The 46,987-nt window shown below is 52.1% G+C and carries 42 protein-coding genes, 5 pseudogenes and 1 CRISPR repeat array; of the genes and pseudogenes, 41 read left to right on the top strand and 6 right to left on the bottom strand.

Annotated elements, in window-relative coordinates; translation table 11 throughout:
• The 6 genes from JCM10914_RS24960 to JCM10914_RS24980 all read left to right on the top strand — a co-directional run.
• The coding region (locus JCM10914_RS24960; protein WP_036720039.1) for an S-layer homology domain-containing protein at positions 1–1,553 on the top strand (1,553 nt) is incomplete at its 5' end.
• Between the two features lie 213 nt (positions 1,554–1,766).
• The gene (locus tag JCM10914_RS24965; protein WP_036720041.1) at positions 1,767–2,216 is read left to right on the top strand and encodes an SRPBCC family protein; all 450 of its coding nucleotides are present in this window, start codon (positions 1,767–1,769) and stop codon (positions 2,214–2,216) included.
• A 66-nt stretch (positions 2,217–2,282) separates the two neighbouring features.
• Complete coding sequence (locus JCM10914_RS31545) at positions 2,283–2,411, top strand: hypothetical protein (RefSeq protein ID WP_269433933.1); 129 nt, start codon at positions 2,283–2,285, stop codon at positions 2,409–2,411.
• Complete coding sequence (locus tag JCM10914_RS24970; RefSeq protein WP_197286873.1) at positions 2,408–3,220, top strand: hypothetical protein; 813 nt, start codon at positions 2,408–2,410, stop codon at positions 3,218–3,220. The genes JCM10914_RS31545 and JCM10914_RS24970 overlap by 4 nt, the downstream gene beginning before the upstream one ends.
• Positions 3,221–3,252: 32 nt before the next feature.
• Positions 3,253–3,762, top strand: coding sequence for a DUF4241 domain-containing protein (locus JCM10914_RS24975; protein WP_023966163.1), 510 nt, complete (start codon positions 3,253–3,255; stop codon positions 3,760–3,762).
• Positions 3,763–3,856: 94 nt separating this feature from the next.
• Positions 3,857–4,147, top strand: coding sequence for a PQ-loop domain-containing transporter (locus JCM10914_RS24980; RefSeq protein WP_023966165.1), 291 nt, complete (start codon positions 3,857–3,859; stop codon positions 4,145–4,147).
• Positions 4,148–4,205: 58 nt separating this feature from the next.
• Here JCM10914_RS24980 and JCM10914_RS24985 read toward each other — a convergent pair whose 3' ends face one another.
• The gene (locus JCM10914_RS24985; RefSeq protein WP_023966167.1) at positions 4,206–4,913 is read right to left on the bottom strand and encodes a DUF998 domain-containing protein; all 708 of its coding nucleotides are present in this window, start codon (positions 4,911–4,913) and stop codon (positions 4,206–4,208) included.
• Positions 4,914–5,106: 193 nt separating this feature from the next.
• Here JCM10914_RS24985 and JCM10914_RS28640 point away from each other — a divergent pair, with 193 nt between their 5' ends.
• The 15 genes from JCM10914_RS28640 to JCM10914_RS25065 all read left to right on the top strand — a co-directional run bounded on the left by JCM10914_RS28640 (position 5,107) and on the right by JCM10914_RS25065 (position 20,421).
• The gene (locus tag JCM10914_RS28640) at positions 5,107–5,580 is read left to right on the top strand and encodes a DinB family protein (protein WP_023966169.1); all 474 of its coding nucleotides are present in this window, start codon (positions 5,107–5,109) and stop codon (positions 5,578–5,580) included.
• 406 nt (positions 5,581–5,986) lie between these two features.
• A complete protein-coding gene (locus JCM10914_RS24995; protein WP_023966170.1) occupies positions 5,987–7,084 on the top strand; it encodes a hypothetical protein in 1,098 nt (365 codons plus the stop codon).
• A gap of 35 nt (positions 7,085–7,119) precedes the next feature.
• Positions 7,120–7,860, top strand: coding sequence for a glycerophosphodiester phosphodiesterase (locus JCM10914_RS25000; protein ID WP_370570280.1), 741 nt, complete (start codon positions 7,120–7,122; stop codon positions 7,858–7,860).
• A gap of 144 nt (positions 7,861–8,004) precedes the next feature.
• Entirely contained in the window at positions 8,005–8,766 is a 762-nt protein-coding gene (locus JCM10914_RS25005) for a DeoR/GlpR family DNA-binding transcription regulator (protein ID WP_023966174.1), read from the top strand.
• A gap of 174 nt (positions 8,767–8,940) precedes the next feature.
• On the top strand, positions 8,941–10,416 hold the full coding sequence (locus JCM10914_RS25010; RefSeq protein WP_023966176.1) for a DEAD/DEAH box helicase: 1,476 nt from the start codon (positions 8,941–8,943) through the stop codon (positions 10,414–10,416).
• 298 nt (positions 10,417–10,714) lie between these two features.
• Entirely contained in the window at positions 10,715–12,814 is a 2,100-nt protein-coding gene (locus JCM10914_RS25015) for a cadherin-like beta sandwich domain-containing protein (RefSeq protein WP_023966178.1), read from the top strand.
• Positions 12,811–13,218, top strand: a complete 408-nt coding sequence (locus JCM10914_RS25020; RefSeq protein WP_081739892.1) for an S-layer homology domain-containing protein — start codon at positions 12,811–12,813, stop codon at positions 13,216–13,218. The genes JCM10914_RS25015 and JCM10914_RS25020 overlap by 4 nt, the downstream gene beginning before the upstream one ends.
• Positions 13,219–13,475: 257 nt before the next feature.
• Positions 13,476–13,664 (top strand): hypothetical protein, encoded by a 189-nt coding sequence (locus tag JCM10914_RS25025; RefSeq protein ID WP_036720048.1) that lies wholly within the window; start codon positions 13,476–13,478, stop codon positions 13,662–13,664.
• 210 nt (positions 13,665–13,874) lie between these two features.
• Positions 13,875–14,483, top strand: a complete 609-nt coding sequence (locus JCM10914_RS25030) for a metalloregulator ArsR/SmtB family transcription factor (protein ID WP_023966182.1) — start codon at positions 13,875–13,877, stop codon at positions 14,481–14,483.
• A gap of 216 nt (positions 14,484–14,699) precedes the next feature.
• Positions 14,700–14,966, top strand: coding sequence for a B-box zinc finger protein (locus tag JCM10914_RS25035; RefSeq protein ID WP_023966184.1), 267 nt, complete (start codon positions 14,700–14,702; stop codon positions 14,964–14,966).
• A gap of 53 nt (positions 14,967–15,019) precedes the next feature.
• Positions 15,020–15,829 carry a prolipoprotein diacylglyceryl transferase gene (locus JCM10914_RS25040; protein WP_023966186.1) on the top strand — a complete coding sequence of 270 codons (810 nt, stop codon included), beginning with the start codon at positions 15,020–15,022 and terminating at the stop codon, positions 15,827–15,829.
• Positions 15,830–15,844: 15 nt separating this feature from the next.
• Positions 15,845–17,257, top strand: a complete 1,413-nt coding sequence (locus JCM10914_RS25045) for a radical SAM protein (RefSeq protein WP_023966188.1) — start codon at positions 15,845–15,847, stop codon at positions 17,255–17,257.
• 415 nt (positions 17,258–17,672) lie between these two features.
• Entirely contained in the window at positions 17,673–19,277 is a 1,605-nt protein-coding gene (locus tag JCM10914_RS25055) for a hypothetical protein (protein ID WP_148300257.1), read from the top strand.
• The gene (locus JCM10914_RS25060; protein ID WP_148300258.1) at positions 19,199–19,762 is read left to right on the top strand and encodes a DUF2325 domain-containing protein; all 564 of its coding nucleotides are present in this window, start codon (positions 19,199–19,201) and stop codon (positions 19,760–19,762) included. Before JCM10914_RS25055 ends, JCM10914_RS25060 begins: the two co-directional genes overlap by 79 nt.
• 98 nt (positions 19,763–19,860) lie before the next feature.
• Positions 19,861–20,421, top strand: coding sequence for a YecA family protein (locus tag JCM10914_RS25065; RefSeq protein WP_023966194.1), 561 nt, complete (start codon positions 19,861–19,863; stop codon positions 20,419–20,421).
• Between the two features lie 141 nt (positions 20,422–20,562).
• On the opposite strand, the gene JCM10914_RS25070 is transcribed toward JCM10914_RS25065, so the two are convergent.
• Positions 20,563–21,009, bottom strand: coding sequence for a hypothetical protein (locus tag JCM10914_RS25070; protein ID WP_023966195.1), 447 nt, complete (start codon positions 21,007–21,009; stop codon positions 20,563–20,565).
• Positions 21,010–21,143: 134 nt separating this feature from the next.
• Positions 21,144–21,686, bottom strand: coding sequence for a GNAT family N-acetyltransferase (locus tag JCM10914_RS25075; protein WP_023966197.1), 543 nt, complete (start codon positions 21,684–21,686; stop codon positions 21,144–21,146).
• Positions 21,687–21,956: 270 nt separating this feature from the next.
• Between JCM10914_RS25075 and JCM10914_RS25080 the strand changes: the two genes are divergently transcribed.
• The 17 genes and pseudogenes from JCM10914_RS25080 (at position 21,957) to JCM10914_RS25160 (ending at position 39,641) form a co-directional block, all read left to right on the top strand.
• The gene (locus JCM10914_RS25080; protein ID WP_023966199.1) at positions 21,957–22,835 is read left to right on the top strand and encodes a LysR family transcriptional regulator; all 879 of its coding nucleotides are present in this window, start codon (positions 21,957–21,959) and stop codon (positions 22,833–22,835) included.
• 139 nt (positions 22,836–22,974) lie between these two features.
• Positions 22,975–23,811 carry a transporter substrate-binding domain-containing protein gene (locus JCM10914_RS25085; protein ID WP_023966201.1) on the top strand — a complete coding sequence of 279 codons (837 nt, stop codon included), beginning with the start codon at positions 22,975–22,977 and terminating at the stop codon, positions 23,809–23,811.
• 35 nt (positions 23,812–23,846) lie between these two features.
• Positions 23,847–24,631: pseudogene (locus JCM10914_RS25090) on the top strand (amino acid ABC transporter permease).
• Complete coding sequence (locus JCM10914_RS25095; RefSeq protein WP_023966207.1) at positions 24,628–25,350, top strand: amino acid ABC transporter permease; 723 nt, start codon at positions 24,628–24,630, stop codon at positions 25,348–25,350. Before JCM10914_RS25090 ends, JCM10914_RS25095 begins: the two are co-directional and overlap by 4 nt.
• Positions 25,334–26,085: pseudogene (locus tag JCM10914_RS25100) on the top strand (amino acid ABC transporter ATP-binding protein). The gene JCM10914_RS25095 and the pseudogene JCM10914_RS25100 overlap by 17 nt, the downstream one beginning before the upstream one ends.
• A gap of 13 nt (positions 26,086–26,098) precedes the next feature.
• A complete protein-coding gene (locus JCM10914_RS25105) occupies positions 26,099–27,115 on the top strand; it encodes an LLM class flavin-dependent oxidoreductase (protein WP_023966213.1) in 1,017 nt (338 codons plus the stop codon).
• Positions 27,116–27,157: 42 nt separating this feature from the next.
• On the top strand, positions 27,158–28,333 hold the full coding sequence (locus tag JCM10914_RS25110; RefSeq protein ID WP_023966215.1) for a M20 peptidase aminoacylase family protein: 1,176 nt from the start codon (positions 27,158–27,160) through the stop codon (positions 28,331–28,333).
• A 63-nt stretch (positions 28,334–28,396) separates the two neighbouring features.
• Positions 28,397–28,864 carry a DinB family protein gene (locus JCM10914_RS25115; protein ID WP_023966217.1) on the top strand — a complete coding sequence of 156 codons (468 nt, stop codon included), beginning with the start codon at positions 28,397–28,399 and terminating at the stop codon, positions 28,862–28,864.
• Between the two features lie 37 nt (positions 28,865–28,901).
• Entirely contained in the window at positions 28,902–30,239 is a 1,338-nt protein-coding gene (locus JCM10914_RS25120; RefSeq protein WP_023966219.1) for an LLM class flavin-dependent oxidoreductase, read from the top strand.
• 42 nt (positions 30,240–30,281) lie between these two features.
• Positions 30,282–30,854 (top strand): NADPH-dependent FMN reductase, encoded by a 573-nt coding sequence (ssuE, locus tag JCM10914_RS25125; protein WP_023966220.1) that lies wholly within the window; start codon positions 30,282–30,284, stop codon positions 30,852–30,854.
• A 284-nt stretch (positions 30,855–31,138) separates the two neighbouring features.
• Positions 31,139–32,467 (top strand): LLM class flavin-dependent oxidoreductase, encoded by a 1,329-nt coding sequence (locus JCM10914_RS25130; protein WP_023966222.1) that lies wholly within the window; start codon positions 31,139–31,141, stop codon positions 32,465–32,467.
• A gap of 28 nt (positions 32,468–32,495) precedes the next feature.
• Complete coding sequence (locus JCM10914_RS25135) at positions 32,496–34,151, top strand: ABC transporter substrate-binding protein (RefSeq protein ID WP_036720072.1); 1,656 nt, start codon at positions 32,496–32,498, stop codon at positions 34,149–34,151.
• Between the two features lie 27 nt (positions 34,152–34,178).
• The gene (locus JCM10914_RS25140; RefSeq protein ID WP_023966226.1) at positions 34,179–35,105 is read left to right on the top strand and encodes an ABC transporter permease; all 927 of its coding nucleotides are present in this window, start codon (positions 34,179–34,181) and stop codon (positions 35,103–35,105) included.
• A gap of 18 nt (positions 35,106–35,123) precedes the next feature.
• Positions 35,124–36,019: pseudogene (locus JCM10914_RS25145) on the top strand (ABC transporter permease).
• 10 nt (positions 36,020–36,029) lie between these two features.
• Positions 36,030–38,100 (top strand): annotated as a pseudogene (locus JCM10914_RS25150) (dipeptide ABC transporter ATP-binding protein).
• A gap of 36 nt (positions 38,101–38,136) precedes the next feature.
• Entirely contained in the window at positions 38,137–38,361 is a 225-nt protein-coding gene (locus JCM10914_RS31010) for a hypothetical protein (RefSeq protein WP_023966235.1), read from the top strand.
• On the top strand, positions 38,331–39,641 hold the full coding sequence (locus JCM10914_RS25160; RefSeq protein ID WP_231638761.1) for a DHA2 family efflux MFS transporter permease subunit: 1,311 nt from the start codon (positions 38,331–38,333) through the stop codon (positions 39,639–39,641). The genes JCM10914_RS31010 and JCM10914_RS25160 overlap by 31 nt, the downstream gene beginning before the upstream one ends.
• 82 nt (positions 39,642–39,723) lie before the next feature.
• Here the strand turns inward: JCM10914_RS25160 and JCM10914_RS25165 are convergent.
• From JCM10914_RS25165 to JCM10914_RS25175, 3 genes and pseudogenes are all read right to left on the bottom strand, one after another.
• Positions 39,724–40,574 (bottom strand): annotated as a pseudogene (locus JCM10914_RS25165) (ABC transporter ATP-binding protein).
• Between the two features lie 20 nt (positions 40,575–40,594).
• Positions 40,595–41,641, bottom strand: coding sequence for an iron chelate uptake ABC transporter family permease subunit (locus tag JCM10914_RS25170; protein ID WP_023966241.1), 1,047 nt, complete (start codon positions 41,639–41,641; stop codon positions 40,595–40,597).
• Complete coding sequence (locus tag JCM10914_RS25175; protein ID WP_023966243.1) at positions 41,641–42,621, bottom strand: iron ABC transporter permease; 981 nt, start codon at positions 42,619–42,621, stop codon at positions 41,641–41,643. The genes JCM10914_RS25170 and JCM10914_RS25175 overlap by 1 nt, the downstream gene beginning before the upstream one ends.
• Positions 42,622–42,819: 198 nt before the next feature.
• Here JCM10914_RS25175 and JCM10914_RS25180 point away from each other — a divergent pair, with 198 nt between their 5' ends.
• The 3 genes from JCM10914_RS25180 to JCM10914_RS25190 all read left to right on the top strand — a co-directional run bounded on the left by JCM10914_RS25180 (position 42,820) and on the right by JCM10914_RS25190 (position 46,275).
• Positions 42,820–43,827 (top strand): ABC transporter substrate-binding protein, encoded by a 1,008-nt coding sequence (locus JCM10914_RS25180; protein WP_023966245.1) that lies wholly within the window; start codon positions 42,820–42,822, stop codon positions 43,825–43,827.
• Positions 43,828–44,243: 416 nt separating this feature from the next.
• The gene (locus JCM10914_RS25185; RefSeq protein ID WP_023966247.1) at positions 44,244–45,344 is read left to right on the top strand and encodes an alcohol dehydrogenase catalytic domain-containing protein; all 1,101 of its coding nucleotides are present in this window, start codon (positions 44,244–44,246) and stop codon (positions 45,342–45,344) included.
• A 160-nt stretch (positions 45,345–45,504) separates the two neighbouring features.
• Positions 45,505–46,275, top strand: coding sequence for a glycerophosphodiester phosphodiesterase family protein (locus tag JCM10914_RS25190; protein ID WP_023966249.1), 771 nt, complete (start codon positions 45,505–45,507; stop codon positions 46,273–46,275).
• A 242-nt stretch (positions 46,276–46,517) separates the two neighbouring features.
• Positions 46,518–46,947: a CRISPR direct-repeat array (repeat unit 32 nt; unit sequence GTCGCACCTTACTCAGGTGCGTGGATTGAAAT).
• Positions 46,948–46,987: the final 40 nt, after the last annotated feature.

Below are 46,987 nucleotides of genomic sequence, written 5' to 3' on the forward strand. Positions count from 1 at the left end.
CTCGCCTGGAGCTGACACCTTCGGGACTGGCAGGCGTTGCGCCTAGCCATACAGCTGTCCATGACGGCCGGATCACAGGCACGACGACAGCGCTGGAGTACAAGCTGGCGAGCAGCGCGACGTACACCCGTGCGACGGATAATGCAATTACCAGACTGGCACCGGGAACGTACCAGGTTCGTTATGCGGCCAAAACCGGTTACAATGCCGGTGCTACCGAGCCGACCGAGCTGTACTACAGCGCAGGACCGGCTGTCGAGGTCGTCGTCCCTGCGTCAACGACACCGCCGCCTAACAATGGATCATACTTCCCGCCTCCTGCAACAACTCCGCCACCTGTAAATGAGAAGGGGAACGAGCAGCCGGAAGTAGAGACGCCGCGTCCACCCACTTCGGCCAAGATAGGCGCGATCATCGACGAGAAGACGGGCTATGCGGTAGCGGTAGTTCCCGCGGAGATTGTCGAAGAGCTCATCGCTGCCGCCAAGCTGGCGCAGGCTGCTGGCGAGCAAGCACTCATCGAATTTATTGTTGATCCAGGCCAAGCGGCCAACGTGCAGCTGACTATTCCAAGAGAGGCATTCAATGCCCTGGTTAGCGGCACATCGGCTTCAATCAAGTTGTCCTTCGGCAGCCTGGGCACGCTGCAATTTGATGCTGCAGCGCTGCGGAGCATCCGCAACGAGACAGCGGACGGAGACATCAGCTTCATCGTCGGCAAGACCTCCTTGACGGAAGAGGGCAAGGAAGTGCTAGGCGATCGCCCGGTGTATGACATCAGCGTCTTTGCGGGCGAAACTGCGATCGAGAGCTTCGGCGGCCGCACGATTCGTGTCTCTCTGCCTTACACACTGGGAGCGGGTGAAAGCCCGGAAGCGGTCATCGTCTACGCTCTGACCACTGAAGGTGAACTGGAGACGCTGCGCGGTCGGTATGTGTCTGGCAATCGCGCCGTAACGTTCGGTACGACGCATTTCTCGCAATTCATCATCGGCTACAACCCGGTTGTATTCACTGACGTACCATCTTCGGCTTGGCATGCTCAGGCGATCAGCTTCCTGGCAGCCAGAGGGATCACTAATGGTACCGCTACCGATCATTACAGCCCGGGAGACGGCGTGACACGCGGTCAGTTTATCGTCCTGCTGCTGAACAGCTACGGTATCGCTCCGAAAGCTGATGCAGCGGACAACTTTGCCGATGCCGGCAACACATACTACACCGACTATCTTGCAACAGCCAAGCGTTACGGTATTGCCAACGGCTCCGGAGACAACCGATTCCTGCCGGACAGTCCGATTACCCGTCAAGAGTTGTTCACCTTGCTGTACCGCGCATTGGATACGCTCGGCGAGCTGCCGGCGGCGGCAAACGTCGCCTCGACGGACAGCTACAGCGATGCGAATCAGATCACGCCTTACGCCCGGGAAGCGATCGATGCGCTCGTCGCTCGCGGGATCGTGAGCGGCAGCAACGGCAAGCTGGACCCCCGGGGTCAGACGACGCGTGCTCAAGCGGCTCAGGTGTTGTACAATCTGTTGTCGCAGGATTAGCATTCTGCGAGAGTGACGGCACAGAAGCTGTCCTGATAGGGCATGAATAAATAATAGAACGAGCGGTGGCTGGGAAATATCCCGGCGCCGCTCGTTCTTATTTTTGGTTGGATAACTACTTTCATGTTCCATTAGAAATTTCGTTCTGAATGGATTATGCTGAGGACAACAATTGCAAATAACAAAAAATGGATGATAGGAGTTGCGATGACGATGTTGAACTTGAAGGAAGCGCCGGTGGTCCGGACCAGTATGCTGATTCGACGGCCGGTGGAAGAAGTGTTCCAGGCCATTGTCGATCCGGAGGTGACAACGAAGTTCTGGTTCACCAAGAGCAGTGGTCGATTGGACAACGGCAAGCATGTAACTTGGGAGTGGGAAATGTACGGCGTTGCGGGCGACGTCGAGGTACTGGACGTGGAGGATAACCAGCGAATCGTGCTAGCCTGGCCGACGAAGGTAGAATGGAATTTTCAGCAGATCTCCGAGCAGGAGACCTTTGTGACTGTGATCAATTCCGGCTTCGAGGGCGAGGGAGACGACATCGTACAGGAGGCGATCGACTCGATGGGTGGCTTTACCATGGTATTGTGCGCAATGAAGGCGCTCCTGGAGCATGGCATTATTTTGACTGTCGTGGCGGACAAAGCGCCGCCGAAGTAGAGGCTGGAAGAATGCGGGTGTCGATCCCTATCGCCGCAATTTGGATTTTAGTGAGGAGGGTGTACGATGAGTGATTCCGATATGCTTAACCGAATTCTTGGCAAGGCGGGAGTGGACAACCTGATTCATGACCTGGTTGCGAAGCTGTCGCCATCCGAAATATCGACCTGTGGCTTGCGCTATCTACAGAATTGACGAGCCGCAGCACCCCGAAGAATCTACTGAACAAGTATGCGACCAACCGCTTCGTCAAGCCATCTGACCTTAGTCCCCTAGCCATCAAACGAATAGAAATCGCCATGCTGGAACTGGCGCAGACCGCGGGTTTCACGCCGGTATTGCTCTCTCCTGCGAGTCTCTTGGGCAGCTGTTCCGTGATGGCCGAAGTGGATCAGAACCATGTGGTTTCTGCTGTAAGAGGCGTTGAGCTGATGGCCGACAGCACCAATATGCTGGCGATTTATCTGGCGGATGGCATCAAGCATGGTACGATAGATAACGCCAACGGCGCTATCCATCTCTCCGCGACGTGCAGAGCGACCAGGGCGCAGCTATATAAGAGCAGCAAGGCACTGCCTCATTTCGGATTGTTCACGTTGGTAAGCTCAGGTAAGGACAGGGGCTCATATGGTTTTGAAAAAGAGGCCATGGCGAAGCATGTCGAGTACTATGTCCGCTATTTCGGTGAGCGATTCGGGCAGAAGCTTCAAGTCACGCTGAACCTGAGAAAGGGTTATACCGATGGCAGCGGCTTCGTGGACAGGATGTCTGCTCGTCTCCAGGCAATCTATCCGGATGTTGAATGGGTCGTCAACAAGGAAGCCACCGACAATAGCTATTACAAAGGCCTGAATTTCAAAATTAGTTTGAATGGTCAGGAATTCGTGGACGGCGGCCTCGTGGATTGGTCGCAAAAGTTGCTGGGTAACCCAAAGGAACGCTTATGCATTAGCGGCACGGGCATCGATATGCAAGTGATGTCAGACGTGCCTGTGCTAGAATAGCATTATCTATGCGTTGATAGGAGGAATCTTATTTGATTATTCAATTGGGTAGTTTTGAAGTGAATTCGGGACGATTGGTTGTTGCCGACCCGTGTTACGAGTTGGACGCAAACTCCGTTATCATGGGCGTGGTAGAGCCAGTGCTTGCCGGGACCTGGGTAGGGGAAGTCGAGAAGGCCGAAGTCAGGGATTGGGGCGAGGCGAACGCCAGATTAACCGCATATCATCGCTCCGTTACCGACCAAGCCGGCTTCCTGGAGTGGATCAAATGCTCATTCGTCGCTGGCGTGGATAGCGGGCAGGCCGTGATCTTTGATATTACGCATTACCGTACGCCGGACGCGTCTTTGGGCAACGCCGATACGGATAGCGAGTGGTATCTGGCCTGCTGCGATCTTACGGAAAGCGGGGAAGAAGCGGGCATCCTTCCTGGAGGCGTTGTATCCCGCACTGGCATGGGGGATGGCGCGTATGGTGTATACAAAGCCGTGAATGCACAGGATCAGGTGGTTGGCGTGAAGATTGTGTTTATTAAGCGTTAGAGGGACTTCCCCATTTTTTGTGGCTAACTCCGTCACCGCCCAAGCTGCACACCAGGCGCACCCGGCATATACTTTCTTTATGGAGGGGATCGGGATGCTCTTTGCTTTGTTTCAATTGGTTGGCGGGGTGATCCTGTCGTTCGGGTGGATACCGCAGATTATCCAGATCATCCGGACGAGATCGGTGGCGGATCTGAATCCGAAGACGTTCTGGTCGTTGCTGATAGGGATCGGATTAATGGAGGTCTATGCCGTCAGCCTGGCCGTTGAGGGCGTGGGTTACGCGTTCCTCATCACGAACAGCATGTCACTGGTTCTGATCGTAGTGATTCTGCTCTTGATCTTCAGATACAGGCACACCGTTCAGTCGGGAGCCGGAAAATGATATCTACGATCATAAAAGAAGCTGGCCGTTCTTTGGCCAGCTTTTTTTTGTGAGAGGATTACCTTCTTGATAGCCACAGCGCAATGGCGGTTACGCTCATCCATACATAAGCAGCCGCATAGAAGATTCTTTGTAGCAATCCACCTGGAAATTGGGTAAATACAGGTTGAAGCATGATCAACAGGAGCACGGAGGTGGTTACCAGTGCGCAGAAGAAGGTCCACCGTGATAACAGAGGCATCTCCTTACGAATCGCAAGTCCGATCAACACAAGGGCGGGAATCTGGACGAGCATGCCGGGAAGCGAGCCTAAAGTATGCCAGAGGAAATTCACGTCAGCGGGAATAATCCCCGATATCGTGTAACTCAGTCCATAAACGACCCACAATGCCGTGGCGATTCTCGTCTGGCGCGAAGCTGGCCAGCAGGAATGAAGACCGATCGCGCCCATGATGATACACAACCCGGTTAAGGTAAACGTCCAATTCATCCATAGATGGCCGGGCGAACAAATAACGTAGGAGGCAAGGGGGTGCGTGTCGGGACCGCAGGTGGTGACCCCGAGGTCGCTCATCGGCTGCTTGAGCCATTGATAGGGAGCGGTCGTTCTTTGAATGACGATGTACTCAATTAGAAAATACACACTGAGCGCGATCCAACTGATGAAGCCCATCTTCTTCATGGACTTTCGATGATTACGCAGCAGGTACATCGTCAGGAATACGGCGATGGTCACAACGACCATCCCATAGTACGGAATATCCATTCATTCTTCACCTTCTTTGAGAGTCTGTTCGATTTTGTTCTACCGTACACGTTTATTATAAAAGATGACGTCGCGTCACTTTCAAGTGTTGGATAGGCAAAAAGTTATCTCGGAAAGAGAACAAATGTTTGTGTTTTTTGTGTTTTTTGCGCTATAGTATTCATAACCAATATGGACTATAGGAGGATGAGAAATGACCGTGAAATCTAACAACAAGGTGTTAAGCCAGTTTGCTGAGTTTCTACCATGGGTAGAGAGGCTGAAGGTAACCGCGCAAGACGTATGGCTCAAGCCGATTGCAGTAGGGAAATGGTCGGTGAGAGAACTTTTGACGCATATCATGTATTGGGACAAGAATAGCCTGGACGCGATGGTTCCGAACATGGAGGAGGGAGCGGAGTTGTCGTTCGTGGACATTGAGTCGCATAATCAGGAAGCCGCCGTGTTGGCTCGATCTTACGAATCCTTGGATGTGCTCATAGACGATGTCATTCAGACACGCAAGATCTTACTGGCTCTGCTAGAGCAGAAATATGATGACAAGACCCGGTTCCGGATAGATAACAGCAATTATTCATTTAAAAGATTCGTGAATATCTTTATTCACCATGACCAGCACCATCAGCAGCAAGTTGAGGTGTTCCTGGAACGGGAACGCAGCGCCTAATTCGTGTTATTTCATAACTTATAAGAGCGCGAATGGTATAGCTTCCCCTGCCACTCGCGCTTGATCGTTCAATGCCCGACCTCTTGAGCTTATGATTCAACCCATTGGGTTGGGATCAGTTCTTGTTGTAGCTCTTTCAGAGGAATAACAAATTCGAATATTATATTGCAGAAATGAATAACTTTGTGCATAATATGACCTATAAATGTTCGATATTGAACATTTATAGGGTGAATGTGCATGGGTGAACGGAAGAGAGGTGGTACCAAGTCGATAAGGTTATGCACTTGAAAGCGCATTCGATTCATGGAATTGGAGGGTAATGACAATAAATTTCTTGCACGGTTTCTTCAGGGTTTATCAGGTATGAGATGAGAGTACAAAACCATTGCGGAGGTGTGTGTCATTGAATACGATTAAGTCTGAATCCGTTCGATTAAATGATAAAAAATTTGGACAGTGGTGGTTAAGGAAAGCCGGCGTGCTGGTTCTGACCGCAACATTGTTTGGTTCCACGCTTGGGATTGCGGGCGATGCGAATGCAAGCATCCCGACATCGCAGGTGTTCGACCTGGGCACGCCATCAACGATGCTGATCCGCGAGAAGCAAGTCCACAACGCAACGGTGCTCCAATCCATTGGGTTCGATAATGTGAATCAGCATATATATGTAGCACAGCTCGTCCAGGGTGGATTGCAGTTGCCGGGTGAGAGCGGCCCCGTGTCGGGATCGGTCAGAAGCGCGAACGGCGACTTATGCATCACGAAGCTGGATTTTGCCGGAAATAAGCTGAGTTACATGTATGTGAAGGGAGCCGGGCACGGCGTGTCGATCGGGGTGGAGCCAGGCATTGGACAGAGCGGGGAGCCCGTAGCCTACCTCTGGACCGAGACGGATGCGGAGAATGAAGGAGCGGGCGGGAGAGGAACGAAGCTGGCCAGATTTCCTTTTACCGATGGCGCGGTGGTGACCCCGAATACGCCTTGGCTGGACAAATTTGATATCGTACCTGGTGCTTTCAATACGACAGCCAGTGTAGACATGGAATACGGACATTTGCTTATGCGTTACCGTTTAGACGGTGTATATTATTTCGATGTCTATGATCTGGAGCAAGTAAAGCAGAACAACTATGTCTCGCTTGCCAAAATTCAAATTCCGTCACTGCCATCCTCGTTCCAGGGCTATACGAAACACGGCAACTATGTCTACATACTCGAAGGCAATTCATACGGTTCACCGGGTTCGGTGTATCCGGACGGCAACACGTATATTACCTCTCTTGATCTGACTACGGGTGAGACGGTAGAGAGAAAGCTTTCCCGAGCAGGCTATACGCTGCCTTTCAGAGAACCGGAAGGGATGGGTATCCAAATACCAGACATGAATCATCCGGGTGGAGCCAGACTTGCCTTTGGCTTTGCCTCAACGGTATCTTCAACCAATACCAGCAAGCTGGTCAGCATTTATTATAAAGATCAATTCAAATCATCGAATGAGTAAATCATTCATAAGACTACACGGAGCGTGATATGAACATGAGCAGTACACCTCAGATTATGACAATTGCCCATCGTGGTGCGGCAGGGGAAGCACCGGAGAATACGCTGGCTTCCTTCCAGCTCGGACTCGATCAAGGCTGCGACGGGATTGAGCTTGATATTCATCTATCTAAGGACGGACAGTTAATTGTGTGTCATGATAACACAATTGACCGGACAACGGACGGAACTGGCAAGATCCGCGAGATGACCGCAGCGGAACTGAAGCAGGTGGATGCGGGTAGCTGGTTTGACGAGAAATATGCAGGAGAGCGCATTCCATTATTGGAAGAGGTGTTCGAACGGGTTCCACCGGATATCATGATCAATATCGAGATCAAGGACACTAGCGGACATGCGCTTGAGCCTGTGTTACTGGACTTGATGAAACGCATGAACCGGATCGATAACGTGGTCATCTCCTCCTTCGATCATCAGACGCTCGTGCATCTGAAGCGCCTGGATGAGCGCGTGAAGATCGGGTTGTTATATGACTGCAAGCCGGTACGCCATGCACGGATGGCCGCGATCACGGGCGTGGACGTGTATTCGCTCCACCCTAATTTCAATCGGCTGGACCAAGCGGATACCAGGGATGCGGTGGAAGAAGGTCTGCAAGTATATGCGTATACCATTAACCATGAGCTGAGCATAGCGAAAGCCATCGAATATGGCGTCTCGGGCATCATTACCGATTATCCCGCCAGAGCCAGAGAGTTGATCGGGGCGAGAGTGTAGGTCGTAGTTATTAACAACGAGCACGACGAATGTATGAGATCATCCGTTTCAAGTCCCCGCTATGTTTATATATCCGCATCTATGCAAACAAATGAAGAGAACTTACAATAATAAGTAGATAGGAAATATAACGGGGGGATGTACATGCTGGCTGCAGAGCGAAAGCTGCGGATCGTGAATTATGTAAGACAACATCGACTGGCGACGGTGACGGCACTGGCATTGGAATTTGGCGTTCATGAAGCAACCATCCGACGTGATTTGATGGAGATCGAGCAGGAAGGGTTGGTTAAGCGTACGCATGGCGGCGTTATTGCCGAGCATTGGACGAATGATGAACCTTCCTTCAGCGAACGCTCGACGACCCACTTGGACCAGAAGATGCGCATAGGCAAGATGGCTGCCAGCCTGGTTGAGGATGGCGAGCATATTATTATAGATTCAGGGACGACGACGCTTCACATTGCCAGGAATCTTGTCAACCGCAACAATATTACGGTCGTTACGAACGATATGAACGTGGCGGCCGAGCTGCGGGATGCTTCGGGCGTAAAGGTTATTCTGACCGGCGGTGAGCTCTACCCGTCGAGTTATATGCTCAACGGCATGTTCACGAATCATGTGCTGGATTCGCTGCATGTGGAGAAGGCTTTTATCGGCATTCCGGCGATTCATCCTGCGCATGGGCTGATGCATCCCGAAGCCCATCTCGTACCAGCCAAGCAAGGAATGATCAAGGCTTCGCGGGAGATTGTCGTGGTTGCCGACGACAGCAAGCTAAATAAGCTATCCCTGCATACGGTAGCGCCCAATAGCGCCGTTCATACGTTGATTACGGGGACCGAGGCAACGGATGAGGACATTAAGGCTTTTCAAGAAACGGGAATGACGATCTACCAAGTATAGTGATTCACAACATCATCTTGAGGCGGAACGAAATTTCCGCTTCTTTTTTTATGCCAATCTGTGGTATCGTTATGTGTTATGACGTAAATAAACGGCTTGTGGAGACTCCTTGATGAGATGCCCTAAATTACGTGATGCAAAAAATATACAGGTATTCACCATAAAGGAGAACCCATGACATTTAATGATCTTAATATATCCCCCATCATCCTCAAGGCTTTAGAGAAGGAAAATTACAAGACGCCGACGCCGATACAAGCCCAGTCCATTCCGGCCGTATTAGCGGGCAGAGATTTGCTCGGCTGCGCTCAGACCGGGACCGGGAAGACAGCCGCCTTCGCGATACCGATGATCCAGCTGTTGAATCAGAAGCCGCCTAAGCCGGGGATGGGACGCCCTATTCGCTCGCTTATCTTGTCCCCGACGCGTGAGCTTGCCCTGCAGATTTCGGACAACGTTAGGGCGTATAGCCAGTTCACAAAGCTGCGTTCGACGGCGATCGTTGGCGGTGTATCGCAAAAGACACAGGAACGCGCGCTCCAGCAAGGAGCCGATATCCTGATTGCTACCCCCGGCAGATTGATCGATCTGATGAATCAGAAGCGAATCGATCTGCAGCACGTGGAGATACTGGTGCTGGACGAAGCCGACCGGATGCTCGATATGGGCTTTATCCATGACGTGAAGCGGATCATTGCCAAGATGCCGAGCAAAAAGCAAACCCTCTTCTTCTCGGCCACGATGCCGGCGGAAATCACGCAGTTGGTCAAGACGTTATTGCAGAATCCGGTGAAGGTGGAGATCACGCCAGTGTCCTCTACGGCTGAACGAATCAAGCAATCGGTTTATCTACTGGAAACCGGAAATAAGCAAAAGCAATTGAATGAGCTGCTTAAGGACCGATCCATTGTGTCGGCTTTGGTGTTTACCCGTACGAAGCGCGGCGCTGACCGCGTCGTACGCGATCTGACGAAGGTGAATATCTCCGCTCAGGCGATTCACGGCAACAAGTCTCAGGTTAGTCGCCAGAGTGCGCTGAAGAATTTCAAGAGCGGTGAGACGCGGGTGCTGGTAGCGACGGATATTGCCGCGAGAGGCATCGACATCGATGAGCTGTCGCATGTCATTAATTTCAACCTGCCGAACATTCCGGAAACGTATGTGCACCGGATTGGCCGGACAGGGCGCGCGGGCCTGAGCGGGACGGCGATTTCGTTCTGCGAAGTGGACGAGCTTCCTTTTCTGCGCGATATTGAGAAACTAATCGGGAAGTCCATTCCTGAAGTGAAAGACCATGCTTTTCCGATGTCGAGCTCATTAAGATCCGCCAAGGTGGAACGATCGCCGAAAGCGGGTTCGGCAAGAACTGCAAGAGCCAAAACCACTGCAGCAACCAAGCCTGCTAAACCGAAGGCCGCTGCGGCACGCAATCCGAAGGCGGACATGGCACGTCAGCCGAAGTCGGACGCAGCCCGTCATTCGAGTACGGAGTCGGCGCGCAAGCCAAAGACGGAGGCGGTCCTCAATCCGTATTCGGAGATGGCACGTAAGCTGAAGTCGGAAGTTGCTACAAGCGCTAAGAACAGCCAAGGCCATAAACGGAAGTCCGGTGGATTCAACAAGGGAAGCAAGGCCGGCAGAACCTCGTAAGGGAGATAACGATTGTAAACGTAAGAAGCACCTGTCCCATTAATGATATGGGCGGGTGCTTTTTCTGGCATTTAGAAGCGGTATCCTTCGATGAAAACATAGTCGGCAACGTTCACACATGAAATAGCTGAGTGGGAGAGGGCTAACCTCGCTTCACTCGGCTATTTGAAATGCGATAATTCAATCTCGCGCAAGAATCAAAACCAACTAAAGTTGTATTGCGACGCATGTGATTTTTTAGTAATGTATCAAAGAAATTATGCAGCAATATAACAGATTGGAATAAGGGAGGTCGTAAATGACCAGAGCTATTTCTCGTAACAAGTGGTTGGTTTGCTTTTTGACACTCGTTGTCTTTTTTGCCGGATTAACGCCTTTTGTAGTGAAGGCTCAGCCGAACAAGGACATAAGCTCTAATCATCAGTTGAACCAGATGTATATGGGCCCAATGAATATGGCGGATGAGCCAGATGCAGTTACAGACATCCAATTAGATCCCAAGTTCTTCTCTCCGAATGGGGATGGCGCAGCGAAAACAACAGATATTACGTATACAATTAATCAGGCATTAGATTATTTTTCGTTGGATGTTTATGACGCAGAGACTGAGACTTTGACCTGGAAAGGAACCATTGTTGAGATTAAAACAGGTATAGGCGTTGGTCGTTATATTGTGAGGGAATGGGATGCGTCTGTTACAGACTTAATGGATCAATACGTATTAGACGAAGGTAGTTACGTCATCATCCCATGGTTTGGAGACAGTACGAGTATTTCCCACATCCAGTCCCAACAAGCTCCGTTTGTGATTGATAATCATGCGCCTGTATCCGAGCTCGACGAGCCTGCTATTACCGTAACAGGCAACGAAGGAGTGATATCAGGTTTAGTCCGATCGGATCTAATGATTGATATTGTTGGGGACTATTCGGCAATACGCGTATTTGCTTTATATGAGAGCAACGGTTGGAAGCAAGCTGACGGAATCATTCATTCAGATGGCAGCTTCCAGATCAAAGTGCCCGTCTCTGCTGGATACAATAGCTTTGGAGTCTATGTCTATGATGCAGCCCTTAATGGGGTTAAACATCCTGCGCATGTGGTTGAATATACTGCGGTGCAGGTGGATAAAACGATGCTGATGACAAGAATCGCCGAGGCGCAAAAACTGCTAGATGAGACGGAGGAAGGATATCTTCCGGGCCAGTACCCGCCCATCGCCCGGGCGGATCTAACGACCGCGATAGCGGTAGCACAGGTCGTAGTAGACAATGCGGCTGCCACAGAGGTAGAGGTAACGAATGCTGTGCAGGTTTTGGAAGAAGCGGTGATTTCCTATAGAGCTATGATCGTGCCGGAACCGGATGCACCAGTCTGGAGAGACGGCGAGTTAACGGTATATGATGTGACGCAGAATAGCGTGGGATTGGGCTGGCCGGAAGCAGAAGCAAGGGCAGGGATTAGCGGTTATCATATTTATGTTAATCAGGACTCCGTTCCGGTTGCAACAGTGAGTTCTAGTGTGTATTCACATACGATTATTGATTTGCAGCCAGGCACTCCTTATACATTCACAGTCGTAGCTTTTAATGCTGCTGGCGTAAGCCCTGGTTTGAACGGAATGGTTACGACATGGGCCGATAAAGCTTCACTCCAGAATAAATTGAATGAAGCAAGAAATCGGTACGACTCCACTCGGGAAGGTAGCGCTAACGGTCAGTTTCCAGCAATTGCTCGTGCAGCGTTCGCCATGGCTATAGGAACGGCTCAGAGTGTATTGGATCAATCCGATGTAACGCAGATCATTGTAGATGAGGCGTTCGCTGCTTTGGAAAAGGCACTCATCGATTACAACAAAGCCGTGATTACTCAGGTTAGTCCACCATCAGATGATTCTGTGGATTATGCCAGTTCTAACACAGGCTCATATTCCAACGATACGGACATTCAATCCTTGGAATTAATGGCGGAGGGAACGCTCCTTACATTGAATCCTGTATTTCATAATGGAATAACCAGATATACGGCCGAAACGACAGCCGCACAGATCGGCATTAAAGTGGCAGTGAAGCATCATGCAGCAACCATACAAGTTAACGGAACAGCACTGCTTAACGGTTCAGCAAGAGTGATTACGCTGCAAGAAGGAGAGAACTTGATCGAACTTGCCGTACGTGCGGAAGATGGAACAACCAAGATCTATCAGGTTGTGATTCAACGTAAGCACGCAGATCCCCATCCTAACGGTCCGTCTGAAATCGTTCATCATTTTCATGATATCGTGGGACATTGGTCAGAATCGCAGGTGTTGGAGGCAGCCGATCTAGGACTGATTAGAGGCTATCCAGATGGCAGCTTCAAACCGGATCAGCCGTTAGCCGGGCCGAGTTCGTCATGATGCTATCGAAAGTAATGAATGATATGAACAGCCAGAATACGACCGAATATAAAGATCGGGCCATGATTGGAACATGGTCCAAAGCAGCGATTGCGTGGGCTACAGAAGCGAATATTGTTCGTGGATACCCGGATGGTACTTTCCGTCCGCATCATTCGTTAAGCCGGGTTGAAATGGTTGTGACAATCGCCCGAGCTTTGCAACTGTCTATTCCGGATGTTCAGAAATCGAAGCGATTCTCTGATGATGAATTTATTGCTGGATGGGCTTATGACGCCGTATATGCTACAGAAATGCATGGGCTGATTGAAGGAAACGCAGGAATCAGGTTTGAACCGAATGCGTTAATGACCAGGGCGGAAGCAGCGGCTGTCATGCTTCGTATTACGAAGACGCAGCGGTAGTAAATGATAGAGGCATTAGAAATACCCATCAGATGGACAGGAGTACATATGTAAAAAAGAATTTATAATCATCTATTCCCTATATTTGGATGAAAACTTCTTCTATAATGAGGTTGCACATGAAGCAGCTTGGACATTGATCCAGACGGATCGCGCTACGTATAGCCTAGATAAATACATTGCTAGCGGGACAAGCTTGCCGTGCATGAATTCGCATCATTCATGAATGAGATTCTGAATTTAAGGGGATATGAATTATGGCCAAAACCAAACGGGGCCGCGCGCTCTGGAACACGCCATCACGCGGTCGTGGCACTTGCCCGGTATGCAGCACGACACGCATCAAGCTGCTGTATGTCGCCAACAAATCCGATGGGACGGCGCTTAAGGTATGCAAGAGATGCCAGAACGCCGATCCGGCTAGAGTAGACGCAGCGGTAGTATAAGGACTAACGTAATACAAGAAAGCCCGCTCCTTCATTCAGGAAGGAGCGGGCTTGTTTGTGTGTCTACCTCAAAATGGATTAGTCTGCATATTTCCCGAAGACATGTTTCGGAGTTGAAAGGTTTACTTGTTCATCACGATAGTATAACATCTGATTTAATCAGTCATAAATTAGATGAATGTTAAATCATAGAAGAGGATGGGGTAAACTATGCAATTGGATAAAGTGGTCAGTTACCATAAGGCGCTGGCAGACCCGACAAGAATCAAGATTCTTATCTTGCTTGCCGAAGGGGAGTTGAATGGACAAGTGCTGGCCGAGAAGATCGGTGTTACGCCAGCGACGATTACGCACCATGCAGCGAAGCTGCGAGAGGCGAGTCTGATCAATGAACGCAGGGATAAGAACACGATCTATTTCTCCCTTAATGATTACTTCATTAAGAACAGTGCAACGGCAACAGAGAAGCTCATCTATCAGCGAGTCAGAGCGAGTGAAGGCTCCTTGGAGCGTCTTCAGGAGGAAGACCAGAAGGTTAGGGGTTCCGTCATCAAGAATTTCTTCACCTCCGAGGGCAAGCTGAAGAGCATTCCAGCACAGCTGAAGAAGAAGCTCATCGTCCTCACGCATATGGTCTCGGAGCTTGAACGGGGGAGAACCTACAGCGAGAAAGAAATCAATGAATATATTATTGGCTTCCACGAGGATTTTGCCACCATTCGCAGGGAGTTCATCATGCATCATTTCATGTTCCGTGAAGATGGGGTGTATGAGCTGAATCCGCAGGAAATGTGGGCGAAATGGGAGGATCTGTCGTGACGACGCTTGGCATTCTGGGAGTGACCCATGACGTCATGAACACGGATTAGACCAACAAGCAAGCTTTAGCCTTCATGAGGAAGGGAGCTTGCTTTTTTTTCTGTCATTATTCCAATGCGGCAATCATAGCTCTCTATAGAAGTTGATGGTAGTCTATTTCCGCGGGAGCGGTTACAATAGGGAATAAAAGGATTATATGCCAAGTGAGGTGAGAGGATGGAAACCGCTTATCAGTGTATGAACCATCCAGGCAGACCTTCCGTTGCCCAGTGCACACGCTGCGGCAAACCGATATGCGAGGAATGCTCCAATCAGGAAACAGGGCGTTGTCGATATCGCTGCGGTGAGTTTGATTCTGCCTTGAGCGGAGCCAAAAGACCAAGAAGTATTTGGTGGAGCATTATTGTATCGATCCTTGCCGTTACGGGGGGACTGCTGCTGTTGTTTCTTGCGATCTGCGGGACCCTGCTCATGTCCATGTGACGTGATGCGAAGCCCTCTTGCGCTTTTCCATATTGGCTTCAAGGAGTGGAGCGATGGAGTTTCCTGTTTATCTGTATGTAGGTTCATGGCGGATTCATCCACATGTGCTGTTTGAAGCCTTGGCTTATTTTATAGGCTTCCGAGTTTACTTGTGGACGCGCCGTCCTAGCAGTATGTCCAAGCTGATGAGTCTGCAAATTCTGGCAGGGACGATTGCAGGAGCAGCGCTCGGTTCCAAGTTATTGTTTTGGCTTGAGGATCCTGTCGCTACTTGGGAGCAGCTTCGTCAATTCAATTTGTTGTGGGGAGGCAAGACGATCGTTGGTGGACTGCTTGGCGGTCTGATTGGGGTAGAACTGACCAAGCGCTGGGTCGGGTGGAAGCATTCTACCGGTGACGACTTTGTGTATCCGCTTATACTTGGTATGGCGCTTGGCCGGGTCGGCTGCTTCTTGACCGGACTGGACGATCATACCTACGGGACCCCGACAACATGGGTCACTGGAGTCGATTTCGGGGATGGGATCTTGCGCCATCCGACTCAATTGTACGAGATGGTGTTCCTTGCCGTTCTGGCTTTATTGTTGTATCCACTGTACCGGCAAAGCCGGGGGCGGGGCCTCCCGTCATCCCTTGATGGTTATGTCTCCGGAAGGATGTTTCAGTGGTTCATGGCGGGCTACCTGCTATTCCGCCTCGTGATGGAGTGGATCAAGCCTACGCCGCATCCTTATTTCGGCCTTAACAATATCCAACTGGCCTGCATCGCTGGCCTTATCTATTATGGTTGGCTGATAGCTGTCAAGGACAAGGACAAGCTTCGCCGTTCTGGTACTGTACCGGATTCCGATCTACCGAGCTGACAAAGGAGCGATTATATGCCAAACCGGCCTTATCTGTATCATGAACTGACGAACAGTATTTGCACGACGTGCTACCGCAAGGTTGAAGCGAAGATCATTGAAGAGGACGACAGAATCTATATGGTGAAAAGATGCCTTGTCCACGGTCCGGAGAAGGTGCTAATCTCAACCGAGGTTGATTACTACCACCAGACGAGGAAATTCATAAAGCCATCCGAAATGCCGCTGGTCTGGAATACTCCGATTCGGTATGGTTGTCCATATGATTGCGGGTTGTGCCCAGATCATGAGCAGCATAGTTGTCTGACACTGCTTGAGATCACCGACCATTGTAATCTGCAGTGTCCGATCTGTTTCGCTGAGTCTTCTCCGCATCGTACATCTTACCGTTCGCTTGCGCAAATCGAGTTCATGTTGAACCGGATCGTTGAGAACGAGGGTGAGCCTGATATCGTACAGATTAGCGGCGGCGAGCCGACAACACATCCGGATTTCTTCGATATATTGGACATGTGCAAGAGCCGTCCGATCAAGCATATCATGGTAAATACGAACGGTATTCGTATTGCCCAGGATCGTGAGTTTGCCAAGCGACTATCGGAATACATGCCGGGATTTGAGATTTATCTGCAATTCGACAGCTTTGAAGTGGATGTTCTGAAGGAGCTCCGAGGTGCCGACCTGCGCCGGATTCGGCAGCAGGCGATCGACCATTTGAATGAATTCAACATCTCGACCACCCTCGTGGTCACGTTGAAGAAAGGGCTTAACGATGGGGAGATCGGGGACATCATTCAATATGGGCTGCGGCAAAAAGCGGTGCGAGGTGTTACCATTCAACCGATTCAAGCGGCGGGAAGGCTTGAAGGCTACAACCCGGCAACCGACCGTCTAACGGTCAGCGAGGTGCGGCGAATGATCATCGACCAGTCCGGGGTGTTTGCGGATGAGGATATATTGCCGGTACCTTGCCACCCGGATTCTCTGGCGATGGGATATGCATTGAAGCTTGGCGAAGATGTGCTGCCGCTAACCCGGATGATCGATCCGCAAATATTGCTTGAGGGGGACAGCAATACGATCGTCTTCGAGCAGGACCCCGTCATCCGCGGCAAAATGTTCGAACTGCTCTCCACCGGCCATTCGCCGGAGTCATCGGCACTATCCTTGAAGAGCCTGCTCTGCTGCCTGCCGCTGGCCGCTGTGCCGGAGCAGATCACATACGATAACGTGTTCCGCGTCATTATCATGCAGTTCCTGGATGCCCACAATTTTGATGTCCGTTCTGTCAAGAAGTCCTGTGTCCATATCGTCCATCCCGATGGACGGATGATCCCGTTTGACACATATAACTTATTTTACCGCGACGATAAGGAAGAGCTGCTCAAAGAACGCAAGGAAGAAATTGTTACCGCATGGGATCGGTAAATTAATAAGTGACTGCAACCAGGGTTGGAGGCGAAGTCATATTGGATAAACATACGACAGAATCAGCACTGCACCAATTAGATCCTAATATGAATTCACCCGACCGACTTCGGCTTCATGATGATGGCAGATGCGCTTGAGCCTGTATTCAAGCAGGCAGTCGCCGGTAATGGACGAGTAGCATAGGGATGCTGAAGCACGTGGCCTGTTCCGTTTACGGGGCAGGCTTTTTCCTTATGTAGAGGCAATTTGCTAGGGGCGAATCACTACGAGATATGTCGAATCAATGGACTCTTTGTGTTTTTCCATATGCTCAACAGGAATTTCGAATTAAATAGAGAATATTACCATAAATTCACATTTTGGAAGGGAGAGGATTACTCTGAGGACAATAACCCATATATGGAACCCGCCTATGAAATGGAATGAAAATAGTCAAAGGTTCAGGGACTTGATTGGTCGTGAAGAGCTCTCTCCACCCAGAGATCGTGTGGTTGCTTTACTGAAAGAGATGGATGAAGCTGGTCAACGGCGCATGGCAAGGGAGCTGCAGTTTTCTTTTGCCAAGCGTTCTCTGAAGAGATGGCCGGAGATGATCTTTATGAAGACGCTGCGTGAGTACCTTCAACAGGCAACTCACGATCTGGATATCAGGCAACGACTCTACTTGGCGTTGATTCAGAGCATTCTGCCGTTGCTCGGTGACGAGGAAGAGGCATTGGAAAGCTTTATGGGCCGACACCAGGCGTTGATCAAGCAATACGGAGTATGGCATTTCTACTGGGCGTTTTATTTTCATCCAGCCAGAATGTTCGAGAATGAGTTATGGGAAGGTCTTAAGCCCGAGGTGGAGGAGAAGTGTATGAAGCTTGAACATTCTACCGAAGTCATGGATGCCAGAGCCAATTTAATGAAAGTTGTAGTTCGCTCATCTGTTTCCGCAACGGCTCAAGTGACGGACGAACAATCTCGTCGAATAGCGGTCGAGAAGATGCTGGCAACTGAACGAGAACGCCGTATACAGATGGAGCATGAGGTATCTCAGTACCAGAGATTGCTGCGGGAGAAGCAGAGCGAAGGAAGTGAGCTGGGTTGCCAATTGCAAGAGCTGCAGCAATATGCAGAGACCTTGGTGGCAGAAGGACAAGCGATACAGCAGCAGATCGAACAAGAACGGCGGGAGCGGCACGAAGCACTGCGACGCGTAATGTCAGAGAAAACATCGTTAACGGAACAACTACAGTTGAAGAGACAGGAACTGAAGCAGCAGGAACAGGAAACTGAGCAATATGAGCTGAAGTTGGCAGAACTGCGATCAAGTTACGATCGTATGCGAGCCGAAGCGATGGAGAGGGAGGAAATTCTGCACGATACCGGTCGTTTGCTTCGTAAGCTAAGTGAGCTTCTTCATGCCGAGATTGAGCAGATAGCTATCGCACTGAACATGAAGGAACAAGAGAGTCCGGAAGTCAGGACGGCACTGCGTAGGCAACTGCGAGCAACGGTGGACCTTTTGGATACGATGGAGCTTTATACTCATAAGGCAATCACTGTACCGGATGGGCAGAGTGTGTTAAATGGAGTTTCCATCGCCGAGACGATTCGAAATATTGAAGATACACCTAGAGCTGAGGTGTGTGCGGTCAGCGAGGCTGTGGATCAGATAGCGGAACAAGCAGGCGAAGAAGTTATCCATATCGGTACGTTTTACCGCCGTGAGCATGGCGGCTATATCCAGCTTGAGAATCAGGAGACGTTCAATATTACGGAATCGATGGTCTACAAGCATGATTTGCAGCATCAGGCAGAGGTGCAGTGTCGGCCGCGGACCCATCAGTCAGGGGGGATCTATTATGATATTGAACTGTTGTTTCAAGGAGATGATGCCGTCTCCCCCATTCGGCAGCTTGATGGGTACGTGGAGCTGGGCGAGCATCATACGTGGTATTGCGTAGAGATGAATCAGCCTCTCATCGCTATCCGCTGCATCGCAGAGACGTCGAGATCCAGAAACCGCTGAATGGGATGCCATGCACGTTTAACCTATCGGAAGACAGTGATTTCGCCCGGTTATCCCGGCTATATCGGAGCTTCTCACGCGATGAGAAACAGAGTGCGAAGGAAGTGCAGCCTGCCAAGTCCGCGGATGATCGTCATTCGCTAAGCCGAGGGGTAGAGAAGCCAGAAACTGAACCGTTTCTGCAGGGATGCTCGATTGCCATTATTGGGGGACAGCGTAAATGGTTCGAAGAAGTCATCATGGAGACAGGCGCTGCACTTGTTCATGACACGGGCGATAGTCCGGAAAGAATGAAAGCCGCTTTGCGCCGAGCGAGCGCCTTGTTTATGCTGTTAACCTCGACCTCACATCGATCGACGATTGAAGGTATCGAGATAGCGAAGCAGTATGACATTCCGCATTTTACGATCCAAGGCTCGAAGTCGAATCTGCGGAAGCTGTTGCGAGATCATCGCCACCAAATTCGAAAGGACGCTAAAATCTAACATTTTTCGATGGCCAAATTAAGGCATGTAAGCGATCTAATGTCACACTGACTCATTTCATGTATAATAGAAGAAATCACTTATATAGGAGCTAGGACATGAAAAAGTTAGGTAGGAATGATCTTTGCCACTGTGGCAGCGGAATAAAGTACAAGCGTTGCTGTCTTGAGAAGGATGAGCGCACCATTAACGGTAAGGTCATCCCGTTCCCAGGTATGGGAGCATCATCATTAAAGCCACAGCTTGAGGTTGATCAATTGCGGCAGATGATCAACGATAAGTTAACTTGGATGGAATGGGGAGCCGATGAACATCGGGAACTTGCCGAATCCTTATTCCCGCAGATTTGCCGTGAGCATGATCTGAAGGAAGAGAGTGAGCTTTTCAAGGTATTCAGTATGCTGATGGTTTGGAATAACTTCTCCAAGGAGGTTAACCCGAATTATCGCAAGCCGGGCGGATATGCGAGTGCCCTGGAATATATGACGGTATCTCTGCTGGAGATTCAGACAACCAAGTCGGATCTTGCGAAGAAGCATGAGGTGTCGGTCGCTACTTTGACGAAATACAATGGTCACATCCAGGATTTCATGGATGGCGTAGCGTTGCCTGACGAGTCTCTGACATCCGAGGACGAGGAACAGGATTCAGCACAATAAGTTGTCTTCGTTAGAACTTTAGTCAAGTTAAGCAAAGCCGCTCCGTTAGTGGAAGCGGCTTTGTTTTTTGTTATGTAAGCATTGCTGAATAAGCATAGGCATATATAAACATTTTTTGCGTTTAGTGCGATTTCGTGTAGTCTATCCAGAAACTCTGCGTATCCCCGTCAGCATCCAGCCTAAAGCAATGCCGTATAGCAGATGACCGGATAGCCAGAATAGAAGGGCGGTCAGGTCGGATAAATCCGGTGTGCGTTCAGACAAAACGGTGGTCGGATAGAGGAGGAGTCCTACGGCCAAACAGACTAGACAGACCCAAGTCAGGCTCCTTCCACGGGACCAACGCCTCCATTTCAGAAATAGGGCCAGAGCGATGCTTAGCAGAATGGAGATGACGAGATGCAGCACAAAATCGATGAATTCGGAGAGTTTCAGTTCATTTAGGACAGGGATATAATCAATGTTCAGGAGAAGCGTGTATACCTTCAATGAGGTGATATTCTCAATTAATTTCAGGAACAGCCCGAGGATCATACCGGCGACGATACCTGCCCAGATCGATCGGTTCAATTTGTATGTTAACCACATCAATGACAACCCCCTCCATTGTTCATTGTATCTTAATTGCAGCTCAAAATGGATCTACATAAATAAAAAAAACCGGGCTCATTTCTCCATAAAGAGTGGAGGAATGCCCGGTTATTTGTGGATCATCTATGATTTCACACAGCACTTTGCAGCAGCAAGGAGCCGGGCAGTTCGATCCGGTATCCTTTGACAAGGGTGTCTCCATTGAACGTATCCGTATCATAAGCCCGTTCAAAACCAAGTCTCTCATAAAGCTTCACGGCAGAGGCCATCATGTCAGAGGTATGGAGATTAAGTGTGGATGCACCGAGCTGAAGGCATCGGCGGGCAGCCTCTTGAATGAGGAGCGTAGCAATTCCGCGTCCACGGGTACCTGGGGATACGGCAAGAAGACGGATAATGGGTGAGTTGATTCCCATTTCCGGTTTCCCGTAGGCAGCTTCCGAGGAGAGGAAGAGTTGAACGCTTCCCACGATTTCCCCGCCGAGTTCAGCAACAATTCGAGCATATGGCGCACTGCTAAACGCGGAATTCCGTATGGAATCCCGATATTCCACCCATCGTTCCTCTGGTAAATCGAAGGCATACTGCTGGTAGGATTCCAGCATCACAACCGCAACAGCCTCACTTTCCCATTCCTGTGCATCCCGTACGATCACTTCTTGTACTGAATCCATTCGCTACCACTCCTTTTATCGATCATCGTATCTCCAGAAGATATAGTCACTTCCTGATAAGGTGAGATAAGTATAACAGCTAATACCTATTAAACACATGGGAAAACAAAATTATTTATTCTGACATTAAAAAAATCTATAAGCATATTAGGATTGACAATAATTTGCCAACTGCCTAAGATAAGGATAATTTATAAGGGATTTGCGTTTTAAAAACCATCTATATTCATTGGAATAATGAGTTATAATCATGTTCCCGGAGGTGCTAGCTTGAATATCGAAAATATCGAGGCCTTTGTTTACATTAACCACTATGGCAGCTTCAATAAGGCAGCAGACGTCTTGTTTCTGTCACAGCCGACAGTGACTGCCCGTATCCAGTCGCTGGAGAGGGAGCTCGACTGCAGGCTGTTCGACCGCTTGGGCAAACAGATTCATCTGACCGACAAAGGCAAACAATTTTTGCCCTACGCTCAGCAGATCCTCCAAACGTTCCAAAAAGGAAAGCATCACCTTCAATCCAAAGTGTCTATGCCCAATGAGCTGAGGATTGGCAGTACGGTTTCCGTATCCAATTACTTAATGCCCCATCTGCTTATGGTGCTAAACCGCCGTTTCCCCAAAATTAATTTTAAACTGACGACAGGCCCAACGGAAGAGCTGGCCGGCAAGCTCTCGTCCAAGGAAATTGATCTTGCCTTTGTCCGCAAGCTGATGAATCCAGCGTTTCAATCCTATTCCTTCTATGAAGATCCCATCCGTCTGTATGTATATAAGGATCATCCGCTCGCTTCCGTTGGGCGTGCCTCCATCCGAGATATCAGGCATGAGACGCTGGTATTCTTCGAGTGCGGTTCCCTGGATTGGCTGCGGATTCACCGGGTCTTCGAGAGTCTGGAGCAGCCCCCGAATATCGTGTTTCAGGTGGATAATTCCGAGACGGCGAAGAAGCTCGTGCTGGGTCGGGCGGGCATTTGTTTTCTTCCGGGTCTATGCGCTCAGCAGGAGGTAGCGGCGGGAAGTCTGATTCCAGTGGATATTGCCGAGACAGCGGGTATTTCTTTACAGACCCATCTGATCTCCCTAAACGGACAGAATAATGAGTTCTTGAATTCTCTGCTCGAGCTCGGTCGTGAATTGTCCTATTGATGAATTGGATGGATGAATAGAAAAACTCTATTAGACGCGTTCCCGAAATCGCGGTAAAGTTAGTGACAACATAATTCTTACTAAATCTATAGGAATTATTAAATTAGGGATTGGGACAAGATCGAAGGGGGATGAGGTCGTGAGGAAATCAATCGTAGCAGCCGTTGTCATCGTATTGGCAGGGGTGATCGCCGGATGCGGAGCAGACACGAAGACCGGAGAAGTACAGAAGGACAGCACGGTGAATGCAGCGGAAGGAAAAGTAACCAAGATCGTTGTCGGCACAGGCACGGCCTTCCCGAGAATCTGCTATATTGACGAGAATGGAAAGCTGACCGGCTTTGACGTTGAGCTGGTGCGGGAGATCGATAAACGTTTGCCGGAGTATGAGTTTGAGCTGCAGACCCAGGAATTTTCTAATTTGCTGCTGAGCCTGGAGACCAATAAGATCGATTTTGTAGCCCACCAGATGGAGAAGAATCCGGAGAGAACGGAAAAATACTTATTTAATAAAGAGCCTTACGCGTACTGGAGAAACAAAATTATCGTTGCTAAGGACAATGATTCCATTCAATCCTTGGATGACTTGAAAGGAAAGAAGGTGTTGACCGGGGCGACCAGCGCAGCAGCTCAGATTCTGGAGAACTACAACAAGGAGAATAACAATGCGATCAACATTGTCTATCAGAACGGTGCGGCGAACGATACCGTGAGCCAGATTACGACAAGCCGGGTGGATGCAACCGTTGGCGCGGACTTTACGCTGCCGCTGATCGATCCGCAAGGAAAGCTGAAAACAACGGGCGATCACTTGTCGGAGGCCGATATCCTGTTCGTATTCCGCAAGGATGACCCGGACAGCCAGAAGCTGTCGGACGCGGTTGATGATGCGATTAGAGAGCTTAAATCAGATGGGACGCTAGCCAAGCTGAGCAAAGAATGGCTGGGTGACGATTTCACATCGTCGACTCCATGATCTGATAAAAATACCAGAAGGGAGAAGGGGAATTCATGGGTGCGCCGTTCGATTTCTCTTATGTGCTTAGCTTTCTTCCTAAGCTATTGTCAACGCTAGGCGTCACGATGCTCATTGTGGCAGGCTCTCTGCTGGTAGGAATTATCGTCGGATTTCTGATTGCCCTTCCGCGTCTATACCAGGTTCCGGTGCTGAATGCATTCTCCAAGGTGTATATTTCGTTCTTCAGGGGAACGCCGATTCTGATTCAGCTGTTCCTATTCTATTACGGTCTGCCGGAGCTGTTGAAGCTGGTTCATATTGATATGTCCAGGGCACCCGTCATGGTATTCGTGATCCTGACCTACGGGCTTCATACCGGGGCCTTTATGTCGGAGATGATAAGGGCTTCGGTTACTGCGGTGGACAGAGGTCAAGTCGAGGCGGCGTATGCATGGGGATGAAGGGGCATCAAGCCTTCCTTCGGATTGTGCTCCCACAAGCGCTCGCTATCGCGGTTCCTGTATTCTCGAATATGGTCATTGCCTTGCTGAAGGATACCTCGCTTGCGTTTACCCTCGGGCTTATGGAGATGACGGGAAAAGCACAGACGCTCGGCAATATCACCCAGCATTTTATCGAAGCATATCTGGCGCTGGCTTTCATCTATCTAGTGATCAGCTTTACGCTTGAGAAATTGTTGCTGCGTGCCGAGCTGCGCCTGATGCGCCATGAACTTCCAGAGTCGCCGGTACGAGAGAGGTTCCGGATCCAAAAGAAATTATCCTACCGTGGCATCATCGCCCGCATGAGGCCTGAAAAAGGAGGAGCAGAGCTGTGAAAATCGATCCATCTTTCATCTGGACGGCTTTTGTCAACCTGCTGTCTGCGATTCCGACAACACTGTTAATAACCGCGGTGTCGGTTACGGCCGGATTTCTGATTGGGATGATCGCGGCGTTTGTCCGGATCTATAAAGTGCCGGTACTCAGCCAGATCGCCACCGCCTATGTGACCTTTATCCGGGGCACGCCCATGCTGACCCATCTGCTGCTGATCTATTTCGGCCTGCCGGTGCTGGTGGATGCCCTGTCCGCGCAGATGGGATGGGGCTTTAAGTCATCTTCTATTCCGATGATCTGGTTTGCCTTTATTTCGTTCTCGATTACGGCAGGTGCGTATATGTCGGAGGTGATCCGCTCAGGTCTGCTGGCCGTAAACCGGGGGCAGCTGGAGGCAGCCTACTCGATTGGCATGACAACGTGGCAAGCGCTGCGGAGGATCGTATTCCCCCAAGCCTTGGCGGTCAGCCTGCCGAACCTGTCCAATTCGGTAATCGGAATGCTTCACGGCTCGACCTTGGCTTTTACCGTATCGGTTGTAGACATTAACGCACAGGCACAGATTGTGGCATCGACCAATTGGAAGTTCTTTGAATCCTACCTGGCGGCTGCCGCGATTTTCTGGGGCCTTACGCTTCTCATTGAAAGACTGACGGCGATCATTGAGAAACGCATCAATCTCTATAATCGGGGGGAGTCGCATGATCCAGCTGACTAATATTTCAAAGTCCTATGGTAAGAATACGGTGCTGAAATCGATTGATCTGACAGTGAACAAAGGGGAGGTCGTGGTGATCCTGGGGCCGAGCGGATCAGGTAAAACGACGCTGCTGCGCTGCGTCAATTATCTCGAGAAGCCGAATGGCGGCGAGATTATCATCGGCGATTACGGCTCCATTGCAAGCGCGCCACGAAGAAGGAGATTCATGAGCTCCGTCAGAGATCGGCGATGGTGTTTCAGCAGTACAATCTGTTCAAACATAAGACGGCGATCGAGAATGTGATGGAAGGTCTGGTCGTTGTCAAAAAAATGCCGAAGGCCGAGGCAAGGGAGAAAAGCATCGCCCTGCTTGAAAAGGTCGGTCTGGCAGGTAAGATCGATGCCTACCCGAGCCAGCTCTCGGGCGGACAGCAGCAGCGGGTAGGCATTGCCCGGGCGCTGGCTCTGGAGCCCGAAGTGATTCTGTTCGATGAGCCGACATCGGCGCTCGATCCTGAGCTTGTGGGCGAAGTGCTTGCGGTCATTCGCAAAATCGCGAAGGAAGGGATCACCATGATCGTGGTGACCCATGAAATGGGCTTCGCGCGGGATGTGGCAAACCACGTGGTGTTTATGGATGAGGGCGTGATCGTTGAGCAGGGGAGTCCGTCGGAGCTGTTCAATCATCCGCGGGAAGAACGAACCAAGCAGTTCCTGAAGCGGATCACGCCTGAGCTTAACTATAGCATTTAGGAGGCCATTCAATATGGGGATTACGATAAGCGTGCTGGACCAAAGTCCAATTTATCCGGGAGAGACGGCAGCGGAGGCACTTGCCCACACCGTGCTGCTTGCCCAAAAGTCGGAGGAGCTCGGCTTCCGCCGCTTCTGGGTATCCGAGCATCATGATTCAGACCATGTGGCGGGTTCCTCGCCGGAGGTACTGATCTCCCACCTGCTGGCCAAAACGAATAGCATCCGCGTGGGGTCCGGCGGCGTCATGCTCCAGCATTACAGTCCATACAAGGTGGCGGAAAATTTCAACGTCTTGGCCGCACTTGCTCCAGGACGCGTGGATCTGGGCATCGGGCGCGCGCCCGGAGGTTTGCCGCGCAGTACGCAGGCGCTGCAGCGTGGCGTACAGGAGCAAGCGTCGTTAACGGATAAAATCGTGGAGCTTCGCCAGCACGTGTTGAACACGCTGGAGGAAGACCATCCGCTCGCCGGACTACGCGCTGCTCCGCTGCCTGAGATCGCTCCAGAGCTGTACGTCCTGGGTGCCAGCGCAGGCAGTGCGGAGATTGCGGCCGGACTCGGCCTGCCCTATGTGTTCTCCTTATTCATTAACGGGGATGAATCCGCAGCGCTGGAGGCCATTCGGATATATCGGAGCACGTTTGACTACGCTCATGGCAAGGACCCGCAGATTCTTGTAGCTCTGTCCGTGATCGTTGCCGATACGGAAGAGGAAGCGGCCGAACTGGCAGGATCGCTGAAGCTGGTGAAGATTCATCTAGCCAGCGGCAGAACGCTGACGCTGGGAACGAGGGAACAGGCGGAAGAATTCGGACGTCAGGCAGGTGAGCCGTACACGATCGAGGAGCAGGAGCCGTTCATCACCAAAGGGACGAAGGAAGCCGTGCGGGAGCAGCTGCTGCGGCTTCACCAGGCGTTGGGCATCGACGAAATCATCGTCACCACCAATGTTCAGCCCTTTGCCAAGCGCATCCGCTCATTCGAACTATTGAGCGAGACGCTGGCTGAAGTGCCCGCCGAGGCGTAATTTAATCGGCCATAGGTCCGTGACTACTTAGGAGGTTTGTAAATGCCAAGTCATACTTTATCCACAGATATAGATATCAACCGATTGATTGAGATCCGGCGCCATCTCCACCGGTTCCCTGAGCTGTCGAACGAGGAGTTCGAAACGACGCGACTGATCCGGGGGTGGCTGGAGGAAGCCGGAATACGGGTTGCGGAGTATCCGCTGGACACCGGCGTGATCGCCGAAGTAGGCGGGCTTCAAGAGGGGCCGATCATTGCGCTGCGCGCGGATATCGATGCCCTGCCGATCCAGGAAGAGACGGGTCTTCCGTTCGCCTCGACGATTCCCGGCAAAATGCATGCCTGCGGGCATGACTTTCATACGGCTGCCCTGATTGGGACGGCCTATGCCTTGAAGCAGCGTGAGCAGGAGCTGAGAGGAACCGTCAGGCTGATCTTTCAGCCGGCCGAAGAGAAGGCCAAGGGCGCAAAGCAGGTGATCGACAGCGGAGCGCTTGAAGGCGTGCAGGCCATCTTCGGCATGCATAACAAACCGGATCTGCCTGTCGGGACCATCGGTATCAAAGAAGGTCCGTTAATGGCCGCCGCGGACGGCTTCGTGGTGGAAGTGGCGGGAAAGGGGTCCCATGCGGCTGTACCCGAAGCGGGCTTGGATCCGATTGTGACCGCATCGCATATCATCACCGCGCTCCAGTCGATCGTAAGCCGGAATGTGGGCCCATTGAAGAGCGCCGTCATCAGTGTCACGAAGCTGCACAGCGGAACCGCGTGGAATGTCATTCCGGAGAAAGCGCTGCTGGAAGGGACCATTCGCACCTTCGACGATGACATACGGCTACAGGTACTTGAACGTTTCAGCCAGGTGGTTCAAGGCGTTGCGGCAGCTTTCGGAACGACAGCTGCCGTACGCTGGATCGAGGGGCCGCCGCCGGTGCATAACGATGGCGAGCTGGCAGAGCTCGGTCGTGCGGCCGCCGCCGACACGGGCTACGAAGCAGTGATACCGGTTCCTTCGCCGGCCGGGGAGGATTTTGCGGTGTATCAACGTGAAGTTCCCGGACTGTTTGTCTTCATGGGGACAGCGGGTACGCAGGAGTGGCATCATCCGGCCTTTGATCTGGATGAGCGGGCGATTCCGGTCAGCGTCGATTTCTTCACGGAACTGGCTGTGCAGGCACTTCAGTATCACGATTCCGGCAGGGAGACTTCGCGATAACAGGAGCTATTCTTATCGTCACACACAGACATCCATTTTTAAGTTTGTATTGGAGGAGATCGAATGAGTGAGATTCAGATCGAAGCTTTCGTAAATACGCATGCACAGTTGCTTGCGGCTGTCGCCGGCCTAAGCGAGGATCAACTGCAATGGAAGCAGGCACCGAACATATGGAGCGTGCAGGAGGTACTGTCCCATTTGGTGGATCACAGTATCGTGATCTCGTTTCGGATTCGGGATATTCTGGCCGGTACGACCTCGCAGCTGCCCGCATTTAATCAGGATGCCTGGGTCAGCGGTCAATATTCGAACGAAGGCAAAGCAGCCGATATTTTGGAGGCATTCCAGGGACTGCTGCATTACAACAGCTTGCTGCTTCGCCGTTTGAACGCTGTCGATGCAACCAAAACCGGCATAAATTTCAAAGGCGATACCGTCAGCGTCTCGGATATCGTCAGCGGGTTTGCCCGACACGTACAGAATCATCTCGGACAGATCGAACGCATTAAACTGGCTGCCGCTCCTGTGTGAGCGAAAGGGCGTTATTATCGATAAGGAGGAATGGAATATGGCAAAGCAAAGACAATTGAAACTGGGGGCGCTCCTGCATGGTGTAGGAGGAGGAACCTCCATGTGGCGGCATCCGGATGCGCAGCCGGATGCAAGCGTGAATTTTGAACTGTATAAGCAGTGGGTTCAGAAAGCGGAAGCGGGCAAGTTCGATCTGATCTTTATCGCGGACGGCTTGTATATCAATGAGAAATCGATACCGCATTTTCTGAACCGCTTTGAGCCGATCTCTATTCTGAGCGCCCTGGCAGCCGTCAGCACCAACATCGGTCTTGTCGGTACGTTATCGACCTCGTACAGCGAGCCGTTTACCGTTGCCCGTCAATTCGGGTCCCTTGATAAGATCAGCGACGGACGTGCCGGCTGGAACATCGTCACCTCTCCGCTGGAGGGCTCCGCCCTCAATTACGGCAAGAAGGAGCACCCGGAACATGATAAGCGATACCGAATCGCGACGGAGTATCTGGAGGTTGCCCGAGGTCTGTGGGATTCCTGGGAGGACGATGCTTTCGTGCGGAATAAGGAGACGGGCGTATTCTTCGATCCTGAGAAGCTGCACACGCTGAATCACGAAGGCGAGTTCTTCTCCGTGAAAGGACCGCTGAATATCGCCCGTTCCAAGCAGGGGCAGCCGGTCATCTTTCAAGCGGGTGCGTCAGAGGTTGGCAAGAATTATGCTTCCAAGGAAGCCGATGCGGTATTCACCGGGCATGAGCGTGTGGAAGATGCGGTAGCCTTTTATCAGGACGTTAAATCGCGTGCAGCCGGATTCGGTCGAAATCCGGATGAAGTATTGATCTTCCCAGGCATCGGGCCGATTATCGGCAATACCCCGGAGGAAGCCGAGCGCAAATATCAGGAAGCGGCAAGTCTGGTGACCATCGAGAATGCCTTGAATTATCTCGGCCGCTTCTTCGAACATCACGACTTCTCCCAATACCCGCTGGATGAGCCATTCCCTGAGCTGGGCGACCTGGGCAGGAACAGCTTCCAGAGCGGTACCGACAAAATCAAACGGGATGCCAAGGAGAAGGGACTCACGCTTCGTCAAGTGGCGCTGCAGTCGGCCACGCCCCGCGGCGGTTTTATCGGCACCCCGGAGCAGGTGGCAGACAAGATTCAGGCCTGGTTTGAGGCGGGTGCGGCAGATGGCTTCATGATTACCGCGGCCGTGCCGAACGGACTAGAGGATTTTGTGGACCTGGTCGTGCCGATTCTGCAGGAGAGAGGCATTTACAGAACGGAGTATGAGAGCGACACGCTGCGCGGCAATTTGGGATTGCCCGTGCCCCTGAATCGCTACAGCAAGGATCAGGCAGTTGCTGCCCGTTCCTAAGAGGGAATGAAGAGCATTTACAAATAAGGAGGAAGACCAGCTATGACGAAAATTGCATTTATAGCCGGAAGCCCGACACAAGGGTCTCGTTTGTTCGGATTGACGCAGTACTTAGAGGACCGTCTGGTCATTGCCGGCTACGAGATCGAATTTATCTCGGCAGCCGATCTACCCGCGGAGGACTTGCTGCGGGCCGATTTCAACAGTCCGGCCATCAAGCAGGCCATCGCGGCAGTTGAAGGTGCCGCTGCCGTAATCATTGCAAGCCCGGTGTACAAGGCTTCCTATTCGGGAGCGCTGAAGACGATTCTGGACCTGCTTCCCCAAAAAGGCCTGCAGGGCAAAGTCGTGCTCCCGCTCTTTATCGGAGGCACCATCGCACATCTGCTTGCCGTGGATTATGCGCTGAAACCGGTGGTATCTGCACTTGGAGGGACCAACATTCTCGGAGGCGTCTTTGCTGTAGATCAGTGGGTCACCCGCCTGGAGTTGGGCGGTTACGATATCACGGAGCAACTGAGAGAACGCCTGGATGATGCGCTGAATGATCTGTATACAGAGCTGGCTCGTTATGCATCGGATGTGCCGACAGAACGGCAGGAGCAGGCTGTCTAACGCCTGGACCCCAAAGGCAGAACCGTCATCGTCAGATGCTGCAGCAACCACGATCCTAACCGTGGATCGTGGTTTTTGTGCTGCCATTATCACCACGGTATAAAGGTTCTAATAGAGAATCGAAAAGCGAGGATAGAACTTCTCTATATGATCTTGTAGATGGGAAAGCAGGGTGGTAGAGTTATCAACAACTTAATTCCGACTATACTCATGGGAAAGGTTTAATCAAGGCATAGCAAGGGGATCTTCCAGTTTCAAAATCAATGGTAAAGGTGGAGTGGAACATGGGTAGAGATAGAAAGCTTCGATTGGGAGCTTCCATTCATGGAGTGGGCAGCAGTCACACTGCATGGAGGCATCCGCGGATTCCTTCGGATGCCAGCGTCAGTATTCCTTTTTATACGGGACAGGCGCTGAAGGCTGAAGAAGGCAAGTTTGATTTTGTATTTGTGGCGGACGGTCTGTATATCAACGACAAATCGATACCGCATTTTCTAAATCGCTTTGAACCGATTACGATCTTGTCGGCGCTGGGTGCGGTCACTTCAAGGATCGGGCTGGTCGGAACCCTTTCGACTTCATACAGCGAACCATTCACGGTTGCCCGGCAGTTCGCGTCAATCGATCACATTAGCGGAGGTAGAGCCGGATGGAACGTAGTCACCTCTCCACTGGAAGGAACCGCCCTGAATTTCGGGCGTCACAGACATCCGTCGCATCCTGAGCGCTACCGGATCGCCGAAGAATATCTGGACGTGGTGAAGGGGCTGTGGGATTCATGGGAGGACGATGCCTTTATCCGTGATAAGGCGAGCGGCGTATTCTTCGATCCTGCCAAGCTGCACCGGCTGAACCATGAAGGCGAGCATTTCTCCGTGCAAGGACCGCTTAACATTGCTCGTTCCAGACAAGGGCAGCCGGTCGTATTTCAAGCCGGGTCGTCCGACAGTGGCCGGTCCCTGGCAGCCAAAACCGCGGATGCGGTCTTTACCGGCCCGGATTCGATCGAGGAAGCGAAGTCGTTCTACAAGGATGTGAAGAGGCGAGCCGCGGAATACGGCCGTTCACAAGACGACATTCTGATCTTTCCGGGGATTGGGCCGATTGTGGGCGCAACCGAGGAAGAGGCAGAGCGGAAATACCGCGAGATTGCGGAGCTGGTCACACCGGAGAAGGCGCTTGAATACCTGGGGCGTTACTTTGAACACCATGACTTCTCCCAGTATCCGCTTGACGAGCCGTTCCCCGATCTGGGCGATTTCGGTTCGAACAGCTTCCGCAGCACCACGGACCGCATCAAGCAGCGGGCGAAGGAACAGAACCTTACGCTGCGCCAAGTGGCGCTGCAGGAAGCTACGCCAAGAACGGTGTTCATCGGCACGCCGGAGAGGGTGGCCGATCTCCTGCAGCAGTGGTTCGAAGAGGAAGCTGCCGACGGGTTCATCATTGGCGCAAGCGTACCGGGCGGTTTAGATGACTTCGTGGACCTGGTTGTGCCGATTCTGAGGGAACGCGGATTGTTCCGAACCGAGTACGAGGAGGACACCCTGCGAGGAAATCTCGGCATTCCCGTTCCGGTCAATCGCTATACCCGGGAACCATTACAAACATAATTCGGATGTGGAGGGAGTCGTTATGGATATGAGAAGCCATGCTCGAAATCGAAGAAAGTCGGTTACCGCTGCTGTTCTGGGGATGATGCTCCTGCTGTCCGCTTGCGGAGGGCAGCAAGCCTCTTCAGGGAATACAACAGCCGCCGGAACGCTAGTCGCCACGCAAGGCGTGCCTGCTCAGGGAGGAGAGCTCAGTTTTGCCCTTGCAACATCGCCTGACACGCTGGATCCGCACCGCAGCGGGCTAGCGGTATCGGTTCGCGTCATTCGCACGATTCACGACAGCCTGGTCGTGCAACTGCCAGACCATACGATCAAGCCATGGCTGGCGACGGAGTGGGAAATCTCGGAGGATGGGCTCAGCTATACGTTCAAGCTGCGGGAGGACGTGAGGTTCCATGACGGTACCCCGTTTAATGCGGAAGCAGTGAAATATAACTTTGACCGGATTTTGGATCCGGCCACGAAAGCGTCCAATGCAGCAGCACTGCTTCAGCCTTATCAATCCTCGGAAGTCCTGGACGAGTATACAGTCAAGCTGAATCTGGCAACGCCGTCCAGAGCTTTCCTCGGTAATCTGAGCCAAGCGCTGCTCGGCATTGTCTCCCCGACGGCCGCACAGCAATACGGCGATCAGCTAGGTCAGCAACCTGTGGGCACAGGTCCGTTCAAGTTCGTGAAATGGGAGGAGAACGCAGGGATTCAGGTGGAGCGCAATCCAGACTACAAGTGGGCGCCGGAACTGGTGACCAATCAGGGAGCGCCTTATTTGGACGGGATCGATTTCAGAATCGTACCGGAGGAAGCCACACGGATCGGCAGCGTTCAGAGTAAGCAGGTGCTTGCCGCGGAGACGGTACCGCCGCAAAATATTTTGACATTGGAGAAGGACCCGAACTTCCAGCTGCTGCAGACGAACACCGTTGGATTGCCTTATACGCTTTTTTTTAATAAGGATCGCGAACCATGGAATGAGCTGAAAGCCCGGCAGGCCGTCCAGCTCGCGGTGGATGTGGATACGATCGTCAAGACGTTGTATTTGGGCACCTACGAGCGTGCCTGGTCTCCGCTGACGCCGGGAACATTCGGTTATGACGCATCGCTTGAGCAAGCGATTAAGCCTGATATCCCGAAGGCCAATCAGTTGCTGGATGAGCTGGGATGGGTGAGGGGAGAAGACGGTATTCGGGCCAAGGACGGCAAGAAGCTTGCGCTTCATTATGTGGACGGCACCCCGAACCGGGAGAAGCGCAATGATATTGCGGTGATGATTCAGCAGCAGCTGAAGCAGATCGGCATCGCCGTCGAGGTCGAGATCACGAAGGATATTCGCACGGTGGTGTATACCAACGGCAACTATGACTTGTATGGCAACAGCCAGGTGAACTCGGACCCGAACGCACTCTACTCGTTCTATCACTCTTACGATCCGAAAGGCCAGGCCAGTCTGTCCAGGCTGAACGAGCCGGAAGTGGATCAATGGCTTGAACAGGGGCGGGTGGAGAAGGACGACGAGAAACGTGCAGAGCTGTATAAGCAGGTGCAGCAATATATCATCGAACATGCCATCATCCTTCCGATTTATGTGTTTCCATATACGGTGGCAGCATCGAATTCGGTTCAAGGCGTGTTGTTCGATTCGCTGGGCTACCCATTATTTAATGATGTGTCTCTACAAAAATAACAGAAGGGGAAGGGGGCTTGAAGGCGTATGGCTAGGACGTTGATCGAACGGGTGCTGACTTCTCTGCTCGTCATTGTCGGTTCGCTCGTTCTGGTGTTCTCCATTCTCTATGTTCTTCCCGGGGACCCCACGGATAATATGGTGGACCCCTCCATGGCAACCCCGGAGGTGATCGCGAACCTGAGGCACCAACTTGGGGTAGATCAACCCTTTCATATTCAGTTCCTGCGTTATTTCGGCAGCATTATTCAAGGCGATTTCGGTACATCGCTCATCAATTCCGATCCGGTGCTGCCGAAGATCGTGAAGAGCTTCCCGGCAACCCTTGCACTGACGGCCGCTAGCTCCCTGGTCTCGATCATCGTCGGTATTTTGCTTGGGGTATTGTCCGCCATTCACCGGAACAAGGCGATTGATATCATCGCCCGGATCGTCGGTTTATTCGGGATATCGATGCCCACCTTCTGGTCAGGCATCCTGCTGATTCTGATCTTCTCGATTACACTCGGCTGGTTCCCGGCGATGGGCTCGGATGGTTGGAAGACGCTGGTGCTGCCGGCTCTGGCGCTCGGCACGGTTGGAGCGGGCTTCATCGTACGCATGGTTCGTAACAGCATGCTGGATGTGATCAGCGAACCGTTCATGGTTACTTTACGCTCCAAGGGTCTTGCGGAGCGGGCAGTGATGTACCGGCATGCGCTGCGCAATGCTTTAATTCCGGCAGTGACCATGATCGGCATGTTAATCGGCGAGATGCTGGCCGGCACGGTTGTCATTGAGACCGTATTTTCCCGGCAAGGGATCGGGAGGATTATCGCGGACGCCATCATGGCCAAGGATCTGCCGGTCGTTCAAGGCGTCATTCTTTTTTCCGCGATCATCTACGTGATTGTGAACCTGCTCGTGGATATTTCCTATACATTTATTGATCCGCGTGTCAGACGTTCGGCTTAAACAAGAGGAGGGAATAATATGAGAGAGGTGGTATCCGCCAAAACGGTTTGGCGTGAACGAAGGTTGATGTCCCCGGCTGCGCGCCGGATCCGCCGGTTCTCGGCGAATGATTGGTTTCTGTACGCCGCAGGCTGGTCGTTCTGTTTATTGCAGCTTGCGCCATCGTACCGCAGTGGATCGCGCCTTATGCCCCGACGGATATGCTGACAGACCGTATTATGCAGGCACCGAGTGCGGCCCATATATTCGGTACCGATTATTTTGGCAGGGATATCTTCAGCGTGGTCGTTCATGGAAGCCGGGATTCGCTCTTTATCGGCTTTGCCTCTGTGCTCGTTGGCGGGCTGATCGGCGGGACAGTCGGTGCATTGTCCGGATATGCCGGGGGCTGGGTGGATACCGTCATGATGCGGTTGAATGACATTCTGATGACCATACCGGGCATCCTGCTTGCGCTCGCCATTGCCGGCGCCCTCGGACCGAGTCTGTTCAATATTGTGCTGGCGGTGGCGGTCTCCGCCATACCGGGTTATGCCCGCGTGATGCGGGCTCAGATTATGAGCATCAAGAACCGTACCTTCGTGAAGGCTGCTGGGTCCATCGGCGTTTCGCCGCTGCGTGTTTTTTGGGATCATGTACTGCCGAACAGCCTATCTCCCTTGCTGGTTATGGCAACCATCGGCATCGGTACTTCCATTCTGACGGGGGCGGGGCTGAGCTTCCTTGGCCTGGGCGTACTCCGCGAAGTACCGGACTGGGGGACGCTGCTCTCCCAAGGCAGGGGATATTTGACCGTCGCATGGTGGATGTGTACTTTTCCAGGGCTGGCGATTACGGTATTCGTGCTGTCCGTCAATATCATTGGGGACCGTCTGAGAGATCATCTCGATCCGAAGAAAATCACGCAGCCATAGGAGGGCATATATGGGTAATTTACTGGATATTCAGCAGCTGTCCGTTGATTTCAGAACCCAGCGAGGGACGATCCAGGCCATCCGGGATGTGACGCTTGCGATTGGGGCAGGAGAAACGGTATGTCTGGTCGGCGAGTCTGGGAGCGGCAAGACAGTAACGTCCAAAGCCATTATGCGCCTGATTGATCATGAGCAGGGTCAGATTACAGGTGGAAGCTTGACGCTTGGCGGGACGGATCTTACCGGCTTGACCGAGGCCGAGCTGAGACGATATCGGGGGAAAAAAATGGCGATGGTATTTCAAGAGCCCATGGCGGCCTTCGATCCGGTCTTTACCATTGGACAGCAGATTCAGGAAACCATTCTGCAGCATGAGCGGGTATCCAAGCGGGAAGCGCGGGATCGGGCCGCCAGCCTGCTTGCACGGGTAGGCATCCCCGAGCCGGAGCTGCGGCTGAAGCAGTATCCGGGGGAATTGTCCGGCGGGATGCTGCAAAGGGCGATGATCGCGATGGCGTTGTCCTGCGGACCGGACCTTCTGATCGCGGACGAACCGACAACCGCGCTCGATGTCACGATACAAGCTCAGATCTTGCGTCTGCTGAAGGATCTGCAGCATGAATTCGGCATGTCCATCCTGTTGATAACGCATGATCTGAGCATCGCAGCTGACATGGCGGACCGGATCGTGGTGATGTATGCGGGGGAGATCGTTGAAGAAGCGCCTGCGGCTGAACTGTTTACGCTTCCCCGGCATCCCTATACGCGCGGACTGCTTCGTTCGGTAGCCACCCTCGATACGGTTCGTGGGTCCAAGCTTCATTCGATTGAAGGATCCATTCCGAATCTGGCTGCGCTGCCTGAGGGCTGCCGCTTTCATCCGCGCTGCCCCTTTGCGAGCAAGCGGTGCTCGCAGGAGGTGCCGTCCTTGTTGGGCGATGAAGGGAGGAAGGCGGCTTGCTGGCATTCGGAGGAGCTGGTGCAGAGGACGGACTGGCTTGCCGCCGGAGCGGCGGCTGTATCCGAAGCTGCTCCGGGTGAAGCATCACAAGCATTATCGGCTGATGCTGACCTTGGCGTGGCGGATACGAACACGAAGAATGTCTTGCTCGGAGAAGATCCTGAAGTGCTGTTTGCCGTAGAGAATCTGCGGAAATATTACCCCGTGCAAGGAGGAGGCTTCGGGGCTAGAAGGCAGATCCGGGCCGTGGATGACGTAACCTTCACGATTCGGAGGAGAGAAACCTTCGGGCTCGTCGGTGAATCGGGCAGCGGCAAATCCACGCTGGGCCGCGTGCTGCTGCAGATGGAGCGGGCAACGGAGGGCCGGGTTCTGTTCGAAGGAGAGGATCTGACGAAGCTTGGAGGGAAAAAATTGCGCCAGGCCCGTCGCCATATGCAGACGATATTCCAGGACCCTTACGGATCGCTTGATCCCCGCTGGAAGATCGGGGACAGTATTGCAGAACCGCTCTTGGCTCACCGTCATCTGCCTGCATCGGCCGTGCAGGAGCGCGTCCATGAGCTGCTCGGTCTGGTCGGGCTTGACCCATCCTGGGGGGAGCGGTATCCCCATGAATTCTCCGGCGGGCAGCGACAACGTATCGGCATTGCCAGAGCCATTGCGCTGAATCCTCTGTTTATCCTGCAGATGAAGCCGTATCTGCCTGGATGTGTCGGTTCAGGCGCAGATTATGAATCTGTTGCAGGACTTGCAGCAGAAGCTTGGGCTTACCTATCTGTTCATTGCTCACGGGCTGCAAGCCGTTCGTCATCTGTCCGACCGGATCGGCGTGATGTATCTCGGGAAGCTGGTGGAGATTGCGCCGAGCGAATCTTTGTTCTTGAGCCCGGCCCATCCGTATACGCGGGCGTTGATCGATTCCATACCACAGAGGTCCCCTGGCGGAGGCCAGTCGACGGGCGGCATTGAAGGAGAAATTCCGTCTCCGGCGAACCCGCCTCCAGGCTGTCGGTTCCATACCCGCTGCCCGCTGGCAACCTCGCGCTGCCGTGAAGAGGAGCCGGAGCTGCTGCTTCTGGATAACGGTCATCATGCAGCCTGCCATTATCCGCTGTGAGCACAAAAGCGGCAGTGTCCCTTGGGAGGTTAAGACATGTCAATTAATAAGGGCCGCCTTAGGGTGAATAACGACGGCGGGGGACAGGCGGATGAGCTCCCTTTCTGGCCGGTCCTGATTACGTTATTTCTTGGTTCCTTTGTCGGCATGTACCATGTCGTCTCCCTCAATGTGTCCCTCCCGGGTTTCATGGCATATTCGATGCTGAGCTGCGCACGGTACAGTGGATCATTACCGGCTTCTCGCTTGCCTGCGGCATGATTACGCCGGTGAGCGGATACCTCATCGATCGTTTTGGAGGGAAGTCGATGTTCTTGCTGTCTCTTGCGGGAATCACGATAGGCTCCGTTCTGTGCGCGCTCTCGTGGAACATTTATGCACTCATCGGGTTTCGCATGGTACAAGGCTTGTTCTGCGGGCTGATCCAGCCCATCTCGCTCACGATGATCTACCGGACGCTGCCGCGAGAAAGACAACCGTTTGCGGTTAGTGTGTGGTCATTCTCGACGGTTCTGGGTACTGCCATCGGCCCTTCGCTTAGCGGCTGGTTCCAGCAGCATGATTGGCATCTGATCTTTCTGGTCACGGTGCCGATCGGAGCAGCAGCTTGGATCGCTGCCTTGATACTGCTTCCATCGAGGTTTACCCTGGTTCGCAAACGGCTGGATACAGCGGGCCTTGTACTGGCAACGGTAGGGAGTCTATCCTTACTGTTGCTCTTTGGCAATCTACATGCTTGGGGTATGGAATCTCCACTAACATGGGGATGTTTGATCATAAGCATTCTAAGTGCAATCATGTTTGTCCGGGTTGAACTACGGAAGCGGGAACCGCTTCTGAATCTAAGATTATTCCGCAATATAACCTTTACGATCAGCTTGGCCGTCTCGCTCATTCTAACCTTTGCACTCTATTCCGGTGTCTATTTCATTCCGTTGTTTCTCGAGGAAATTCAGGGTCTGTCTCCCTTCCAGGTCGGATTGCTGTTCCTTCCGGCAGCAGCGTGCCTCACGATCGCTACCTTCCTGTCAGGAAGGTGGTACACCTCATGGGGACCGGCGATCCTTATCGCGCTCGGCAGCCTGATCCTGTTCGTCACGACCTTCCGATTCAGCAAGCTTCATATGGAAACGACGCTGATCTCCGTCATGATCTGGATGTGCATCCGTAACGTCGGCTCCGGGCTGGCTATTTCCCCGGCAACAAGTGCAGCAATGGCAGCGGTCACGGAGCAGGAATCGGGCCATGCATCCGCGCTGCTGAACTGGCTGCGGCAGGTATTCAGCTCGATTTCGCTCGGCATGTTCACGTCCCTGTTCTATGCACGGATGAATGTGCATGAGAGCCGGCTGTCTAACGGGGGCCCCGGTGAAAGCGCGGAGTGGTTGCATAGGATGGTCTACACGCGGAGCATCGATGATGTTTTTCTCATGGCGAGCGGGCTGGTTGCATTGGCCATACCTTTGGCTTTACTCCTTCGGCGAAGACGGCCAGCGGCAGAATTATCCGGCAGCTCGACCATACAAGAGTCATCGGCATAGCTGGTGCAGTACCATATATAGAAAGGGATGCTTCGCTCTGGCCGTAGGTGGCAGAGTGAAGCATCCCTTTCTAAGGTACAATCTATACCATTGTCAATTCCGGTGGAGGTGCTGCTTCTGCTGTTTCCGGCTGGGCAGCCGAGGGCCGACGCATACCTTTCCCGTGCGGGACGCACATTGGGGTTCCATACAGGGGGTCGGGATGATTTCGCATGGCAGCTGAAAGACGTTCTGCATCAGCTCGGGACTGATGATATCCCCCGGGTTTCCTTTTGCCTGGATGTTCCCGTCCCGTATGGCAACGATATGATCCGCATAACGGCAAGCCAGATTAATGTCATGCAGCACCATGACGATGGTCCGTTGTTCCTGAACGTTTAGATCGTATAATAAATCCAGCACTTCGATCTGATGCGTCAAATCCAGATAAGTGGTCGGTTCATCCAGCAGAATGATCGGCGTCTCCTGTGCCAGCGTCATCGCGATCCAGGCGCGTTGGCGTTGGCCGCCGGAGAGGGAGTCGACGGTTCGATCTGCCAATTCGGACAGTCCAGTCGATGCGAGGGCCGCAGTAACCGCCATTTCGTCCTCGCGTGACCATTGGCGCAACCAGCTCTGGTAAGGATAGCGTCCTTGCTTCACCAGCTGCGTCACCGTTAAGCCTTCCGGCGCGGTAGGTCCTTGAGGCAAAATAGCGAGCTTGCGGGCGACATCTTTCGTGGACAAGCTTGCGATGTCGGCCCCGTCCAGCACAACCGAACCGCGCTGAGGCTTCAGCAGCCTGGCCATCGAGCGCAGCAGGGTGGATTTGCCGCAACCGTTGCTGCCGATAAAGACGGTAATCTTGCCGATCGGCACCGTCACATCCAAATTTTCGAAGATAAAGTCTCCTCCATACGACAGCCCCAATCCCTTGGCTTCCAGCGTGTTCATGACGCCAGCTCCTTTCAGTCCTAGAATTTATTCCGGTTACGGTACAGCAAGTAGAGGAAGAACGGCGCGCCGATAGCCGCGGTGAATACGCCAGCTGGCACGTCACGCGGCAGAAACGCCGTCCGTGCTATCAAATCCGCGACAAGCAGCAGGATCGCACCGATTAGTGCGCTGACCGGCAGCACGCTGCCGAAGGATGGCCCCACCAGCCTGCGGGCCATATGTGGTGCCATTAGACCGATGAAGGCAATGGCCCCGCCGATCGAGATTGCAGCACCGGCGAGGGCTACACTGAGTCCGATCAGAATCAGCCGCTGCTTCTGAACCTGGGCACCTGCGCTGCTGGCAACGTCATCGCCCAATGCCTGGATGTTCACGTTGCGGGCTTGCAGCCAAGTAAGTGGTAGAAGAACGGCTACCCAAGGCAGTAAAGTCAATACGTCCTTGTCCCAGGACATGCCGTAAATGCTGCCAGCCATGAAGGTAAGCGAACGGTCGGCCAACTGCAGCGGTCCGGATATGATCAACATATAGGAGATCGATTTGATCGCGGCGGATACGCCGATACCGATCAAAACGAGCCGCAGCGGCGATACGCCGTTCTTCCAGGCGAGTATATACAAAAGTGCAGTAATGATGAATGCTCCAAAGATGGCGAACAACGGCATCCAGTGGATAGATACGGTGCCTGTGAACAAGAAGATGAACAGAACGGCTCCGAGCGATGCGCCCTCGGTGATGCCAATGACATCGGGGGAGGCAAGGGGGTTACGGATAACGCCTTGCAGAATAGCCCCAGCCACTGCGAGCGAAGCACCAATTAATACCGCGATTACGATGCGGGGCAGCCTCAATTGCATGACGATCACTTGCTCCATGGGCGGCGCGTTGCCGAACAAGGCCTGGATGACATGCAGCGGCGAGACGGGCTGGCTTCCAATCCCCGTGCTTATGATCATGGCGGCGATACATAGCACGAACAGGATCAGACTTACCCATAACGTTCTCCTCTCGAGCAAGACCGAGACTTTGGCGTTCGGCGAACGAAATATGCGGTGTTTACTCATTAGGCTCGCCTTCCTTTCCTGGCTATGTAGACGAAGAACGGCACGCCGATGATTGCGGTCATTACGCCAACAGGAACTTCCTTCGGCATGGCAATGTATCTGGAGCCGAGATCGGCCGTCACCAGCAGGAGTGCACCCAGCACCGCGCTGTAAGGCAGAATCCAACGATAATCATTTCCTATTAGATACCGAACGATATGTGGGATTATAATCCCGACGAATGCGATAGGTCCCGCTGCTGCGACCGAGCCTCCGGCCAGTAATATGACGGCTGCGGCCGCAAATAACTTGATGAGGGCTGTCTTTTGCCCAAGGCTCTGGGCGATGTCGTCTCCCATGGAAAGGGCGTTCAGATGACGTCCGAGCACAAGTGCAGTCAGCATGCCTACGGCCATATACGGCCATACGGCCGTCAGTTGGTTCATATCTCGTCCGGCTACCGAGCCGACCAGCCATACCAGTACCTGGTCGAACATTTTACCGTCGGAGAGCATTAATCCCTGTGTAAGGGAATGGAAAAAAGCGGCCATGGAGGCACCGGCGAGGGTGATTTTTACCGGCGTCATGCCGTCTCTGCCGATGCTGCCAAGCAGGAATACGATACCGCCGCTAACGGCGGCTCCGATTAGTGCAACCCAGGTCAGGGACTGCAGTCCGCTGATTCCGAGCCAGCCCGACGCCATGATAATGAAGAAGGCTGCACCGGAATTCACGCCCAGCGTGCTGGGCGATGCAATAGGATTGCGTGTGATGACCTGCATGAGCGCACCTGCAACAGCCAGACATGCTCCTACAGCTAAGGCAATGAGCGCCCGTGGCAGTCTTGCCGTGAGGATGATCAGATGCTCATTGCTACCATTAAACTGCACGAATGAGTTCCATACCTCGCGCAGGGGGATGTTCGTTACTCCGAATGCGATGCTGCACATGACTGCGGCGGCCAGTGCCAATAGCGATATCAATAGTCCGAATACACGCATATATACTCACTTTCTTAATCTCATAAATAATTAAGTTCATATGAATTTTAGGTGAAGAGAACCACTTCTGTCAATGAACTTGATAATCATTCTCATAATTATATTGATATTTTCTGCACAAACCATTATAGTTTTGTATCAGTGATTGATAATGATTTTCAAATAGATGTGCAGAGCACAAGGGGGATATACATAGGAATGGCAACAGGAATGGCAAAGAAACCAACAAGAAGCCTGAAGTGGAGTTTGCTGGCTCTCATCATGATCGTGATTCTTGCGGGGTGTGGAGCAAGTCCGACGCAAGAAAATGAAAACAATGCCAGTGGCAGTGATAATAATAACGGTAGCGCAGCTAGCGATTCATATGAGGTTACGCATGCAATGGGTACGGAAACGATCAAGGGAACACCTCAAAAGGTTGTAGTCCTCACGAATGAAGGAACCGAGGCGCTCCTGGCATTGGGTGTGAAGCCGGTAGGTGCCGTTAGATCGTGGACCGGTGATCCGTGGTACGCCCACATTCAAGACCAGATGGAAGGCGTTACGGTTGTCGGGGAAGAGAGCCAGCCAAACATCGAGCTGATTGCCGGCCTTCAGCCGGACCTGATTATCGGCAACAAGATGCGCCAGGAGAAAGTATTTGATCAATTGAAGGCAATTGCTCCGACCGTTTTTGCCGAGGATCTTCGTGGCGAGTGGCAGAACAATTTTGAGCTGTATGCCAAGGCACTGAACAAGGTATCTGAAGGCGAAGAACTCCTCGCCACTTACGATCAGCGAATAGTGGATTTCAAAGAGAAGGCGGGAAGCAAGCTGGACGAGACCGTCTCGGTTGTCCGTTTCATGGCTGGTAAGACACGCGTGTACCATACCAATACGTTCTCCGGTGTGATTTTCGATCAGATCGGGATCGCCCGTAATGAGATGACGAAGAACGCTAAAGATCATTTCGTTGACGAGATTACGAAGGAACGACTTCCGGAAGCGGATGCCGACAGACTATTCTACTTCACGTATGAGACAGGGGATGGCGGCGCCAATCAGACCGAGCAGGAGTGGGTTAACGATCCGCTATGGAAGAACCTGAACGTGGTCAAGAACGGTCAAGCCCATAAAGTAGACGATGCCATCTGGAATACGGCAGGCGGTATTCTGGCGGCTAACCTGATGCTGGATCAGCTGCAGGAGCATTACGGCATCGAGTAATCGATGAGGACGAAAGCGAAGGCACGCTAGGAAAAATGAAAAAGGAGTCTCCCAATTGATCTCAGATCATTTGCGGGAGGGCTCCTTTTTTTTGTTGATGGGATACTCCGGCGACTTAGGTCATCGCTTGATGAACTCTGTTTCTCGGGCATGCAGTTCCATTTACTCGGGGAGAAGGGGCTAACAGCAATTTCATCAAATTGGAAAAATGGATATTGTAAACGCGCATTTTGCGTGATAGAATGACAACAAATGAGCGTTATTGAGCATAATATTAATATAAATAAACATTAATGATCCGATAATTGCTTGTTTATGGATGCTTATAAGTTGAATCTCTTTAGCCATTCCTTGAAAGAAAGGCAAGGCTGGAGTTCAAATAAATCTCAGCTTAATGACTGGAGGTGTGTTTACTGTTGAAAACAGAGAGCAGTCCATCTGCAAAAATACGCTCGCGCACGTATACGCTGACAGATCCTCATGCCGTTAAGGACGAATGGGCTGAGCGCGAGGTAAGGGACGGTTGGGTTGCGGTGGAACCGACGCTTGCAAGCATATGCCACGCCGATTTGAGGTACTTCGGCGGTCAACGCCGACCGGAAATGCTGGAGAAGAAACTGCCTATGGCGCTTCTGCATGAAGGTATCGGGATCGTGAAGGAATCTCATGCGCAGTCCCGGGTGCTTGGTGAGAGGGTGGCCATTGTCCCGTATGTACCGGGATATCTCATGCAAGGAGTAGAGCCGGCTGAATGCTGCGACGCTTGTAGCGGCAACATCCCTGCGAACTATTGCGCCAACAGCAAATTCCTTGGCAGCGGGTATGACGGTATCGCACAGAGCAGGGTAGTCGTTCCGCAGGAGAATGCGATTCCGATCCCGGATCATGTGCCTGACGAGATCGCCGTGCTGGCAGAGTTGTGCAGCGTATCCTTTCGGGCGCTGCGCCGAGTGAAGGATAGGCTTGAGAATGCAACCGTCGCGGTATTCGGTGACGGACCTGTCGGATACATGACGGCCGCTGCGCTTCGTTACGGATTCGGGGTAGCCCCTGAGCGGCTGATCGTATTCGGTGCGGTGCCCGAGAAGTTGAAGCCGTTCTATTTTGCCGAGGCGAGACAGGTGCAGCAGTATGATTTTGCTGGAAGTTCGAAGGTGGATATCGTGGTGGAGTGTACAGGCGGGAAGTTTAGCGAGAGTGCGCTTAATCAAGGGATACAACTGCTGAAGCCCTGCGGAGATTTGATAGCACTGGGTGTGTCTGAGGAATTCGTTCCATTAAACACGAGAGACATTCTGGAGAAAGGAATCCGGATGTACGGCAGCAGCCGCAGCACGGCTTTGGATTTCCATGAAGTGCTGGAAGCGATGGGAAACGTGGAGTACCAGAGAGCATTGAGGCAGCTTGTGCCGGAGGAATATACGGTGGTGAGGAGGGCAGACGATTTCGTTGGCGCGATGGAATCTGCCCTGTCTCACCGAGATTGGAAGAAATCCTATCTCAACTTTTCATGGTAACACCGCAATGAAAAGTCATGATCCATTCTAGCATACCCATATAAGCAAGTTAAGTGCAGGCAGGACTTCGAACCCGGGGTCCTGTTTGTCGGTTATAGGCGCGAGTCGGTGTTGGTCTATCTATTGTTAGTATCTAATTTTAAATAACAAAGGAGTTTTGATGATGATTGAGAGGCTTGCGCACACGAATGAGATCATAATTGCGGCACATCGGGGGTGGAAATCCGCCTACCCGGAGAACACGTTACTTGCCTTCAGGAAAGCGCTGGAACGGGGCGCAGATATGTTGGAGTTGGATCTACGGCTTACGCGGGATCAAGAACTGGTCGTCATTCATGACCAGACGGTGGACCGGACAACGGACGGGACGGGGAATGTAGGCGACTATGCCTTGACGGAGTTGAAGCGGCTGGATGCAGGCGGATGGTTCGGACCAGAGTTTCAGGGGCTGGAAGTTCCGACATTTCGCGAATTCTGCGATCTGCTGACGGCTTATCCCGAGGTGCTGCTGAACGTGGAGATCAAGCCTGCGGCGAATGCAATAGAAGCCGCCGATCTGGCGATTGCGATGCTGAGAGATGACGGATACCTTGAGCGCTGCGTGTTTACCTGTTTCGATGCCAACGTGCTGACGCATATTCATGATACCTATTACCTTCCGACGCAAGGGTTTCCGGGCCAGTTAATGTCCAACTACGTTGCCGGACCAGAAGGGACGATGAGCAAGATGTGGGCGGTGGGCATCAGCATGAAGCTGCTTACACCCGAATTGGTTCAGAACTATCGCAAACAGGGGATTCTCCCTTGGAGCTATTGCCCGGATGAAGAAGAGCAAGTAAGATACGCGCTGGAATGCGGCACTACGACGATGACGGTGAATGATCTTCTGCCCGCGATGAAGGTCAGGGAGGAGGAGGAGAGGAAGATTTAAATGTCAACCTATACGAGTATGGTCCTCTCATGGTGAATTGAGGTATTCGAGATTATAAGTTGTTAAACGTAGGGTGCGAATGTATAGCTAACATGTTTTTGCTAGGAGGTTCGCACCAAATAAATCTCAATTATTTACAAATATAATCAAAACTCAATACGTTTTATCGTGATTTTACGTTTTCTATATGATAAATTGTTGTTTATAACCGATTTGAACAGATACCAGAGGTTAAAATCGGAGTCGCACCTTACTCAGGTGCGTGGATTGAAATGCTATCAATAGGAACAATATTTTTCATAACGCCTGTCGCACCTTACTCAGGTGCGTGGATTGAAATTTTACGTTTTTAGTTGTTATTTTTTTGAAACAAGTCGCACCTTACTCAGGTGCGTGGATTGAAATCAACTTCAACCGGGGCAAAACATACTCAAGTACGAGTCGCACCTTACTCAGGTGCGTGGATTGAAATATTTGTTCTCACCCCCTCCCGTTGAGTCATCAGCGTCGCACCTTACTCAGGTGCGTGGATTGAAATCTCAATAGAGGAAGGGGCGGCGTGGTTTGCTAGCCTGTCGCACCTTACTCAGGTGCGTGGATTGAAATATCCAATGGACCACCACACTCCGAACATGTCGCCGTCGCACCTTACTCAGGTGCGTGGATTGAAATTTGGCATGGTACGGATTAAGCGCCGATAACGAATGTCGCA

This window comes from Paenibacillus sp. JCM 10914 (assembly GCF_001315105.1).
In the GTDB taxonomy this organism is placed as follows: Bacteria; Bacillota; Bacilli; order Paenibacillales; family Paenibacillaceae; genus Paenibacillus_AQ.

Excerpts from the sequence above, each read along its gene's own strand:
- JCM10914_RS24965 (WP_036720041.1), top strand. The coding sequence starts at position 1,767 with ATGTTGAACTTGAAGGAAGCGCCGGTGGTCCGGACCAGTATGCTGATT.
- JCM10914_RS31545 (WP_269433933.1), top strand. The coding sequence starts at position 2,283 with ATGAGTGATTCCGATATGCTTAACCGAATTCTTGGCAAGGCGGGAGTG.
- JCM10914_RS24980 (WP_023966165.1), top strand. The coding sequence starts at position 3,857 with ATGCTCTTTGCTTTGTTTCAATTGGTTGGCGGGGTGATCCTGTCGTTC.
- JCM10914_RS24985 (WP_023966167.1), bottom strand. The coding sequence starts at position 4,913 with ATGGATATTCCGTACTATGGGATGGTCGTTGTGACCATCGCCGTATTC.
- JCM10914_RS28640 (WP_023966169.1), top strand. The coding sequence starts at position 5,107 with ATGACCGTGAAATCTAACAACAAGGTGTTAAGCCAGTTTGCTGAGTTT.
- JCM10914_RS25000 (WP_370570280.1), top strand. The coding sequence starts at position 7,120 with ATGAGCAGTACACCTCAGATTATGACAATTGCCCATCGTGGTGCGGCA.
- JCM10914_RS25005 (WP_023966174.1), top strand. The coding sequence starts at position 8,005 with ATGCTGGCTGCAGAGCGAAAGCTGCGGATCGTGAATTATGTAAGACAA.
- JCM10914_RS25010 (WP_023966176.1), top strand. The coding sequence starts at position 8,941 with ATGACATTTAATGATCTTAATATATCCCCCATCATCCTCAAGGCTTTA.
- JCM10914_RS25015 (WP_023966178.1), top strand. The coding sequence starts at position 10,715 with ATGACCAGAGCTATTTCTCGTAACAAGTGGTTGGTTTGCTTTTTGACA.
- JCM10914_RS25020 (WP_081739892.1), top strand. The coding sequence starts at position 12,811 with ATGATGCTATCGAAAGTAATGAATGATATGAACAGCCAGAATACGACC.
- JCM10914_RS25025 (WP_036720048.1), top strand. The coding sequence starts at position 13,476 with ATGGCCAAAACCAAACGGGGCCGCGCGCTCTGGAACACGCCATCACGC.
- JCM10914_RS25030 (WP_023966182.1), top strand. The coding sequence starts at position 13,875 with ATGCAATTGGATAAAGTGGTCAGTTACCATAAGGCGCTGGCAGACCCG.
- JCM10914_RS25035 (WP_023966184.1), top strand. The coding sequence starts at position 14,700 with ATGGAAACCGCTTATCAGTGTATGAACCATCCAGGCAGACCTTCCGTT.
- JCM10914_RS25040 (WP_023966186.1), top strand. The coding sequence starts at position 15,020 with ATGGAGTTTCCTGTTTATCTGTATGTAGGTTCATGGCGGATTCATCCA.
- JCM10914_RS25045 (WP_023966188.1), top strand. The coding sequence starts at position 15,845 with ATGCCAAACCGGCCTTATCTGTATCATGAACTGACGAACAGTATTTGC.
- JCM10914_RS25055 (WP_148300257.1), top strand. The coding sequence starts at position 17,673 with ATGAAATGGAATGAAAATAGTCAAAGGTTCAGGGACTTGATTGGTCGT.
- JCM10914_RS25065 (WP_023966194.1), top strand. The coding sequence starts at position 19,861 with ATGAAAAAGTTAGGTAGGAATGATCTTTGCCACTGTGGCAGCGGAATA.
- JCM10914_RS25070 (WP_023966195.1), bottom strand. The coding sequence starts at position 21,009 with ATGTGGTTAACATACAAATTGAACCGATCGATCTGGGCAGGTATCGTC.
- JCM10914_RS25075 (WP_023966197.1), bottom strand. The coding sequence starts at position 21,686 with ATGGATTCAGTACAAGAAGTGATCGTACGGGATGCACAGGAATGGGAA.
- JCM10914_RS25105 (WP_023966213.1), top strand. The coding sequence starts at position 26,099 with ATGGGGATTACGATAAGCGTGCTGGACCAAAGTCCAATTTATCCGGGA.
- JCM10914_RS25110 (WP_023966215.1), top strand. The coding sequence starts at position 27,158 with ATGCCAAGTCATACTTTATCCACAGATATAGATATCAACCGATTGATT.
- JCM10914_RS25115 (WP_023966217.1), top strand. The coding sequence starts at position 28,397 with ATGAGTGAGATTCAGATCGAAGCTTTCGTAAATACGCATGCACAGTTG.
- JCM10914_RS25120 (WP_023966219.1), top strand. The coding sequence starts at position 28,902 with ATGGCAAAGCAAAGACAATTGAAACTGGGGGCGCTCCTGCATGGTGTA.
- ssuE (WP_023966220.1), top strand. The coding sequence starts at position 30,282 with ATGACGAAAATTGCATTTATAGCCGGAAGCCCGACACAAGGGTCTCGT.
- JCM10914_RS25130 (WP_023966222.1), top strand. The coding sequence starts at position 31,139 with ATGGGTAGAGATAGAAAGCTTCGATTGGGAGCTTCCATTCATGGAGTG.
- JCM10914_RS25135 (WP_036720072.1), top strand. The coding sequence starts at position 32,496 with ATGAGAAGCCATGCTCGAAATCGAAGAAAGTCGGTTACCGCTGCTGTT.
- JCM10914_RS25140 (WP_023966226.1), top strand. The coding sequence starts at position 34,179 with ATGGCTAGGACGTTGATCGAACGGGTGCTGACTTCTCTGCTCGTCATT.
- JCM10914_RS31010 (WP_023966235.1), top strand. The coding sequence starts at position 38,137 with ATGTCAATTAATAAGGGCCGCCTTAGGGTGAATAACGACGGCGGGGGA.
- JCM10914_RS25170 (WP_023966241.1), bottom strand. The coding sequence starts at position 41,641 with ATGAGTAAACACCGCATATTTCGTTCGCCGAACGCCAAAGTCTCGGTC.
- JCM10914_RS25175 (WP_023966243.1), bottom strand. The coding sequence starts at position 42,621 with ATGCGTGTATTCGGACTATTGATATCGCTATTGGCACTGGCCGCCGCA.
- JCM10914_RS25180 (WP_023966245.1), top strand. The coding sequence starts at position 42,820 with ATGGCAACAGGAATGGCAAAGAAACCAACAAGAAGCCTGAAGTGGAGT.
- JCM10914_RS25190 (WP_023966249.1), top strand. The coding sequence starts at position 45,505 with ATGATGATTGAGAGGCTTGCGCACACGAATGAGATCATAATTGCGGCA.